This window comes from Pseudonocardia parietis, assembly GCF_017876315.1.
Lineage (GTDB): Bacteria > Actinomycetota > Actinomycetes > Mycobacteriales > Pseudonocardiaceae > Pseudonocardia > Pseudonocardia parietis.
The window spans coordinates 115,344-171,596 of the sequence record NZ_JAGINU010000004.1; the positions used below are offsets into that span (position 1 = coordinate 115,344).

The 56,253-nt window shown below is 69.4% G+C and carries 58 protein-coding genes and 3 pseudogenes (2 of these 61 running past the window's edge); 25 read left to right on the top strand and 36 right to left on the bottom strand.

The genetic code is table 11. The features are described 5' to 3' along the window. Positions 1–428, top strand: the 3' end of a protein-coding gene (locus JOF36_RS36685) for an IS110 family RNA-guided transposase (RefSeq protein WP_210035274.1). It extends 847 nt beyond the left edge of the window; only the last 428 of its 1,275 coding nucleotides appear in the window; the start codon falls outside the window, past its left edge; its stop codon occupies positions 426–428. A gap of 459 nt (positions 429–887) precedes the next feature. Here JOF36_RS36685 and JOF36_RS36690 read toward each other — a convergent pair whose 3' ends face one another. The 4 genes from JOF36_RS36690 to JOF36_RS36705 form a co-directional block, all read right to left on the bottom strand. Continuing rightward, positions 888–1,085, bottom strand: a complete 198-nt coding sequence (locus tag JOF36_RS36690; protein WP_210036841.1) for an IS3 family transposase — start codon at positions 1,083–1,085, stop codon at positions 888–890. Positions 1,086–1,098: 13 nt separating this feature from the next. Next, positions 1,099–2,163, bottom strand: a complete 1,065-nt coding sequence (locus JOF36_RS36695; protein WP_210036842.1) for a transposase — start codon at positions 2,161–2,163, stop codon at positions 1,099–1,101. Positions 2,164–2,242: 79 nt separating this feature from the next. Further along, positions 2,243–3,016: an IS3 family transposase gene (locus tag JOF36_RS36700; protein WP_307862807.1), complete on the bottom strand. Its 774-nt coding sequence runs from the start codon at positions 3,014–3,016 to the stop codon at positions 2,243–2,245. Positions 3,017–3,063: 47 nt separating this feature from the next. Continuing rightward, on the bottom strand, positions 3,064–3,357 hold the full coding sequence (locus JOF36_RS36705) for a transposase (RefSeq protein WP_210036843.1): 294 nt from the start codon (positions 3,355–3,357) through the stop codon (positions 3,064–3,066). A 1,153-nt stretch (positions 3,358–4,510) separates the two neighbouring features. Between JOF36_RS36705 and JOF36_RS39790 the strand changes: the two genes are divergently transcribed. Continuing rightward, the gene (locus tag JOF36_RS39790) at positions 4,511–5,065 is read left to right on the top strand and encodes a tyrosine-type recombinase/integrase (RefSeq protein WP_245353236.1); all 555 of its coding nucleotides are present in this window, start codon (positions 4,511–4,513) and stop codon (positions 5,063–5,065) included. Further along, positions 5,065–5,382 carry a helix-turn-helix domain-containing protein gene (locus JOF36_RS36715; RefSeq protein WP_210036844.1) on the top strand — a complete coding sequence of 106 codons (318 nt, stop codon included), beginning with the start codon at positions 5,065–5,067 and terminating at the stop codon, positions 5,380–5,382. Before JOF36_RS39790 ends, JOF36_RS36715 begins: the two co-directional genes overlap by 1 nt. Before the next feature lie 671 nt (positions 5,383–6,053). On the opposite strand, the gene JOF36_RS36720 is transcribed toward JOF36_RS36715, so the two are convergent. Continuing rightward, entirely contained in the window at positions 6,054–6,632 is a 579-nt protein-coding gene (locus JOF36_RS36720) for a helix-turn-helix domain-containing protein (RefSeq protein WP_307862808.1), read from the bottom strand. Between the two features lie 6 nt (positions 6,633–6,638). On the opposite strand from JOF36_RS36720, the pseudogene JOF36_RS36725 reads away from it, so the two are divergent. The 6 genes and pseudogenes from JOF36_RS36725 to JOF36_RS36750 all read left to right on the top strand — a co-directional run. Then, positions 6,639–7,200: pseudogene (locus JOF36_RS36725) on the top strand (HARBI1 family protein); the annotation flags it as partial. A gap of 274 nt (positions 7,201–7,474) precedes the next feature. Then, positions 7,475–9,076 carry an ABC transporter substrate-binding protein gene (locus JOF36_RS36730; RefSeq protein WP_210036846.1) on the top strand — a complete coding sequence of 534 codons (1,602 nt, stop codon included), beginning with the start codon at positions 7,475–7,477 and terminating at the stop codon, positions 9,074–9,076. Next, a complete protein-coding gene (locus JOF36_RS36735) occupies positions 9,073–10,077 on the top strand; it encodes an ABC transporter permease (protein WP_210036847.1) in 1,005 nt (334 codons plus the stop codon). The genes JOF36_RS36730 and JOF36_RS36735 overlap by 4 nt, the downstream gene beginning before the upstream one ends. Continuing rightward, on the top strand, positions 10,070–10,996 hold the full coding sequence (locus tag JOF36_RS36740; RefSeq protein ID WP_210036848.1) for an ABC transporter permease: 927 nt from the start codon (positions 10,070–10,072) through the stop codon (positions 10,994–10,996). Before JOF36_RS36735 ends, JOF36_RS36740 begins: the two co-directional genes overlap by 8 nt. After that, entirely contained in the window at positions 10,993–12,021 is a 1,029-nt protein-coding gene (locus JOF36_RS36745; RefSeq protein WP_307862809.1) for an ABC transporter ATP-binding protein, read from the top strand. The genes JOF36_RS36740 and JOF36_RS36745 overlap by 4 nt, the downstream gene beginning before the upstream one ends. Continuing rightward, the gene (locus tag JOF36_RS36750) at positions 12,018–12,677 is read left to right on the top strand and encodes an ABC transporter ATP-binding protein (RefSeq protein ID WP_210036849.1); all 660 of its coding nucleotides are present in this window, start codon (positions 12,018–12,020) and stop codon (positions 12,675–12,677) included. Before JOF36_RS36745 ends, JOF36_RS36750 begins: the two co-directional genes overlap by 4 nt. Positions 12,678–12,957: 280 nt before the next feature. Here the strand turns inward: JOF36_RS36750 and JOF36_RS39795 are convergent, their stop codons facing one another. Next, positions 12,958–13,053: an iron ABC transporter permease gene (locus JOF36_RS39795; RefSeq protein ID WP_245353238.1), complete on the bottom strand. Its 96-nt coding sequence runs from the start codon at positions 13,051–13,053 to the stop codon at positions 12,958–12,960. A 789-nt stretch (positions 13,054–13,842) separates the two neighbouring features. On the opposite strand from JOF36_RS39795, the gene JOF36_RS36755 reads away from it, so the two are divergent. The 3 genes from JOF36_RS36755 (at position 13,843) to JOF36_RS36765 (ending at position 16,006) form a co-directional block, all read left to right on the top strand. Then, positions 13,843–14,748: a class I fructose-bisphosphate aldolase gene (locus JOF36_RS36755; protein WP_210036850.1), complete on the top strand. Its 906-nt coding sequence runs from the start codon at positions 13,843–13,845 to the stop codon at positions 14,746–14,748. Positions 14,749–14,831: 83 nt separating this feature from the next. Next, on the top strand, positions 14,832–15,125 hold the full coding sequence (locus JOF36_RS36760) for a transposase (protein WP_210036843.1): 294 nt from the start codon (positions 14,832–14,834) through the stop codon (positions 15,123–15,125). 47 nt (positions 15,126–15,172) lie between these two features. Beyond that, on the top strand, positions 15,173–16,006 hold the full coding sequence (locus JOF36_RS36765) for an IS3 family transposase (RefSeq protein ID WP_307862810.1): 834 nt from the start codon (positions 15,173–15,175) through the stop codon (positions 16,004–16,006). Positions 16,007–16,439: 433 nt separating this feature from the next. On the opposite strand, the gene JOF36_RS36770 is transcribed toward JOF36_RS36765, so the two are convergent. The 7 genes from JOF36_RS36770 to JOF36_RS36800 form a co-directional block, all read right to left on the bottom strand. After that, a complete protein-coding gene (locus JOF36_RS36770) occupies positions 16,440–16,760 on the bottom strand; it encodes an IS3 family transposase (RefSeq protein ID WP_307862836.1) in 321 nt (106 codons plus the stop codon). A 181-nt stretch (positions 16,761–16,941) separates the two neighbouring features. After that, the gene (locus tag JOF36_RS36775) at positions 16,942–18,222 is read right to left on the bottom strand and encodes an ISL3 family transposase (protein WP_307862784.1); all 1,281 of its coding nucleotides are present in this window, start codon (positions 18,220–18,222) and stop codon (positions 16,942–16,944) included. Positions 18,223–18,571: 349 nt separating this feature from the next. Continuing rightward, positions 18,572–19,618, bottom strand: coding sequence for an MFS transporter (locus JOF36_RS36780; protein ID WP_210036852.1), 1,047 nt, complete (start codon positions 19,616–19,618; stop codon positions 18,572–18,574). Between the two features lie 585 nt (positions 19,619–20,203). Then, complete coding sequence (locus tag JOF36_RS36785; protein ID WP_210026896.1) at positions 20,204–21,061, bottom strand: IS5 family transposase; 858 nt, start codon at positions 21,059–21,061, stop codon at positions 20,204–20,206. A gap of 270 nt (positions 21,062–21,331) precedes the next feature. Then, a complete protein-coding gene (locus tag JOF36_RS36790) occupies positions 21,332–22,222 on the bottom strand; it encodes an AAA family ATPase (RefSeq protein ID WP_210036853.1) in 891 nt (296 codons plus the stop codon). Between the two features lie 2 nt (positions 22,223–22,224). After that, complete coding sequence (locus JOF36_RS36795; protein WP_210036854.1) at positions 22,225–23,742, bottom strand: TnsB C-terminal domain-containing protein; 1,518 nt, start codon at positions 23,740–23,742, stop codon at positions 22,225–22,227. Then, entirely contained in the window at positions 23,739–24,323 is a 585-nt protein-coding gene (locus JOF36_RS36800) for a recombinase family protein (RefSeq protein WP_210036855.1), read from the bottom strand. Before JOF36_RS36800 ends, JOF36_RS36795 begins: the two co-directional genes overlap by 4 nt. A 201-nt stretch (positions 24,324–24,524) precedes the next feature. Here JOF36_RS36800 and JOF36_RS36805 point away from each other — a divergent pair, with 201 nt between their 5' ends. Continuing rightward, on the top strand, positions 24,525–24,725 hold the full coding sequence (locus JOF36_RS36805; protein ID WP_210036856.1) for a hypothetical protein: 201 nt from the start codon (positions 24,525–24,527) through the stop codon (positions 24,723–24,725). A 249-nt stretch (positions 24,726–24,974) separates the two neighbouring features. On the opposite strand, the gene JOF36_RS36810 is transcribed toward JOF36_RS36805, so the two are convergent. From JOF36_RS36810 to JOF36_RS36840, 7 genes are all read right to left on the bottom strand, one after another. After that, positions 24,975–26,453 carry a multicopper oxidase family protein gene (locus JOF36_RS36810; protein WP_210036857.1) on the bottom strand — a complete coding sequence of 493 codons (1,479 nt, stop codon included), beginning with the start codon at positions 26,451–26,453 and terminating at the stop codon, positions 24,975–24,977. Next, on the bottom strand, positions 26,450–26,719 hold the full coding sequence (locus JOF36_RS36815; protein WP_210036858.1) for an SHOCT domain-containing protein: 270 nt from the start codon (positions 26,717–26,719) through the stop codon (positions 26,450–26,452). Before JOF36_RS36815 ends, JOF36_RS36810 begins: the two co-directional genes overlap by 4 nt. Before the next feature lie 85 nt (positions 26,720–26,804). Further along, positions 26,805–27,128, bottom strand: coding sequence for a rhodanese-like domain-containing protein (locus JOF36_RS36820; protein ID WP_210036859.1), 324 nt, complete (start codon positions 27,126–27,128; stop codon positions 26,805–26,807). Between the two features lie 58 nt (positions 27,129–27,186). Further along, a complete protein-coding gene (locus JOF36_RS36825) occupies positions 27,187–27,969 on the bottom strand; it encodes a sulfite exporter TauE/SafE family protein (protein ID WP_210036860.1) in 783 nt (260 codons plus the stop codon). After that, the gene (locus tag JOF36_RS36830) at positions 27,966–28,622 is read right to left on the bottom strand and encodes a rhodanese-like domain-containing protein (protein WP_210036861.1); all 657 of its coding nucleotides are present in this window, start codon (positions 28,620–28,622) and stop codon (positions 27,966–27,968) included. Before JOF36_RS36830 ends, JOF36_RS36825 begins: the two co-directional genes overlap by 4 nt. 128 nt (positions 28,623–28,750) lie before the next feature. Beyond that, positions 28,751–30,157, bottom strand: coding sequence for an MBL fold metallo-hydrolase (locus tag JOF36_RS36835; protein WP_210036862.1), 1,407 nt, complete (start codon positions 30,155–30,157; stop codon positions 28,751–28,753). Between the two features lie 123 nt (positions 30,158–30,280). Continuing rightward, positions 30,281–30,547 (bottom strand): metal-sensitive transcriptional regulator, encoded by a 267-nt coding sequence (locus tag JOF36_RS36840; RefSeq protein WP_210036863.1) that lies wholly within the window; start codon positions 30,545–30,547, stop codon positions 30,281–30,283. Between the two features lie 152 nt (positions 30,548–30,699). Between JOF36_RS36840 and JOF36_RS36845 the strand changes: the two genes are divergently transcribed. Then, on the top strand, positions 30,700–31,092 hold the full coding sequence (locus JOF36_RS36845; protein WP_210036864.1) for a DUF302 domain-containing protein: 393 nt from the start codon (positions 30,700–30,702) through the stop codon (positions 31,090–31,092). A 300-nt stretch (positions 31,093–31,392) separates the two neighbouring features. Further along, on the top strand, positions 31,393–32,604 hold the full coding sequence (locus JOF36_RS36850) for an IS256 family transposase (RefSeq protein WP_443706280.1): 1,212 nt from the start codon (positions 31,393–31,395) through the stop codon (positions 32,602–32,604). Positions 32,605–32,808: 204 nt separating this feature from the next. Here JOF36_RS36850 and JOF36_RS40575 read toward each other — a convergent pair whose 3' ends face one another. Further along, a complete protein-coding gene (locus JOF36_RS40575; protein WP_210036865.1) occupies positions 32,809–33,876 on the bottom strand; it encodes a sensor histidine kinase in 1,068 nt (355 codons plus the stop codon). After that, positions 33,860–34,060 (bottom strand): winged helix-turn-helix domain-containing protein, encoded by a 201-nt coding sequence (locus tag JOF36_RS36860; RefSeq protein WP_372447486.1) that lies wholly within the window; start codon positions 34,058–34,060, stop codon positions 33,860–33,862. Before JOF36_RS36860 ends, JOF36_RS40575 begins: the two co-directional genes overlap by 17 nt. Between JOF36_RS36860 and JOF36_RS36865 the strand changes: the two genes are divergently transcribed. After that, positions 34,059–34,349 carry a transposase gene (locus JOF36_RS36865; RefSeq protein ID WP_210036866.1) on the top strand — a complete coding sequence of 97 codons (291 nt, stop codon included), beginning with the start codon at positions 34,059–34,061 and terminating at the stop codon, positions 34,347–34,349. The genes JOF36_RS36860 and JOF36_RS36865 overlap by 2 nt on opposite strands. A 111-nt stretch (positions 34,350–34,460) precedes the next feature. On the opposite strand, the gene JOF36_RS36870 is transcribed toward JOF36_RS36865, so the two are convergent. Beyond that, entirely contained in the window at positions 34,461–35,207 is a 747-nt protein-coding gene (locus JOF36_RS36870; RefSeq protein ID WP_210036867.1) for an ATP-binding protein, read from the bottom strand. After that, positions 35,204–36,769 (bottom strand): IS21 family transposase, encoded by a 1,566-nt coding sequence (gene istA / locus JOF36_RS36875; protein WP_210036868.1) that lies wholly within the window; start codon positions 36,767–36,769, stop codon positions 35,204–35,206. The genes JOF36_RS36870 and istA overlap by 4 nt, the downstream gene beginning before the upstream one ends. Positions 36,770–36,951: 182 nt before the next feature. On the opposite strand from istA, the gene JOF36_RS36880 reads away from it, so the two are divergent. Further along, on the top strand, positions 36,952–37,128 hold the full coding sequence (locus tag JOF36_RS36880) for a hypothetical protein (protein ID WP_210037164.1): 177 nt from the start codon (positions 36,952–36,954) through the stop codon (positions 37,126–37,128). Here JOF36_RS36880 and JOF36_RS40580 read toward each other — a convergent pair. Both JOF36_RS40580 and JOF36_RS36890 read right to left on the bottom strand, forming a co-directional pair. After that, the gene (locus JOF36_RS40580) at positions 37,074–37,283 is read right to left on the bottom strand and encodes a helix-turn-helix domain-containing protein (RefSeq protein ID WP_281072849.1); all 210 of its coding nucleotides are present in this window, start codon (positions 37,281–37,283) and stop codon (positions 37,074–37,076) included. The genes JOF36_RS36880 and JOF36_RS40580 overlap by 55 nt on opposite strands. A gap of 141 nt (positions 37,284–37,424) precedes the next feature. Continuing rightward, a complete protein-coding gene (locus JOF36_RS36890; protein WP_210036869.1) occupies positions 37,425–38,567 on the bottom strand; it encodes a calcium/sodium antiporter in 1,143 nt (380 codons plus the stop codon). Positions 38,568–38,829: 262 nt separating this feature from the next. Here JOF36_RS36890 and JOF36_RS36895 point away from each other — a divergent pair. Next, positions 38,830–39,992, top strand: a protein-coding gene (locus JOF36_RS36895; RefSeq protein ID WP_245353240.1) for an IS3 family transposase whose coding sequence is annotated in 2 segments (ribosomal slippage) — positions 38,830–39,114 and positions 39,117–39,992 — 1,161 coding nt in all. Because the reading frame shifts where the segments join, the coding sequence is not laid out codon by codon here. Between the two features lie 63 nt (positions 39,993–40,055). Next, a complete protein-coding gene (locus JOF36_RS36900) occupies positions 40,056–40,412 on the top strand; it encodes a DUF4383 domain-containing protein (protein ID WP_210036870.1) in 357 nt (118 codons plus the stop codon). Between the two features lie 44 nt (positions 40,413–40,456). Here JOF36_RS36900 and JOF36_RS39810 read toward each other — a convergent pair whose 3' ends face one another. Together JOF36_RS39810 and JOF36_RS36910 are read right to left on the bottom strand one after the other, a co-directional pair. Next, positions 40,457–41,689 carry a PP2C family protein-serine/threonine phosphatase gene (locus JOF36_RS39810; RefSeq protein ID WP_210036871.1) on the bottom strand — a complete coding sequence of 411 codons (1,233 nt, stop codon included), beginning with the start codon at positions 41,687–41,689 and terminating at the stop codon, positions 40,457–40,459. Positions 41,690–42,160: 471 nt separating this feature from the next. After that, entirely contained in the window at positions 42,161–42,661 is a 501-nt protein-coding gene (locus JOF36_RS36910) for a hypothetical protein (protein ID WP_245353241.1), read from the bottom strand. Positions 42,662–43,369: 708 nt separating this feature from the next. Here JOF36_RS36910 and JOF36_RS36915 point away from each other — a divergent pair. The 4 genes from JOF36_RS36915 to JOF36_RS36930 all read left to right on the top strand — a co-directional run bounded on the left by JOF36_RS36915 (position 43,370) and on the right by JOF36_RS36930 (position 46,169). Further along, positions 43,370–44,203, top strand: coding sequence for an ANTAR domain-containing protein (locus tag JOF36_RS36915; protein WP_210036873.1), 834 nt, complete (start codon positions 43,370–43,372; stop codon positions 44,201–44,203). A gap of 557 nt (positions 44,204–44,760) precedes the next feature. Continuing rightward, a complete protein-coding gene (locus JOF36_RS36920) occupies positions 44,761–44,925 on the top strand; it encodes a hypothetical protein (protein ID WP_210036874.1) in 165 nt (54 codons plus the stop codon). A 402-nt stretch (positions 44,926–45,327) separates the two neighbouring features. Continuing rightward, positions 45,328–45,468: a hypothetical protein gene (locus JOF36_RS41260; protein WP_210036875.1), complete on the top strand. Its 141-nt coding sequence runs from the start codon at positions 45,328–45,330 to the stop codon at positions 45,466–45,468. A gap of 254 nt (positions 45,469–45,722) precedes the next feature. Continuing rightward, positions 45,723–46,169, top strand: a complete 447-nt coding sequence (locus JOF36_RS36930; RefSeq protein WP_210036876.1) for a DUF4383 domain-containing protein — start codon at positions 45,723–45,725, stop codon at positions 46,167–46,169. 791 nt (positions 46,170–46,960) lie between these two features. Here the strand turns inward: JOF36_RS36930 and JOF36_RS36935 are convergent. Together JOF36_RS36935 and JOF36_RS36940 are read right to left on the bottom strand one after the other, a co-directional pair. Further along, positions 46,961–47,683 carry a metallophosphoesterase family protein gene (locus JOF36_RS36935; protein WP_210036877.1) on the bottom strand — a complete coding sequence of 241 codons (723 nt, stop codon included), beginning with the start codon at positions 47,681–47,683 and terminating at the stop codon, positions 46,961–46,963. Between the two features lie 22 nt (positions 47,684–47,705). Further along, complete coding sequence (locus JOF36_RS36940) at positions 47,706–48,266, bottom strand: hypothetical protein (RefSeq protein ID WP_210036878.1); 561 nt, start codon at positions 48,264–48,266, stop codon at positions 47,706–47,708. 160 nt (positions 48,267–48,426) lie between these two features. Between JOF36_RS36940 and JOF36_RS36945 the strand changes: the two are divergent. Further along, a pseudogene (locus tag JOF36_RS36945) lies at positions 48,427–49,719 on the top strand (IS701 family transposase). Positions 49,720–49,824: 105 nt separating this feature from the next. On the opposite strand, the pseudogene JOF36_RS36950 reads toward JOF36_RS36945, so the two are convergent. After that, positions 49,825–50,142, bottom strand: a pseudogene (locus JOF36_RS36950) (formaldehyde-activating enzyme); the annotation flags it as partial. Between the two features lie 218 nt (positions 50,143–50,360). Further along, positions 50,361–50,603 carry an alcohol dehydrogenase catalytic domain-containing protein gene (locus tag JOF36_RS36955; protein ID WP_210036881.1) on the bottom strand — a complete coding sequence of 81 codons (243 nt, stop codon included), beginning with the start codon at positions 50,601–50,603 and terminating at the stop codon, positions 50,361–50,363. Between the two features lie 401 nt (positions 50,604–51,004). Here JOF36_RS36955 and JOF36_RS36960 point away from each other — a divergent pair, with 401 nt between their 5' ends. Next, positions 51,005–51,838 carry an MBL fold metallo-hydrolase gene (locus JOF36_RS36960; protein WP_210036882.1) on the top strand — a complete coding sequence of 278 codons (834 nt, stop codon included), beginning with the start codon at positions 51,005–51,007 and terminating at the stop codon, positions 51,836–51,838. 1,053 nt (positions 51,839–52,891) lie between these two features. Here JOF36_RS36960 and JOF36_RS41560 read toward each other — a convergent pair. From JOF36_RS41560 to JOF36_RS36980, 4 genes are all read right to left on the bottom strand, one after another. Continuing rightward, positions 52,892–53,443, bottom strand: a complete 552-nt coding sequence (locus JOF36_RS41560) for an IS701 family transposase (RefSeq protein WP_443706286.1) — start codon at positions 53,441–53,443, stop codon at positions 52,892–52,894. 121 nt (positions 53,444–53,564) lie between these two features. Beyond that, positions 53,565–54,377, bottom strand: coding sequence for an ExeA family protein (locus tag JOF36_RS36970; protein WP_210036884.1), 813 nt, complete (start codon positions 54,375–54,377; stop codon positions 53,565–53,567). Next, entirely contained in the window at positions 54,374–55,822 is a 1,449-nt protein-coding gene (locus JOF36_RS36975; RefSeq protein WP_210036885.1) for a DDE-type integrase/transposase/recombinase, read from the bottom strand. The genes JOF36_RS36970 and JOF36_RS36975 overlap by 4 nt, the downstream gene beginning before the upstream one ends. A 104-nt stretch (positions 55,823–55,926) precedes the next feature. Then, a protein-coding gene (locus JOF36_RS36980) for a hypothetical protein (protein ID WP_210036886.1) crosses the window boundary here: on the bottom strand, positions 55,927–56,253 show its 3' portion. The gene runs 264 nt beyond the window's last position; the window shows 327 of its 591 coding nt (coding positions 265–591); the start codon falls outside the window, past its right edge — the gene reads right to left on this strand; the stop codon is at positions 55,927–55,929.

Sequence of the window (56,253 nt, forward strand, 5' to 3'; positions counted from 1 at the left end):
CGGCGATCTACCGTAGCCAGCCCGGTCTCGGACCAGTCGTGGCCGCGCGGGTGCTGGCCGAGTTCGGCGACGATCCCGGCCGCTACGCGAGCGCAAGTTCGCGCAAGAACTACGCGGCGACCAGCCCGATCACCCGCCAGTCCGGAAAGAAGACGTCGGTGCACGCCCGCTACGTGCACAACGAGCGACTCGTCGACGCTCTCGGACGGCAAGCCCAGGGTGCGTTGGTCGGCTCGCCCGGGGCGCGGGCCTACTACGACCTGCAGCGAGCTCGCGGGCTCGGACACCGGGCCGCGCTACGCCAGCTAGCGAATCGGCTGGTCGGGATCCTGCACGGCTGCCTCAAGAGCGGGTCGCTCTACGACGAGACCACCGCCTGGGGCCACCGACTCGAACCGGCACCACCCGCCGCCGCTGACGCGGCGTGAACCACAACCGCCAAGTCCACATCAGGCGGCTTGAGGTCGCGGCCGCCGGTCCGGCGCTGCTCGGCAGCCCGGATTGTGCGGGCTCGTCCCTCACACCTCAAAGGGCGCCTTCGGCGTCGCTGACGCGACAGCCCTTCGGGCTGTCCTGGACCTGTGAGCCTCCACGAGCCCTACGGGCAGGCCCTGACGGGCAGGCGCAGCCAGCCCGCCCGACGGGCCGGGCCGCCGACCAGCACCTACGAGCAATCAACCAACCGATCTTGACGACGGGACGGCCTGGGATGTCTCGGAGCTTGGACGAGGTGCTGACCGTCCTCGACGGGGTCGCCGACGACGCGGACGCACTCAACGCCCGGATCACAGCCCTCCTCGAGGGGCGAATCTGAACCCACAGGTGACCGCGGTCGCCAGTGGCAGGTCTGAGCTTGGCCCCCTGCGCCGGACACTGACGGAGTGGGGTCAGTGATCTTGGTCTGGCGGGATCTGGGCTGCTTCGTAGTCGACCGGGCTGAGCATTCCGATGCTGGAGTGACGCCTGATCGGATTGTACCAGCACTCTATCCACTCGAATATCGCGTTGGCAAGATCGGCGCGGGTTTTCCAGGCTCTTGAGTCGAGCAGTTCTAGCTGCAGCGTCCCCCAGAAGGACTCGACCATCGAGTTGATGCTCCTATAGTTGTCGAGCGGCGGCGAGAACTAGTTTCGGTTCTTTGTGTGGAGCCACCAGAATGCGATAGATCTCGCGGATCAGGTGGCGTTTGAGGCAGCGCAGGATCTCCTTCGTCGTGCGGCCCTCGCGGCTGCGGCGCTCGACGTAGGCGATCGTCGGCTGGTGGAAGCGCATGCGGCCGACGAGGATCCGGTGCAGAGCGGCGTTGGCCTGGCGATGCCCGCCTCGGTTGAGCCGATGGCGGGTGGTCTTGCCGGAGCTGGCGGGGATGGGGCAGGCGCCGCAGAGCTTCGCCAGGGCGGCCTCGCTGTGGATGCGTTCGGGGTTGTCGCCTACCACGATCAGCATTTCCGCTGCGGAGTCCGCAGCGATACCGAACTGGCCGGTCAGTTGCGGTGCAGCCCGGTCGACGAGGGTGTCGAGGACACGCTCGTGGCGGCGGGCTTCGAAGTCGAGGCTGCGATGCCGGTCCGCAAGCGCGCGCAGGGTGTAGCGGGCGGCATCGTCGGGGCCGTCCATGGACTCGTAGCGCAGCGCGCGGCAGGCATCGAGGAGCTCACGGTCGCCCAGGGGCTCGAGAGCCTCCCGCAGCTCGGCGGGTGCGTTCACCAGGACGGTCTTGAGTGTGACGATGGCCTGGGTGCGGGCTTTGGTCGCGGTGTCCTTCGCGATCTTGATCTGGCGGATCATCTCGACGGTGCCGTCACCGGTCCTGGGGGTGGCGGTCTCGGCGTCGATGGTGTCGTCTTTGCCGCGCAGGTGGCGCACGGTGCGGTCGCCGCGGTTGACCTCGACGACCTGGTCGCCGGCACGGCGCAGGAACGAGGCCAGCCCGGCGCCGTAGGAGCCCGTGCCTTCGATCCCGAACACCACCGCAGCGCCATCGTTCTCGACGGCGAGGCCGGTGACCCAGTCGCTCAGCTGCGCGTAGCCGGCGCGGTTGACGCTGATCGTGGTCGAGCCCCGCACACCGCCGAGCTGGTCGAGCGCGACCGCAACGTGGGTGTGCTTGTGGGTGTCGACTCCGACGATGATGCGCGGACGGCTCTGTTGCGGGATGCTCATGGGTGGCTGCGGTCCTTCCCGGGGCGTGGCCGATAGCGCGCCGGGCGGGCGGACAGGACTGTGATGGGACCTGCTGAGATCAGGCTCCTATGAGGTCACTGCCCGCTCGGTGCGCCACCGAGGGCGGTGTCGCCCGGGCGGCCGACAGATCAACGCCAGGGCACCGGAAGGGCCAGTCGTAGGCACGGGTCAGACCGACCGGGCGACGAACACCAGTCTCACAGTCGTAACAATCGCCGATCGAGCCCATGGAGCCGACGAGTCCGGCATCTATCAGCCGGCGTCCGAACGCCCAGGACGTGAATTGCGAGCCGTGGTCGGAGTGCAGGATCGCTGAGTACGGTTCGGGGCTGCGGCGAGTGATCGCCATGCCGAGCGCGTCGGTGACGAGTTCGGTGCGCATGTTGTCATCGATCGACCAGCCCACGACGCGCCGAGAATAGGCGTCGAGGACCGCGGCACAATATACTTTCCCTTCCTCGGTGGGATGTTCGGTGATGTCGGTACACCACAATTCGTTCGGGCCGTCGACCGTGAAGTCCCGGTCGACCAGGTCGGCGTAGGGCTCGGCGTGCGGGTCGCGGACTGTGCAGCCGCGGCGTCGCCGCCGGTAGAGGCCCTGGATTCCGGCCTCGCGCATCAGCCTGGCGACGCGCTTGTGGTTGACCACCTGCCCCAGTCCGAGCGTGAGCTCGGCGTGGACACGCGGCCACCCGTACGTTCCCCGGGATTCTTCGTGGATCGTGGTGATGTGTTTGAGCAGCAACTCGTTCTCCGCGGCTCGAACGGATTTATGCCCGGATCGCCATTCGTAGTAGCCCTGGCGGCGCACGCCAAGGACCCGGCAGGTCACCGCGACGTCAAATCCGTCGTCGGCGAGTTCACGGACCAGCGGGAAAACTACTTTGGGAGAACGTTCTCCCGTGCAAAATACGCGGCCGCGCGCTTGAGAATCTCGTTCTCCACCTCAAGCCGCCGCTTCTCCTTGCGGAGCTCGACCAGCTCGCGCTTCTCGGCGCTGTTCAGTCGCGATTCGGAGCCACCGGTGTCGTCGGCGTCGGCCTGGGCCATCCAGTTCCGCAAACACGACTCCGAAATCGACAGCTCTTTCGCGATCGCAGACACCGGCTTGTCGCCGGCACGAGCAAGGTCCACGGCGCGGCGCCGGAACTCCGGCGGGTGAGGTGCAGGCACGAACAACATCCTCCCTGGTGGACCGAGTCCACCTCAGGCGACGTGTCCGGCGTCAGGGGTCAAGCTCAGGTCCGGGTCTGGTGCTGGCGTCGTCGACGGAACGGGGCTGACATACGGCCGACGCCGGGACACCACGCGGCGTCGTCGACCTGCTCATCGCGCTGCTCGTGGTCGGTCGCCGGGGCGCCCTCGAACGCGACACCGTCGCTGTCCGGTCGAGGTGCGACCCGTAAGCCAGCGTGCACGGCGCCGCGCCGGGCCCGCCCGCGTCGCGTGGCAGTCTTGAACGGCCGCGACAGCCCTGAATAGGCCAACCGGGGAGGGGGCATCAGGTGGCGTCCGGGCGCGTACGTTTTGCCTCGATCCACTCGGCGAGGTGGTCGGCCCGCTCGCGTTCGCCGTTGCCGGGCCACTACGCGACCAGGCGCCGGCAATCGGTCGCGGCCTGATTAACACAACAGTGGTCGGGTTCCTGAGTTCCCCCGTGGTGGTCGGGCGAGCCGATACGCGCTGGAGCAGGGCGCGAGCTGCTACTGGGCGCCCGAGACCCAATTTGAAAGCTGATCATCTGCCATGACATGATCCGCACCTGAGTGAAGAACCTTCAGTGTGGATGAAGTCGGGGGTGGCGGGTTGGCGCTGGCGGCTGTGCGCGATCTGCGTGACTCACGAGCCTCGGCCGGCGAGGAGGAGCTCGCCGCGTACGAGACTGACGTGCTGGCCGGGTTCGTGCTGGCCCGCGCCTCGGCGGGCCTGGTGGACAGTACGATCCGCAACGACACGAACCACCTGGAGCTGATCCGCGCCTGGTTCGGCCGTCCGCTGTGGGAGATGGAACCCGCTGACGCTGACGCCTACTTCGGCTCGGCACTGCGCGACGCCGCGCCGTCCACGCGGACTGGGCGGGCGGCCGCGTTGTCGGTGTTGTTCGAGTACCTCGAGCTGCGGCATAAGGTGGAGCTGCACCGGCTGACCGGGCGCGTGGTCGAGTGCCCTCTGGATGAGATCAACCGGCCGCAGTCTTCGGTGGCGCCGCGGTTGCGGGTCCCGCCGACCGAGGTCGAGATCGAGCAGCTGTTCACCGGGTGGCGAGCCGAGCTGGCCACCTGCCGCAAAGTTCGGGCCGGCCGCGCGGAACTACGCGGTGGCCCGGTTGGCCAGCGACGTGGGCTTGCGGATCAACGAGGCCCGGATGCTCGACCTGGCCGACGTGCACTGGGAGCTGGGCCGGTTCGGCAAGCTCAACGTGCGCCACGGCAAGGGCTCTCGTCGGCGGGGTGCGAAGCCGCGGCTGGTGCCGCTGATCAACGGTGCAGACCGCAGCTTGGGCTGGTTCATCACCGACGTGTGGGGCCAGCTCGACGCCGACCACACCCGTCCCGGTGCGCCGCTGTTCCCCTCCGAGCGCAAGGGTCGCGACGGCTCCGGCCTGCGCACGACCGCGGAGGTGTTCCGGCGGTCGCTGGCCGATGCGGCCGTGGCGCACCTGCCAGGTTGGGCGGGCAAGCTGACCCCGCACGTGCTGCGCCACTACTGCGCCTCCCAGCTCTACCGCTCCGGGATGACGCTGTTCGCGATCCAGGAGCTGCTCGGGCATGCCTGGACCGGCACCACTGCCCGGTATGTGCACGTCGACGCCAGCCACGTCGAGGACGCCTGGGTCACCGGCCAGCAGCGCGCCGGTGAGCGCTGGAAGGGACTGGGCTGATGAAGTGGAACCTGCGCCTGGCCGCGGCCAACCGCGGGATCTGGAAGGCCAGCGAGCTGCAGCGCATGCTCGCCGAGCGCGGGCTGGTGATCAGCACCGGGAAGATGTCCGGGCTGTGGTCCGGGCGACCGAACACAATCAAACTCGACGAGCTCGACGTCATATGCGCGGTCCTCGGCTGTCGGGTCGAGGAGCTGCTGGTGCCCGAACCCGACCAGGTCCCTGCCCCCGCCTCGGACGACGAGCCGGCCGCGGTCACCGAGCGCTCCGGCCCGGCGCCGCGGCCGGGCCGGGGTCGGTCGCTGCCGCCGCGGTGAGCACGGTGAGCTGCGCTCGGTGCGGCGTCCCGCTGCCGGAGGGTAGTCGGCGCGACCGGCGCTACTGCAGCCACCTCTGCCGCAGCATAGCTTCCAACGGGCGACGCGCAGCCGGCGAGACACCGCCGGCGCGCTGGTCGCACCCGGCGCTGGAGGCGCCCGATTCGCGGCTGCGCGCCGCTGCTGGGCACGCCCGTGACCTGGCCGCGGCCCACGGATGGTCGCGGTCCACCCTGACCTGCGCCCTCGACGGGCTGACCGTCCTGCTCACCGACCACCCGGCCGACGAGCCGGTCGCGCTGAGCACGCTGCGCACCAGCATGCCGCGACACACCTCCCGGCCCCGGGTGACCGAGATCCTCACCGACCTCGGACTACTCCACGACACACCCAGCCCGCGATCCGGGCCTGGATCACGTGGCGCACCGGCGAGCTGCCTGCAGCCTTCGCCGCCGACGTCCGCGCCTGGCTGCTGGTGCTCCTCGACGGCGACGGACTCGAACCCGAGACAGTCTGCGATCCGGGCACCGGAAACGCGGTGGGTTCCCGCTGAACATCCTTCAGCCAGTGCGAACTCACGGAGGTTGGGCTGTTAAGGAGCGTGTCACCAGGGGCAAAGTAGCTTGGTGCAGCTTTGACCAGCATCACTCCTGGCAGCAGGCTGATGCTTGCTACAGCGTCACGTACTCGCGGACCTTGCCGCGGACATGCGGGCGCTGATCGCCGAGGGCGATACCCATGTTCGGGAGCTGGCGGGTGATCTGGAGGTCGGTCAGTGGCGGCCCGACCGGGACGTCGGCGTAGCCGCGGTCGTCCTCGTCCCACGCTGACAGGTCGCCGGTGACGGCGCGGATGCGGGCCACGGCGCCGTCGACGACGTAGACCATCGCCTTGAGCCGCGCCCGGCGGGTAGCGGCGATCGGGAACCACTTGCGGTCGGCTTCGAGTTGGGCCTTCTCGCCGGCGCCGGTCTCGCCGTAGCGCCGGTTGGTGTGGTCGATCTTCGGGCGGCTGTTGCGGTAGATGATCAGCGCGCAGTCCCGGCCGTCGCCGTACGTGTGCAGCGCCCGGTAGAGGGTGCTGCGCCCGACGCGGAAGATCTCGGCGATTTGGTCGACGGTGTGCCGCCCGGAGTCGTACATCTGCTGGGCGGTGTCGAGCTGGCGCTGCGAGAGCGCGGCTGGGTGGCCGCCGACCCGGCCGCGGGCCCGGGCGGCCGCCAGCCCGTCCATCGTGCCTTCGACGATCATCTCGCTGGGCTGCACGGTGCGCTGCTGGCTGCTCGAGCGGCCGGGCACACTCACGTCCACCTCGACGGCATGCTGATCCGCACCGACCGATCCAGAGCCCTCGGGCCGAACGCCGGGGTCGATCTGTGGTGGTCGGGTAAGCACCGCCACCACGGCGGGAACGTCCAGGTCCTCACCGCACCTGACGGGTGGCCGCTGTGGATCTCGCCGGTCCGTCCCGGCCGGGAGCACGACACCACCTGCGCCCGCGCTCACGACGGGCTCCTCGACGCCATCGACGGCTGGACCGACCAGACCCACGTCGTGCTCGCCGACCCTCGGCTACGAGGGCGAGAACACCCGGCTGACCTGCCCGTTCAAGGCCCCGGCCGGAGGTGGGCTGCCCGTGGACCAGCGCGCCTACAACATGCTGCACTCCGCCACGCGAGCGCTGGCCGAGCGCGGGAACTCGCTGCTCAAGACCACGTTCCGCGCCCTGCGCCGGGTCAGCCTGTGTCCCTGGCGGATCGGCGCGATCACCGCCGCTGCGCTCGTCCTGCTCCACCACGAACACGACCGGACGACCTGATCAACTCTCTACTGGGAAAGATTCACTGTCACGCTCCGTTCTGTGGGAGCCCGGGGGTGCGATTCCCCCGGGCCACCCGACCGCCGGACACGTCTTGCGGGCGTGGCCGGTGTTGAGCAGCCGAACATCACCGTGCGCGTCGGATCCGAGTCAAGACCGCCCACCGCTGGGGCCACTCGACCCACTCGCTGCCCCTGATCAACATGTCAATCGCTCCTTAAATGGACTAATTATTATTTGCAACTTGGTGGCAGCTGCATCTACGCTGCCAGCTGTGATCGCGCTGCGGAACACCGTCGTCCCGTTGCTCGCCGTCGTCGCCGTCGTGACGGTCGGCTGCGCGGCGCCGACCCCGGCCCCCGGAGAGCCCGCCCCGGCCGGGGACGGAACCGAGCTGACCCTCGCCGACGGCTACGAGCCCGACGACCTCAACCCGTTGCTGGGCTACGGCGCGGAGGGGGCGAGCAAGTTCTACGACGGCCTCTACGCCCGTGACGGCGAGCGGAACCTGCAGCCCGCACTGGCCGCCGCGGAGGCGACCCCGTCACCGGACCAGCGGACCTGGACGGTCCCGCTGCGCCGCGGCGTCACGTTCCATGACGGCTCCACGCTCGGCCCGGAGGACGTCGTCGCCACCTATCGGGCGGTGCTCGCCCCGGACCGGGCGGCCACGATCCGCTCGACCGTCCCGATGCTCACCGCGGTCGAGCCGGTCGGCACCGACGCCGTCCGGTTCGAACTGGCCTACCCGTACGGCTCGTTCCCGGCCCGGCTGACCTCGGGGATCCTGCCGTCGGAGGTGCTCGAGGGCGGCGGACCGGTGTCGGAGCTGCCGGTGAACACCCGCGCCGTCGGGACCGGTCCCTACTCGCTCGGGGAGTGGCGCCGCGGCGACACGATGATCATGAAGGCGAACGAGCGGTACTGGGGTGGCGCGCCCGCGGTGAAACGGGTGACCGTCGTGTTCGCCACCGACGACAACACCCGTGCCCAGCGCGTCGCGGCCGGTGAGTTCGACGGCACCGTGCTGCCGCCCGCCCTCGCGAAGGCGGTCGCCGAGCAGAGCGGGATGGAGCTGCGTGAGCACGCCAGTGCGGACTACCGCACGATCTCCCTGCCGTTCGCTGATCCGGTTGCGGCCGACCCGGCGATCCGCGCAGCGCTCAACCGAGCCGTGAACCGGCAGGGCATGGTCGACGCGCTGCTCGCCGGGCAGGGACAGCCCGCCTTCCACCCGATCCCCGGCGTACTGCCCGACCAGGTCGAGCCGGCCGCCGAGTTCACCTACGACCCGGCCGAGGCCGCACGCATCCTGGACGAGGCCGGGTGGGTCCCGGGCCCGGACGGCGTCCGAGCCCGCGACGGGCGGACCGCGAGCTTCACGCTGATGTACCCGGCCACCGACACCATCCGCCGCGACCTCGCGCAAGCCTTCGCCTCCGACGCCCGCGCGGCCGGGATCGACGTGCGGCTGGAGGGACTCGGCTGGGAGGCCATCGAGCCGCGGATGGGCCGCGACGCGCTGGTGCTCGGTGGCGGCGACCCGTTCGACCCGGGCTTCAAGTCCTGGCAGTTGCTGCACTCCTCGAACGCCGCCGACGGGTTCAACAATCCCGGCTCCTACGCGAACCCGCAGGTCGACGCGGCCCTCGACGCCGCGTTGCGGGCTCCGGACGAGGCGAGCCGCACCGAGCAGATCCGGGCCTTCCAGCGCGCCTACGTCGCCGACCCCGGGATGGTCTTCCTGGTCTTCGTCGGTCACAGCTACGTCGCACAGGACCGCTGGGACGGCTACGTGCCCGTCGTGGAGCCGCACACCCACGGCGTCACCTGGGGGCCGTGGTGGAACCTCGAGGACTGGACGCCGAAGCCGTGACCGCACCCGCGCTCCCCGACCGCCGGCGCGGCCGCGCGCTCGCCCGGCTCGTCGGGCTGCGGGTCCTGGTCGGCGTCCCGACGGTGCTCCTGGTCGCCGTGGCGGTGTTCCTGCTGGCCGCGGCGTCGCCGTTCCGCCCGGTGTACCAGTACTTCGGTGTCGGGATCTTCTCGGCGAGCGACGAGGACATCGCCGCTGCCGAACGGGCGCTCGGCCTCGACGGAGGGGTGTTCGACCAGCTCGGCCGGTGGCTCGCCGGGCTGCTCACCGGCGACCTCGGGCAGAGCCTGTCGATGCGTCAGCCGGTGACCCAGGTGATCGTCGAGCGACTCCCGTGGACGCTGCTGCTCGCCGGCCTGGCCCTGCTGGTCTCGCTGGTGCTGGCACTGACCGCCGGGACCGTCGCGGCCTGGCGGCAGGGCGGCTGGTTCGACCGGGCCGTCACCGCTGTCGGGCACACGCTGGAGGGGCTGCCGCCGTTCGTGCTGGCGCTCGGGGCGATCGCGGTGTTCGCCGTCGCCTGGCCGGTACTCCCGGTCGCCGGGCTCACCGACGCCGGCGTGGCACCGACGTTCACACAGGTGGGCAGGCACGTCGCGCTGCCCGCCGTGGTGCTGGGGGTCTCCCAGACGCCGTGGCTGGTACTGCACGTGCGCGCCTCGTTGATCTCCGCGCTGGACGACGACCACGTCGCCGGGGCCCGGGCCCGCGGGCTGCCCGAGCCGGTCGTGGTGCTCCGGCACGCGCTGCCGACGGCGCTGCTGCCGTTCGTCACCGTGCTCGGCAACCGGCTGCCCGAGTTGGTGACCGGGGCGGTGCTGGTGGAGACGGTCTTCTCCTGGCCGGGCATCGCCGCGGCCGTGGTGTCCGCTGCGCTCGCGGTGGACTTCCCGCTGCTCGCGGCCCTGACCCTGCTCTCGGCGATCGCGGTGCTGGCCGGGTCGCTGGTCGCCGACATGACCGTGCTGCTGCTCGATCCCCGGGTGGATGCCGATGTCTGACTCTGCTCTGCTCACCGGGACGCACCACCGCCGCGACCCAGGCCCGTGGCGCCCGGCCGGGCGTCCCCGCTCCGGCTCGCCGCGCGGGCGGCGCACCTCCGGGCGGGCCCGGCTGCTCGCCGGTGCGTCCGGCCTGCTCGTGCTGGTCCTGGCGGCGGTGCTGGTGCCCCGGCTCGGTGGTCTGGACGAGGGGGCCGTCGACTACACCGCGATCCGCCTCCCGCCCTCGGCCGCGCATCCGTTCGGCACCGACTCGGTGGGACGTGACGTGCTGCTGCGCTCGTTCGCCGGGCTGTGGGTGTCCCTGCAGGTCGCCGCGGCCTGCGCGGTTCTCTCCACGGTGATCGGCACCCTGTTCGGTGCGCTGTCCGGGCTGCTCGGCGGCTGGTACGACCGGCTGCTCATGCGGGTGGTGGACGCCGTCAACGCCGTCCCGCACCTGCTGCTCGGCATCGTGATCGTGGCCCTCTACCGGGGCAGCGTCCTCGCGGTGATCGCCTCGATCGGCCTCACCCACTGGACGACGGTGGCCCGGGTCGTGCGCGCCGAGATCCTCTCGCTGCGCGGGCGGCCGTTCGTCGACGCCGCGATCTCCGGGGGTGCGTCCCGGATGCGGGTGCTGCGCCGGCACCTGCTGCCGGCGGTCGTGCCGCAGGCCGTGCTGTCGGCGGTGCTGATCCTGCCGCACGCGGTGTGGCACGAGACGGCGCTGAGCTTCCTCGGACTCGGCCTGCCCCCGCACCTGGCGAGCCTGGGCACGATCCTCGGCGAGGGGAGACAGGCGGTGCTGCTCGGGTCGTGGTGGATCGTGGTGTTCCCGTCGCTGTTGCTCGCGGCGACGACGCTCTGCGTCGCCGGGGTCGCAGCGTGGTGGCGCGACCGGACGCTGCCCCGCCGTCGTTCGGAGCAGGCCCTGTGACCGGGCGGGACGGCGGCGCCGGAATCGGCACCGGTGCGCACCCGCCGGTCGGCGGCGGCCCCGCCCCGGTGCTGTCGATCCGCGGTCTCGACGTCGCGTTCCGGGTCGGCCGCGGACCCCGGGCCCGGACCGTGCGTGCGGTCACCGGCGCCGACCTGGACCTGCGGCCCGGGCGGCTGACCGCCCTGGTCGGTGAGTCCGGCTGCGGCAAGTCGGTGCTCACCGAGGCCCTGACCGGGCTGCTCCCGGGCACCGCGGCGGTGCGCGGGTCGGCCGTGCTGGCGCCGCCGGTGCGTTCCGCGGAACGCGATCCGGAGCCGATCGAGCTGACGGGCGCCCCGGAGCCCGTGCTGCGCGACCGCGTCCGCGGGCGTCTGATCGGCCTTGTCCCGCAGTCGGCCGCCACCCACCTCACCCCGACCCGCACGGTCGGTGCCCAGCTGCGGGAGACGATCGCCCGGCTCGGCACGGTCACCACCGCGGCCGAGCTCCTGGACCGGGCCGCGCTGACCGCGCACGTGCGGGGTCTGTACCCGCACGAGCTCTCCGGCGGTCAGGCCCAGCGGGCCGGGCTGGCGTGCGCGCTGGCCGGGGATCCGCCGGTGCTGCTGGCCGACGAACCGACCGCGGGGCTGGACCGGCCACTGGTCGAGCACGTCACGGCGCTGCTGGCCGATCTGGCCGGCCAGGGCCACGCCGTCCTGCTGATCACCCACGACCTGCGGGCCGTGCGGGAGGTCGCGGACGACGTCGCCGTCATGTATGCGTCCCGGCTGGTGGAGACCGGACCCGCCGCCTGCGTCTTCGCCGGTCCCTGGCACCCCTACACCGCGGGCCTTTTCGGGGCGCTGCCGGATGCCGGGTTCACCCCGGTACCGGGGCACCCGCCAGAGCTCTCCGCGCTGCCCGACGGCTGCCCGTTCGCCCCGCGCTGTGCGGTTCCGGAGTCGTGCTCCGGCGATCCCGCGCCGGTGCGCCACGGCGAGCGCACAGTGTCCTGCCACGTCCCCCGGCGGTGGCGATGAGCCTGCGTGCGGAGCAGGTGACCGCCGGCTGGCGGCCGGGGCACGCCGTCGTCGACGGCGTCGACCTGACCGTCGAACCCGGCACGGTGACCGGGCTGGCCGGCCCGTCGGGCTGCGGGAAGTCCACCCTGACCCGGGTGCTGGCGCTGCTGCACACCCCGTGGTCCGGAACCGTGACGGTCGACGGCGAGCCGGTCCGCCGGTTCCGGTTCGGTGCCCCCGCGGCACTGCGCCGCCGGATCGGGGTGGTGTTCCAGTCGCCCCGCGCCGCCGCCGACCCCCGCCTCTCCCTGGAACGGATCGTCGCCGAACCACTCCTGGCGGCCGGCACACCGTCCTCCGGAGTCGGCGAGCGGGTGGACGAGGTCGCCGCGCTCGTCGGGCTCACCCCCGAGCTACGGTCCCGGCGCCCGCACGAGGTGTCCGACGGCCAGCTGCAGCGCGCCTGCCTGGCCCGCGCGCTGGCCCCACGGCCCGATTACCTGCTGTGTGACGAGATGACCGCGATGCTCGACGCCTCCACCACGGCGGCACTGGTGTCCGTGGTGTCCGCCGAGGTGTCCGGCCGCGGTCTGGGGGTCCTGGCCGTCTCCCACGACGAGCCGCTGCTCGCCGCGTGGGCCGGCGAGGTCGTGCGGCCCTGGATCACCCGGTGACACCGATGCCCTCGGATGCCGCTCGACGCCAACCTGGGCGGAGCTCGTGAGCGCGATGAGCCCGGTGTTGTTCTGGCTGCTGGGTTCGCTGTCCCAGGCCCGGTGGAGCTCGGGGCGCCCTGACCACGGTCATCCCTGCCGCGATCCAGGCTTCGACGTCGTCTTCGAGGGCTATGACGCTGCGGTGGGCCGAGCGGTGCAACGCCAGCGGAGCGCACGTCGACGAGCACGGCGCCGCATCTCCTTCGGCTACGACGACGTCCTGGTGCTGCGCGGGGTATCAATCTCCGCCGGGGGTCTGCAGGATCGCCCCGCACAGCGCCAACGCCGCGCCGACCACGATCCCCAGCAGCACTCGCGGGCGCGCACCTGCCACACGATCGCCACCTGTGCCGGGCTTGCGTCGAGCGCGGTGGGCAGCCTAGCGCGCGGTTGCCGATGATCGCGGTCACCGTGCCGGGAGGCACCGCGACCGCCCCCAAGCCGGTCGCAACCGGGGCGTTGACCGCGAGCAGTGCGACTAGACGCTGCTGGATCGTGGCGTTGGCCAGCCCCGATCCCGAGTCGATCGCCAGCACGTTCGCGCCCCGACGATGCGGCCGTGACATCAACTCGCGTACGTAGAACGCGATGTGCGCGCGGTTCGCGGTGACCGGGTCGACATCCTCCCGCTCGCACATCAGCAGGTACTCGGCCAGCCCCCGTGCGTAGGCGTCGATCGTACGCGGGGCCCGACCAAGATCCGTCCAGATCTGCAGCCACCCCGCCGCCCGCTCATGCCGGCCGAACACCGTCCACTTCTCCGTCAGCGCCGTCGTGCCGCTCAAGCCATCTCCCAAGTCCGTGGTCGTACCCGGGAGACATGATCACCCGGTCAGATTCCACGTAACTTTTAAAATGCTCAAACGGCAAATGTACGGACGCGCGGGCGACGCCCTCCTACGCCACCGCATCCTGCTCGGGTGAGGGAAGCTTTCCGTCACCACCGAATTTGGGCCAGAGCCCCTGCCATGACACGCCCCCGAGCGATGGTTGGCCACCCGGCCCGGCCAGGGCCAACAGGTCGAATCGCCAGGAGGCCGAGACGGCACCGGCCTGGTGCTCCCCTCTCCCCTCCCCAAGCAGGGGGAGGCGCTCCACACCTTCCCGGCAGGAGACTCCCGAGATGACGTTGACTGACGGGGTAGCCGCCACGCTCCTGCGGGGAGGCGTACTGTTCCTCGACTACGACGAGCATGAGATTGGCGCGCTCTTACTTAAAGCGGGCGGCAGCGCGCGCCCCCAGGACCAAGAGGCCTTCCACCAGCTCATCGATGGGGCGATGGGCCTCGCCCGGGACATGACCGGACGCACCATCAACTCGCGGCGGCTGTACGCGCCCCAATCCGCGAAGCTGGCTGGACTAGCCTGCCCCGTCGGGACCCGCTACCTGACCACGCACGGTGAGTCTCCGATGCTGGACCTCAACCGCCTGGCCGGGACCGGAATCACCTTCCTGCGGTGCCCGGTACGAGTTGCCCCTTCCACCCCACCCGCCGAGCTGCGCGAATACGCACAACACGTGCGGCGAAGCCAGCGCCACGGACTCCTCCCGGTAGTGGAGATCGACACCGACACTGAAGAACGCTTCCTGCACAAGGCAAGAACGGCGGCGACCCGAGCCCTGATGCGGGCCCAAACAGCCCTGGACTACGCCGACGTCGAACCTACGGCGCTCCTGTACGCACTGCGGCCCGTTGTCCCCGGCCCCCACAGCCATGATCCTGGTGCACCTGATGACATCGCCCGCGCGACGCTACGGGCCGTGACCGACTCCGGCATACCGGATAGGGCTGGCATCCTGGTCCTTCCGGTGCGTCGCCACGGCGGAAGTCACGCCGTAAGTGCCCACCTCGCCGCTCTACGTCGCGCTGACCCGAACCGCCCCATCGGCTACGGCCTCGGCCGGTCCCTACTCGGACGGCTCGCCCGGTTGTGGCGGGGTCGTCCAGACAACACCGATCTGGCACGACGCGAACTCCGCGATACTTTCCACCTCCTCAGCACCACGCTGCGCACATGCACCCAGTAGCGTCCCTGCGAGAATTGAGCTTGACCCCTGACGCCGGACACGTCGCCTGAGGTGGACTCGGTCCACCAGGGAGGATGTTGTTCGTGCCTGCACCTCACCCGCCGGAGTTCCGGCGCCGCGCCGTGGACCTTGCTCGTGCCGGCGACAAGCCGGTGTCTGCGATCGCGAAAGAGCTGTCGATTTCGGAGTCGTGTTTGCGGAACTGGATGGCCCAGGCCGACGCCGACGACACCGGTGGCTCCGAATCGCGACTGAACAGCGCCGAGAAGCGCGAGCTGGTCGAGCTCCGCAAGGAGAAGCGGCGGCTTGAGGTGGAGAACGAGATTCTCAAGCGCGCGGCCGCGTATTTTGCACGGGAGAACGTTCTCCCAAAGTAGTTTTCCCGCTGGTCCGTGAACTCGCCGACGACGGATTTGACGTCGCGGTGACCTGCCGGGTCCTTGGCGTGCGCCGCCAGGGCTACTACGAATGGCGATCCGGGCATAAATCCGTTCGAGCCGCGGAGAACGAGTTGCTGCTCAAACACATCACCACGATCCACGAAGAATCCCGGGGAACGTACGGGTGGCCGCGTGTCCACGCCGAGCTCACGCTCGGACTGGGGCAGGTGGTCAACCACAAGCGCGTCGCCAGGCTGATGCGCGAGGCCGGAATCCAGGGCCTCTACCGGCGGCGACGCCGCGGCTGCACAGTCCGCGACCCGCACGCCGAGCCCTACGCCGACCTGGTCGACCGGGACTTCACGGTCGACGGCCCGAACGAATTGTGGTGTACCGACATCACCGAACATCCCACCGAGGAAGGGAAAGTATATTGTGCCGCGGTCCTCGACGCCTATTCTCGGCGCGTCGTGGGCTGGTCGATCGATGACAACATGCGCACCGAACTCGTCACCGACGCGCTCGGCATGGCGATCACTCGCCGCAGCCCCGAACCGTACTCAGCGATCCTGCACTCCGACCACGGCTCGCAATTCACGTCCTGGGCGTTCGGACGCCGGCTGATAGATGCCGGACTCGTCGGCTCCATGGGCTCGATCGGCGATTGTTACGACAACTCGATGGTCGAGTCCTTCTGGGGGACGCTGCAGCTAGAACTGCTCGACTCAAGAACCTGGAAAACCCGCGCCGATCTTGCCAACGCGATATTCGAGTGGATAGAGTGCTGGTACAATCCGATCAGGCGTCACTCCAGCATCGGAATGCTCAGCCCGGTCGACTACGAAGCAGCCCAGATCCCGCCAGACCAAGATCACTGACCCCACTCCGTCAGTGTCCGGCGCAGGGGGCCAAGCTCAAATCGCGTGTGCGGTGGGCACACGTTCGAACTTCCCGCTCGACTTATCGGCTGGACCAGGTGGGCCGACGCAAAGCGCGGCCCACGATCTCGGCGACCGCGATCTCTGTCAACGGATCTTGAAAATTGGATCCGGCGACAGGCGTGTCATCGCGAGACGTTCGCCGAGGCGTTCCCGCATCTGGCCGGGCGGTATCGGCGCAGCACCCATGCGCTCCAGATAGTGTTGCGATGAGCTCACCGGCTCGGCCGGGGCTGGACCGGATCTTGCGCAGGATCTTCCAGTTCTTCAGCGGCGTTGACCCGCTCACCCGGCCCGCGGCGACGGCACCTGAGACCACACCGACATGGACATGATCCATGGCTGAGGTTCCCCCGGTTTCCCGGAGTCTGGGTCATCTGTGATCGTCGCGCTGGGCGCGATGGTAGGCGTCCTCGTACTCGTCGGGTGAGAGTCCGCCGAGCCCGGCCTGGATCCGGCGGGAGTTGTACCAGCCGTCGATGTAGCGCAGCAGGGCGTGCTCGGCCTCGGCGCGGGTGGTGAACGTCGTGCCCGGCCAGTACACGAGCTCGACCTTGAGCGTGGACCACAGGTTCTCCGCGAGGGCGTTGGTGTGTCTTGAAGGGAGCAGAGGGAGTCTGATGTAGAAGACAGATGATCGATGTAACCATGCTGTTGTGGAGATGAAGGTAGGTCCTTCGGCATCGGCATACAGGTGCTGGTGTCAAACCACCACGAGCTGCTGTGGTGAATGAGTCATGGTAGTGAGCGTCGTGGAAAAGCCGTCGTAAGAGGCGGCAGGTGTGAGTCAAGAAGGCGAACGAAAGTGAACCATCGAGGACGTGTCGTTAAGCCAGGTGGCATCAAAACCGGGGCGTTAATGGGCTCTTCCGGATTCAGAGTGCGAGGGCTCCGCAGTGCAGTAGCGATCTGACGCGGTAGTTGATCAGGTTGCGGAAGCCCAGTGCGTTGCGGCGGAGTGCTTCGAGACGGCCGTTGATGGCCTCGGTCGGGCCGTTGGAGGCTCGGTGGTCGAAGTAGGCCAGGACGTCGTCGCGGCGCCGGTGCAGGGTCCGTCCGAGGGTGGCGAGCTCGTCGAGCCCGGCCGGTAGCCCGCTGCGGACCCGGTCGATCACCGCGGCGAGCTGAGTCTTGCCGTGTCGGCGGTCGGTGGTCGCGTAGGCAGCGATGATCTGCTGATAGGCCCACCAGGTGACCTCGACCGCGACGTGCTCGTCGGCGGCGAACACCGTCTCGAGCCGGGATCTCTGCTTGTCGGTGAGCAGCGCGAGACGGGTCCGCAGGGTGCGCCGTGCTCGGTAGAGCGGGTCACCGGCGCGACCGCGGTGGCCGAGGGTGTCCTGTTGGACGCGTTGGCGACACAGGTCGAGCTTGTGCCCGGCCAGGGCGACGACGTGGAACGGGTCCATCACCGTGACCGCGTCCGGGACCGCGTCGGCGGCGGCATTCTTGTAGCCGCCGAACCCGTCCATCGCCACGACCCGGACTCCGTCGCGGAACGCCGGGTCGCGGGCGTCGAGCCACGTCTTCAGGGCCTGCGCCGAGCGTCCCGGGATCAGGTCGAGCAGCCGCGCACGACCCTGACCAGCCACGACTGCGGTGAGGTCGGTGATCACTGTGACGAACCCGTCGCCGTCGGCGCCGAACACGTGCGCCCACTTGTGTTCGTCGACCCCGATCACCCGCACCCCGTCCAGGCGGGCGGGGCCGGCGGAGAGCAGCAGCGCTTCGGTCGCGGCGACCGCGACGGCGTTCACGGTGTCCCACGAGCAGCCGAGTTCGCGGGCGACCGCTGCGACGGTGGTCTTGTCGATCGCCAAGCGACGCAACACATAGCCCGCGCAGCGCCGAGTGGTCGAGGCCCTGGGCCGGGCCAACCGGGACGAGTCGTGGACGAAGATCTCGCGGGCGCAGCCGTCATGGACACAGCGGTAGCGCGGCACCCGCACTCGCAGCTGCAGCGGATGCCCGACCACCGGGACATCGGCGACCCGGCGCTCGGCGCTGTCGCGGTAGACCCCGACCACCCCGCACCCCGGGCAGCCGCCGGGACCGTCGGTGAGCAGGTCGCACCACAGCACCGTGGTCTCACCGTCCAGTGCGGCGTCGGTGATCCGCACCCCGAGCTCGACGGTACGGACGATCGTGTCGGCCACGATCTGAGCGGGCGGGCACGTAGGCTGCGACATCGGGTCCCCGGGATCGTTGCTGATGTTGGCGTAGGAACCGTCATCATCAACTTCTCGGGGCCCACCTCAGCGCAGCGACACGACCCCACTCCCGCGGTCGGTCACGCCCTCACCTGCACTCCATTTCCGGAAGAGCCGGAAATCAGAAGCAGTCGTGCCTCGTTCTTAACGGCTTCCATGACGTCCCTCCTGTTCATCATCCGTTGACTAAAAGTGGCACGACGAAGTGAATCAGCACAAGATCGCGCGCAGATGTGACCACGATCGAGCTACAGTTTTCGTGCGATTTCGGCCTGGTCTTACCGACGGTGGAAATTCAAGAGAAAAAACTACAGAGCGCACGCAGCGGATAACGAGCCTCGCCAGCGAGTGGAGGCGCGAAACGCGTCGGTAGGTACTCCACCCTCAGCGCAGGAGCGTCTCGGTGGCGGGGACGCCGGTCGGGGGTGGTGAGGCCGATCCGGCCGAGCGCGAGTAGCACCAGGGAGGCGCTCACGCCGACGAGGGCGAGCGCCACCGGGAGCCCGAGGCGTCCGGATAGAAACCCGACGGCCGGTGGCCCGCCGAGGTAGGCGAGGTAGCCGCACGCGGTGACCTTCGCGGTCACGGAACCGGCGTTGTCGGGGTCGCGTGCGCCGGCGGCGCTCATCACCATCGGGAACAGCGGACCGATCGCCAGTCCCGCCAGCACGGTGCCGGCGAGCAGGCCCGCCGGACTTGACTGCAACGCCGACACCGCGACCGTGACCAGCAGCGTCGATGACGACGTGACCACCACCGTCCGCGGGCCCACCGCGCGCAGCACACGGGCGGAAAACGCCCGGGACAGCGTCATCGCCGAGCTGAACGCAGCAACGATGAGTGCCGCGACCGTCGCGTCGGAAAACGGGGGGCCGCTCGCGAGCACCGCCGTCCAGTCGGTGAGTACGCCCTCGAGCAGCAGCGCGCTGACCGCCAGTAGGACAAGGAACAGCAGCGCCGGGATGTGGGCGTTGCTCGGACCGGCCCGGTCCGGAGACCCGCAGGCGCGCGGTACCGCGGTCGGGAGCGCGGGCCAGACCGCCCCCAGCAGCACGAGTAGCATGGCGCCGACGACCAGGAAGTGCTGCAGAATCGGCATCGCGGCCGCCGCGGCCGTTCCGCCGCCGATCGCACCACCCAGCACTCCGGCGCTGTAGGCACCGTGCAAGCCGGGCATCAAGGCGCGCCCGTCGACAGCCTCCAGCTCGACTGCGGCGGTGTTCATCGCGACATCGAGCGCGCCGCTGGCCGCACCGAGCAGGGCCAGGGTCAGCGTCAACGACACCAGGCCCCCGGCCAGGCCGAGCAGCGGCAGCGCGCCGGCGAACACCAACGCAGCCACCCGACACACCGAGCGGGACGAACACCACCGGAGAAGGCCGCCGATAGCCAAGAGCGCCGGAAGGGACTCGGCAGCGACACCGAGCAGGGCGATACCCAACCGCGGCTCGCTAAACCCGAGGTCGTTCTTGACCGTCGGAATACGCGGCGCCCAGCTGGACAGCACGGCTCCGTTGAGAAAGAAGACGCCCGTGAGGGCAACACGCGGCGACCACCACAGGACCATGACAGGACTCCCGAAGTCGCCCTGTCGGCGTTACACAACCGGTCACCCCGGACGATCAGGATGACTGCCCAAGAACATAACAACCAGGACTCCGGTCATCCACGACCAGATCGTCGTGCGGACCCCCGGACGACATCGTCTCCTGGGTCGATTTTGCGAACCAGTCGAGCGCCCCGACGAGCGGGCAGCGTCGGGTGTGATGCAACTCGTTCGGCGAGCGGGCGGGCGCCGCGCTACGCCGAGCGTTCCCGTCCCCCTCGACGAGTGGGGAGTCTGAGCCGAACCGCTCACCTCGGTAGCTGGAACAACTTCCACCCGTCGCCGTCACCGGGGGGACTAAGAGCGTCCGGCAAATGATGTTCAGCGGAGTCGGCGGGTGGTCGGCCGGGTGGGCCAGCGGTAGAGCACGCGTGCGCGGTTGATCAGGCGGCGGATCACGGTCAACGCGGCGGCGAGGTTGAGGTAGAACTCGGCGATGTCGCGGCGCTTGTCGGTGAACCGGCGCAGCTTGCCGAACCCGTTCATCCACGCGTGCAAGCGCTCGACCGGCCACCGCCGCCCAGCCTGGATCGGGGCGGGTTCGCCCTTGAGCGCGATGTGGGCGTCATAGCCGAGGACCTCGAGCAGGTCGCGAGTCTTGGCCGAGTCGTAGCCCCGGTCCAGATGCATGCCCGGCAGATCGGGCAACGGACCGATCATGTCGCAAACCCCGGCCAGGGTGGGTTCGAGCAACGGCGAGTCGTGATCATTGGCGCGGGCGGCGACCAGGTGCAGCGGGATCCCGTTCCCGTCGCCGGCCACCGAGCGTTTGGTGCCCTGTTTGCCCCGGTCAACCGGGCTGCGCCCGGATACCTCACCGCCGCACGGGGACTTGGTGATCGACCCGTCCACGGACAGGTCATCGAGGTCGAGTCCGATCATCTGGTCGTAGCCGGCCAGGGCCTGGCGCAGCGTTTCTCGACCGACGCCGGCCCGGGCCCAGTCGTCAAGGCGGCGGCGGATGGTGCGGTCCGAGCAGCCCGGTGAGGCGAGGCGTTCGTAGCCGCTGCCGTGCACCAGCGCGGCGAGCACGTGTTCGAACACGACCCGGTCCGGGATCCGGCGACGATGACAGCCCCACGGATGGGTCGGGGAGAACTCGGGCCGTCGTTCGGACCCGATCAGGTCAGCGAACTCGACCCACAGCGGCTCGATCAGGGATGCTGGCAACAGAGGCACGGACCCTCCAGGCGATCACAGGACTTCAGCAATCCCATGATCACTTCTGGGTCCGTGCCTCTACCTGCAACGACACGCGGCGACCTCATTTGCCGGACGCTCTAACGGATGGGTTCCTCTGAATCCGGAAAACGACCGTTAACGAGACACTCCCTCGACGGAGCGTCAGTCCCGGTGAGAGCTGTCGCAAAACTTGTGACCGAAAACAACGTCTCACATAGGTGTGATCGTGAGCGCTTGTTGGCGTTGCTTCTTCAGTGGTGGGTGGCGTTAGAGGACGCCGATGACCAGGGACTCGCGGGCGGTGTCGACGACCTCGGCGGTGACGGTGCTGAGTTGGTTGATCTCCATGATGCGGTGGACCTGGGCCATCAGGCGGGTGGTGAGCCGGAAGTTCCCGCCGGTGGTGCGGATGATCGCCGCGCGCGCCTCGCTGGTGGTGTAGTCCTCGGCGTCGTCGAGGGCGAGGTCGGGCCAGCGGCGGGTGAGCACGAAGGTGTGCTCGTCGGCTGAGAGTGGCTGGTAGTGGTGGAGGAAGCCGACGCGGCTGTAGAGCTGGGGGTAGCGGGCGAGGCGGCGTTCGATGCCGGGCATGCCGATCAGGACCAGCCCGATCCCGGTGCGGTCGTGGTGGTCGCGCAGGGCCTCCAGTCCTGGGGTCTTGAGCCGGTCGGCCTCGTCGACGATCAGGAGCTCGGCGTAGGGACCGTTGCGTTGGATCAGGTCGGGTGGGCGGCGGTCGGAGTGCAGCGCAGTTTCGACCGCCCAGCTGAATCGGGTGTGCAGCCAGCTGAGGTCCTTGTCGATGGTGCGCGGTGTGTTGTGCACGGTCGGGGTGTAGAAGATCGTGCGGGCCTCGATCGCGGCCGCGGGCGCGACGCCTTCGTAGAGGCGGTAGCTCCGGATGGCGGCGCCGACGGTGTCCCAGCAGCTGTAGTGGCGGGCGGAGAGGGTCTTGCCGACGCCGGGCGCCCCGTGACAGAGGCCGATGTAGCGGTCGCGGCGGACCGCGTCGCAGAACTCGGTGAACCGGCGGTGCTGCTTGGTGACGACGAACTCCGACGCGGTCTCGGCCGGCGTCGCGGATGCGACCGGTGACGCCGGCCGGTCATCGTCGGCCTCGGCGTGGGCGCCCGACTGAGATGCCTCGGTGCTGGTCACGGTCAGTCCTCTCGGTAGAGCTTGAGCCGTCGGGCCGGGACGGGCTCGTCGTCGGGTGCGGCCGCGGTGCCCGCTGCGGGGTGGTCGTGGCCGGGTCGGTGCACGGCCACGAGCTGGTCGACGACGCTGGCGCGGTTGCGCAGGCCTTGCCGGACCTCGCGGCGGCGGGCGTTGCGCGCGGCGGTGAGGTCTTTCAAGGCAACGCAGCGCCCTGCCAGTTCCGGGCAGATCGCCCGGCACAGGAACTGTTCGTCGTGGAAGATGCGGATCTCGGCGAGGTCGCGCGGGTCGTAGCGGATGACGACCTGCTCGCCGACGTAGGCGGCCAGGGTCGGGTCGAGGTAGCGCAGGCCGTGGAAGCGCACTCCGTCGGGGTGGATCTTGCGCGGCTTGGCGACGGTGAGCAGCAGGAGGTCGAGCTGTTCGAGCGAGTCGGGCATCCGGGGCAGGAACCCGCCGGCGGTCCACCGCTCGTTCGGGCTCTGGCGGGTCTCGCTGTGCACGCGGTGGTGGTAGTCGCCGGTGAGGAAGGCACCGATCGCGGCGTCGAGCTCGGCCAGGGTGAGTTGGGCGCGTCCGGCTCGGTCGGGTACCCCGCGTGGGGCGTAGCCGGGTAGCGGCTGCAGGCACATCTGGTTGATCGTGTTGAACAGTCTCTCGATCTTGCCGCGGCCGCGGGGTTTGCCGGGCAGGGAGAACACCAGCTGGACGTGCAAGTCCGCGGCGACGGCTTCGAGGTGCCGGGAGGTGAAGTCGCTGCCGTGGTCGGTGTAGAACACGGCGGGGATGCCGCAGACCGGCCAGCCGGGATCGGGCTTGCGCCAGATCGCCTGGCGCAGCGCCAGCGCGGTGTTCAGCGAGCTCGGCGCTTCCAGGCTGACCGCGTAGCCGGCCGCGGCGCGGGAGTGGTCGTCCTCGATCACCGTCAGCCAGGGCCGGGCCGGCGTGCCGGACGGGGCGATCACCCAGATGTCGAGCTCGGTGTGGTCGGCCTGCCAGATCTCGTTCGGCGCGCCGGCCTCGCGGCGCCCGACCAGGTCGAACACCTCCTCGTAGCGCTTGGCGCCCTCGTGGGCCAGCGTGGTCAGCGCCGGATCGAGGTCGGCGACGATCGCGTACACCGTGGCATAGGACGGCACCGGCCAGCCGTGTTCGCCGGCCATCGCCCGGATGGTGCGGTGGATGGTGGCCGCGCTCGGGCGCGGAATGCGCAGCGCCATCCCCTCGATCAGGGTGACCAGCTGCTCGGGCACCCTGCGGCGGCCCCGGTCCACGCGCGACCGCCGCGCCAGCCCGGCCAGCCCGGCCTCGCGGTAGCGGGCCAGCCACCGCTGCGCGGTGCGCACCGGAACCCCGGCGTGCCGGGCCGCCGCGGTGAGCGCGACGCCGTCGTCCAGGTGCGGGCGCAGCACCGCGAACCGAGCCATGGCCAGCTCGCGCTGCGCCTCCGTCATCGTCGAGGCGGTCAGCGCCGATCCGGTCGGGGTGGCCTCCACCGTCGTCGTCTCGTCGCCGGTCACGACGCGGCCGCCGGCTTACTCAGGTGCCGGTAGATGGTGGGGCGGGTGACCCCGAACTCGGCGGCGATCTGGGCGACGGTGTAGCGGCGTTTGCTGTCGGCGCCGGTCTCCTCGTACATCTGGCGGGCCAGGGCGACCTGGCGGGGTCCGAGTTTCGGCTTCTGCCCGCCGGTGCGCCCGCGCGCCCGAGCCGCGGCCAGGCCGTCGATGGTGCGTTCGGACATCAGGGCGTGCTCGAACTCGGCGATCGCGCCGAGGATCTGGAAGAACATCCGCCCGACCGGGGTGGAGGTGTCGATGCCCTGGTCGAGCACCACCAGGTCGACCTGCTTGGCCTGCAGCTGCTTGGACAACCCGATCAGGTGCTCGAGGGAGCGGCCGAGCCGGTCCAGCTTGGTGATGACCAGCTGGTCGCCTGCGCGGCCGGCGGTCAGCAGCGCCTTGTCCAGCTCGGGTCGGCGGGCCAGCGTGCCGGAGGCCTTGTCGACGAAGATCTCCTCGCAGCCGGCCGCGGTGAGCGCATCGTGCTGGGCCTCGAGGTGTTGGTCACGGGTGGACACTCGTCCGTAGCCGATCCGCATGCCTCGAACCGTATCGCGAACCCCTGAGGACGTGACGTAGCCGCGGACACGGGTTCCGTTACAGCAGTGTCCTGCGAGAACGCGGCAGCTCGTGGAGTGTCTCGCGAACGATCCTTACCCGACAGCGACACCTGGACCCGTAGGGTCGCCGGACGGCACGCCCGCACCCCCGAAGCTCAGCGATCAGCTACCGTCCTACGGGTGTCCCAGCCCGAGGTGGAGCGCCAGGTACGCCAACAGCGTGGCGACATCGACTCGCTCTACGAACTGGTCGAGGGCGTCGACCGGAAGGTCGACAGCCTCGACGAGAAAGTCAGCGCCCTGGACATGAAGCTCGACCGCCGGCTCGACGAGCTCAGCGGCCAACTGGCCGAGGTCCTGCGCCAGCTCGGCCACCAATAGGGCGATCACCCTCGGCATGGACGAGTAGCGTCGCGACACCGCGGGCGGCGACCCGGCCGCGACCCGCTGCGAGTTGGACGGGTACTGAGAACCAGAGACCTGCGGAAACGCTGCTCACGAGCACAGCGACCGGGGCGTGTCAGATCAAGACCGATTACGACATGATCCCGGGTTGCCGGGTCCGTTCGCGAAACTAGAGTTCTTAGAGACGTGAGCTTCAGCGGGCGCGCGCCGGTGGTGCTGTTCGAGCTAGCCCCGGACGTTGATGGTGGCCATCATCCCGGCGTCTTCGTGGTCGAGGATGTGGCAGTGGTACACGCTGCGCCCGTCATGTTCGGTGAACGGGATCCGCAGCCGGGCCCAGCCGCGGGCCGGGACGAGCACGACGTCTTGGGGCACCCCGACCGGCCGGGCGCCGTCGCTGGTGGCGAGCACGGTGAACGGCCAGACGTGCAGGTGGAATGGGTGTGCGAGTGGGCTGGGGTTGTTGATCGTCCACTCCTCGGTGGTACCGAGTTGCACGGTCTGGTCGTCGCGGGCGGGGTCGAAGGTGCGGCCGTCGATGGTGAAGGCCATCCCGCCCATCCCGCTGCCGCTCATGCCCATCTGGAAGGTGATCTGTCGTCGCGCGGTCGTGGGTCCTCCGCCGGTCTTCTCAGCGGGCAGGGTGGCCGGCAGCGGAGGGGCGGTGACCGACGGCCCGTCGGTGACCAGGGTGGCCAGGGTGACCGGCCCGCTGGCGGCGATGTTACCGCCCATCATCCCCTCCATGCCGCCGCGGTCGACGGCGTCGGCGATCAGCGGGTAACGGCCGGTTCCGGTGGGGCGCACGATCACGTCGGCCCGGTTACCCGGGGCGAGCAGCACGCGGTCCTTCGTTGCCGGCGCGGGCAAGAAGGTGCCGTCGTGGGCGACCTGGATCAGGTCGTGCCCGTCGAGGCGGATCGGTAGCACACGGGAGACACAGCCGTTGATGATCCGCCAGCGCTGCGTCGCCCCGGGAGCGGCGGGGATGGTGGGTTGGTGCTGGCCGTTGACCAGCACCAGCTCGCCCTGGCGGCCCATCGCCCGGTCCATCGCGCTGGCCTCGAGGAGGTGGCCGTCGGCGTCGAGAGTGGTGTCGGTGACCAGCAGCACCCGGTCCTCGACTACGGGCAGGTCCGGGCCGTTCCCAAGTGGCGGGTCGACCAGCAGCGCGCCGGCGAGCCCGCCGAAGACTTGATCGGCCACCATGCCGTGGTGATGCGGGTGATACCAGAACGTCCCCGCGGGATGATCGGGCGGTATCCGGTAGCGGTAGTCGAACGAGGTGCCCGGATCGATGCGCAGGAACGGGTTGTCGCTGTTGGCCTGCGGGGACACCCGCAGCCCGTGGGTGTGCAGATTGGTGGGCTTATCGAGCCGGTTGGTCAGGCGCACCTCGAGTTCGTCCCCGGCCCGGACCCGTAGCGTCGGTCCGGGCGAGGTGCCGTTGAAACCCAGCGCCTGGGTGTCGACGCCGCCCAGCCGCGCGCCTGCAGCGGCGGTGAGTTCGACCTGCAGCCGACCGTCGCGGCTGTCCAGGACAGGCGGCTGATGCAGTTCGGCTCCAGTGTCGGCGGGCTCAAGCCGACTCGTCCCGACACCGGGGCCAGCAGCGATCCAGCCGGTGCCGCCGGCGGCGAGGCTGGCCGCACCGAGCCCACCGAGGATGATCGCGCGGCGGCGGCTGATCGGAGCCGGGGTCATGCCAGCTCCGCGCGGCGCCGCCGGTACTCCTCGTCGTCGATCTCACCGCGGGCGAATCGCTCGTCGAGAATGCTCCTGGCCGAGGACGAGGCATCGGCCGACGAGGCTGCCTGCGCAGGCGGGGACTCGCGGCGCGGACCCGCCGCCTGGTCGAGGCTGCGGCGGTTCTGGGTGAGCCGCACCGCGACATAGCCCAGCAGCACGATCCCGATCAGTACCAGGACCGGCCAGATCCAGGCCCAGCCCATCATCGAGTTTCCCATCATGGTTCTGCCCTCCTGCAGGTGTATGCCTGTGGACGTGTGGCTCTCGCCGCGTACCCGTTCGTCACCGGCGCCCGCGGTGTCTTCTTTACCTATTTGGGGCCGTCTCGGTGGTGCGGCCCGAGGTGATCCAGCCCTGGGTGCCGCCGGCGACGGAGACGGCATCGATGCCGGTCTGGGTGAGCAGTTCGGCGGCTTGGGCGCTGCGACCTCCGGACTGGCAGACCACGTGCACCGTGGCGCCGGTGGGGATCTCGCCGATCCGGTGGGCGAGCTCGGGCAGCGGGACGAGGTGGGCGCCGGGGATGTGGCCCTCGGCGTACTCGTCGGGGTTGCGGACGTCGATCAGGGTCACCTCGCCCGCGTCGCGGGCGGCGGCGAACTCGTCGACGGAGGTCTCGCGGATAGCCATGGTTCGTTCTCCTTCGATCATCGGTCGGGTCGGTCGAGCGGTCGGGTCGGTCGAGCGGTCAGGTGGTGAGTAGCGCCGTCACGGTCTGGGCGGTGACACCGGCGGCGACCAGGAGCACCAGCACGGCGAACCCGCGCCGCAGGGTGGCTGCGGTGAGTCGTCGGGCGAGCCGGCCCGCCGGGAGCGAGGCCACGATCGCCGCGCCGGCGAACGGAATGATGACCGACCAGTTCATGCCCGCCGCGCTCGCTCCGAGGTAGGGCAGCAACCCGGCCGCGGAGTTGGCGACGATGACGACCAGCGAGGTCGCGACCGCGGTCGGGGTCCGCAGGCCCAGGGCGACGATCAGGGCGGGAACGAGCAGGAACCCGCCACCGACGCCGAGCAGGCCGGTGAGGAACCCGACCAGCAGGCCGACCGCGACCGCGCGCGGCAGGCAGCGTCGCCAGGCGACGCCGCCGCCGGGTAGCTCGCACACCCCGCCGGCCTCGTCGGTGCCGCGCAGCATCCGCAGCCCAGCGGCGACCATGATCGCGGCGAAGGCCAGCATCAGCCAGCGCTGATCGAACAGGTGATTGACCACGGCTCCGGCGATCGCGGTGGGGACACCGGCGACACCGATAACCGCGGCGAGGCGCCAGTTGACCTCGCGGAGTGCCCTGGGGGCGACCGCGACGGCGGAGGCCAGCCCGATCACCACCAGCGATGCCGGGACTGCTTCGGCCAGCGGCAGCCCGAGCCCGTAGACCAGGGCGGGGACGGCGAGGATGCCGCCCCCGCCGCCCACGAGGCCGAGCAGGGCGCCGATGACCAGCCCGAACCCTGCCGCGAGGACGCTCACCGCGCTCGCCCCCGCGGTCCGGCGCGCAGGGTGGCGAGGGTGTCGGCGGCGCCCGGTTCGGTGACGCCGCGGTTGATCGGCAGCCGCGCTAGAGCGGCGCCCATCGCGCACGTGTCCGACAGCGCGGAGAACGTCAGACCGGCGCCGATCCCGCCGGCCACCAGCCGACCCTTCGGAGTGAGGTACCGACCCGCGGTGAGCCCGGCGAGCACGAGGACACCGGCGACCAGGCGGACCTGGCGCTCCAGCGCCCAGACCCTGGCGCCGACGACGACGTCACCACCGGCGGCGGTGTAGGCGGGCAGGCCCCCGTCGAGGACGTGGGCGCGGTCCAGCCCGACCGCGGCGAGGTGGTGGCGGGCCTGCTCGGCGCGCACACCGGACTGGCACACCAGGACCACGGGGCCTTCGAGGTGGGTGGCGAGGTCGCTGGTGTGCTCGGCCAGCGTGGCCAGCGGCACGTGGTAGGAGCCGCGGACGTGCGTGGCCTCGTACTCGGCGGCGCTGCGGACGTCGACGACCATCGGCGCGCCGCTTTCGTCGCCGTCGTGCGCCCTCTGCCAGGCGACGACAACGCGGGCATCGACGGCGCGCCCGACCTCCGGGATCTCGAGTTCAGAGGTCGCGAGCTCGGGGGCGGGGGTCGCGGTCATGCGGGGAAGGTCCTCTCTCGATCGACGTCTCGCTCGTTGCCCGAGCGGATTCGCCTGGGTGTGCGCGGTGCTGCACCGCCGCATCGCGGGTGGGCAGCACCGCGATGGGGGTCGCTGGCGAGCGCGGGTCAGCTGCCGGTGGTGGCAGGCTCGTCGGTCATGGCCAGCCCGGCGTCGGCGGCCCGGGGCCAGTCGTCGTTGATCAGGACGACGTCACGGCCGGGGCGGTCGAGCATCGAGGCGGCGATCGAGGCGCGGTAGCCCGAGCCGCAGTAGACCCAGACCTCGCCGTCGGGGACCTCGTCGCGGCGGGCGGGCAGCTCGTGCAGCGCGATGTGCACCGAACCCGCCACCCCACCGGCGGCGCGCTCCTCGTCGCGGCGGGCATCGACGACGAAGGGCCCGTCCTGGCCGCGCTGCGCTCGGGCCGCAGCCAGGCCGGTGAAGTCAGAGACCGGGTAGGAGCGCAGGCCCTGTCCGGCCGTGAGGGACTCGATCGGGCCGGTGGCGGCGCCGGCGAAGCGGTCGATGCCGATGCGGACCAGTTCACGCTGGGCGTCGGCGACCTGCCGCGCATCGTCGCCGATCAGGGTCACCTCGGCGTCGAAGTCGAACGTCCACCCGAAGTAGGTGACAAACGGTGTCGAGAGCTCGTATCCCAGCGAGCCGGGCAGGTGCCCAGCGGCGAACGCGGTGCGTCCGCGCAGGTCGACCACCCACTGCCCGGCCTCGAGGCGGCGCCGCAGCTCAGCAGGATCGACCGGCTCCGGGGCCGACAGGTCGACCGGGGCGGGGCCGGCGGCGTTCGCCGGCCCCATGCGGGCGTAGTAGGTCGGAAACGCCCCCAGCCCGGCGATCAACGCGTCGACGTAGTCCTGCTCGTCCTGGGTCAGCGCGGGGTTGGTGCTGGCCTCCTGGCCGACGGTGGAGCCATCGGCGCCGCTGGCCGGGGTGCTGGCGCAGAAGCTGCCGAACCCGTGGGTCGGGTAGACCGCGGCCTCGGCGGGCAGCTGGTCGACCAGCCGACGCACCGAGTGGAACTGGGCGTGGCTCAGCTCGACGGTGTCCGCCGGCGACACGAGGTCGGTTCGCCCGGTGGTGCCGTAGAGCATCGACCCACCGGTGAACACCGCCACCACAGCTCCACCGGGGGCCTCGCCGGTGGAGGTGTCGAGCAGGGCGTAGGACAGGTGATGGTGGGTGTGCCCGGGTGTCGCGATCGCCCGCAGACGCATCGACCCGGCCGTGACCTCGTCGCCGTCGGCGATCGGTGTGCGGTCGAATCCGACCTCGTCCGCGGCGTTGACCAGGTACGCCGCACCGGTGCGCTGCGCGAGGTCGAGCCCCCCGGTCACATAGTCGTTGTGGATATGGGTCTCGGCGACCAGGGCGACCCGCACACCCAGATCAGCGGCCAGATCCAGAACCCGGTCGATATCGCGCTGCGGGTCGATCACCACCGCCACCTCGCCGTCGGTTACCAGGTAGCTGCGATCACCCAGCCCGGACGTCGCGATCGTCTGAATGTCGATCATCATAGTTCCCTACCCGGTAGGGTATCTCCTACCGTTTGCTCGATCGTCGTGCTTGGTCAGTAGTCGGCGATGGCGTGCCCTACTTCCGACGCCGGTCCCTCGAACCGCCGCGGATCGGCCCCGTCAGGCCAGGGACAGGAACAGTCGTTCCATCTCGGCCACGTCGACCGCCCGCACTCCCTCGTCGTTCTCGGTCATGCAGTGCCGCAGACCGGTCGCGATGATTTTGAAGCCGGCCTTGTCCAGTGCCCGGGCGGCAGCGGCGAGCTGGGTGACCACGTCCTTGCACTCACGCCCGTCCTCGATCATGCGGATGATCCCGCTGATCTGGCCCTCCACGCGGCGCAGGCGACTCACCACTTCGCTCAACTCACTGACCTGAACCTGCATCGCCGTCTCCGTTCCCGGGCATCCCACGGTGGGCCCGTGGACTTGCCCTCCGCATAACCACCGTACCCCCGGGGGTATTCCGGTAGCGTCGTGACCCCAGCCACCGACCCGACCACCTGACCCCGGAGTTCCACACGAAAGGAGCCAGCAGCGTGCAGATCGCCCACACCGTCGAGGTCGCCCTCGACCACCCACAGGCCATCGACGCCGTCACCGCCGCCCTCGCCGAGCAGGGATTCGGCGTGCTCACGACCATCGACATCAAGGCCACCCTCGCCGCGAAGCTCGGCGAACAGGTCGACGACTACACCATCCTCGGCGCCTGCAACCCCCGCCTCGCCCACGCCGCACTGTCCGCCAGCCCGGAGGTCGGCCTGCTACTGCCCTGCAACGTCACCGTCCGCCGCGCCGACGGCCGCACCATCGTCCAAGCCGTCGACCCCGGCACCCTGCTCGGCATAGCCGCCGGTGATCAAGCCGAACTCGCCGACACCGCCGCCGACGCAGGAAACCGTCTACGCGCCGCCCTCGACTCACTGACCTGACCAGCGCCCGGCCCTCGACGTTCAGTCGATCTCATCCCTGATGGGACGGCGACCACTGGCACCGCACGCACGTAGCGAGGCACTGATGTTCGACCGTCGTTCTACAGCGGCGGCATGGATGCTCTTGGGCCAATGAACGCGGGACTGTTGATCAAACGGTGTTTCCGGCCCGACACGCCGGGGTGAAATCCGGCGGGATGGGCACGGTGAGTGATGACATCGGATGGCATGAGCGCCTCAACCACAGGGAGCAACACGTCGGGGCGGCGGTCGTCGCCGGAGCAGGAGGCGGCGGCCACGATGGTCGCCCAGGCGCGTGAGCGGGGCCTGGACCTCACGGGCCCGGATGGGCTGCTGAAGGTCTTCACCAAGAATGTGCTGGAAACGTCACTCAACGAGGAGATGACCGAGCACCTTGGGCATGAGAAGAACCAGGCGGATGCTGAGCGTGAGTCGGCGAATATCCGCAACGGCACCCGGCAGAAGACGATCCTGTCCGACGCGGTCGGTGAAGTCCCGATCGAGGTTCCGCGGGACCGGGATGCCACATTCGACCCGGTGATCGTGAAAAAGCGTCAGCGTCGCCTCGGTAATGTCGACGAGGTGGTGCTGTCGCTGTACGCCAAGGGGCTGACGACCGGCGAGATATCGGCACATTTCGCCGACATTTACGGCGCGTCGATGTCAAAGGAAACTATCTCACGAATCACGGACAAAGTGATCGAGGAGATGGAGGAATGGCAGAACCGGCCGTTGGATGCGGTGTACGCGGCGGTGTTCATCGACGCGGTGCACGTGAAGGTCCGTGACGGGCAGGTCGCCAACCGGCCGGTGTATGCCGCCATCGGCGTCACACTGGACGGGCGACGCGACGTGCTGGGCCTGTGGATGGGCACCGGCGGGGAGGGCGCCAAGTACTGGATGAGCGTCCTGCTGGACCTGAAGAACCGGGGCGTGCGGGACACGTTCTTCCTCGTCTGTGACGGACTGAAAGGGATTCCCGAGGTCGTCGCGAACGTGTGGCCGCAGGCGATCGTGCAAACCTGTGTCATCCACCTCCTGAGGAATTCATTCCGGTTGGTGTCGCGAAAGCACTCCGATGCGCTCAAGAAGGATTTGAAGCCCATCTACACCGCACCGAACGCTGACGCGGCCAAGAACGCGCTCGACGAACTGGAGGACAAGTGGGGCGCACGCTACGGCGCGATGATTCGGCTGTGGCGCAACGCCTGGGACGAATTCATTCCATTCCTCGACTACGACGTCGAAATCAGGACGGTGATCTGCTCGACAAACGCCATCGAATCGTTGAACGCACGCTACCGGCGAGCGGTGCGGGCGCGCGGGCACTTCCCAAGCGAGCAGGCCGCCCTGAAGTGCCTGTACCTTGTCACCCGCAGCCTCGACCCCACCGGAACAGGCCGCACCCGATGGACGATGCGCTGGAAGCCCGCGCTGAACGCCTTCGCCATCACTTTCAGTGACCGCTGGCCGGCCGCTGAAACCTACTGACAACCAACGCCGGAAACACCGTTCGTGCGATAGACCCATGAACGCGCGCAATGCCACGCCGTCTATCGCTGAAGGTCACATCCTGCTTCGATGCTCGACTGCTGGTCAGGCCGTAGGTGTCCCGGTAGGGGTTCGGCATATGGCATGGCGTCTCGGCCAAGAGCTGGGCTCTGGCCTGTGCGTCGCGAAGCGATGGCCGCTGGTTTATCTCATGGGCAGGCTGATTCGGATGTCGGCTCCGGTGGCGTGGTTGGTGGCGTGGGTGTGGCCGTCGTTGGCGGTGATCAGGGCTGCGGTGATGGCGAGTCCGAGGCCGGTGCCGGGGTGGGTGCGGGCGGTGTCGGGGCGGGTGAAGCGGTCGAAGGCGTGCGGTAGGAATTCGTGGGGGAAGCCGGGTCCGTGGTCGAGGACGTGAATGTCGGCTCGGCCGTCGGTGGGTGTGGCGGTGAGGTGGATGTCGCCGGCGGCGTGGCGCAGTGCGTTGTCGACGAGGTTGGCGAGCGCGCGATCGAGGTCGGCGGCATGGACCAGGGCGGCGAGCTCGGTGGGGGCGTCGACGGTGATGCGCCGGTGGTCGGCGTGCAGTGCGGGCCCGAAGCGTTCGGCGATGGCCTGCAGCACGGGGGCCAGCTCGACCGCTGTGGACGGTGGCGTGGCGTGCTGGCGGTCGGCGCGGCTGAGGGCCAGGAGGTCTTCGGCCAGCCGGGTCAGGCGTTGGGTTTCGGTGAGCGCGGAGCGCAGGGCGGTGGTGAGTTCGTCGTGGCTGCGGGGCCGGCGCAGGGCTAGTTCCAGTTCGGTGGTGAGCAGGCTTAGCGGGGTGCGGAGTTCGTGGCTGGCGTCGGCGATGAACTGGCGTTCCCGGACCAGGGCGGTGTGTAGCCGGGTGAGCATGGCGTTGAGGGTGTGGCCCAGGCGGGCGATTTCGTCGCCGGTGTTCGGCACGGGCAGGCGGTGGGTGTCGTGGTCGGCGTCGATGCCTTCGGCTTGGCGGCGCATGGCCTCGACGGGTCGTAGGGCGGCGCCGCTGAGGGTGTAGGCGGCGATCACGGTCACGAGCAGCACGACGGGAAGCACGATGAGCAGCTCGCTGATGAGGTCGGCGACGATGGCATCGGCGTGCTGGCGCAGTATCCCGGTGAGGTCGCCTTCGTTCACCGCGTCGCGGAACTCGAGCACGGTGGCGGTGCCCGCACCGAGCAGCACGAGGCCCATGACCACGGCGAACACGATCGTCAGTCGCCAGCGGATGGGCAGGCTAGCCAGACGGCGCATGGCGGCCCCCGTCTTTGCGGAGTCGGTATCCGGCGCCGCGCACGGTCTCGACCGAGCGGACACCGAAGGGGCGGTCGATCTTCTGCCGCAGGTAGCGGATGTAGACATCGACGGGACTGATGCGCGGGTAGGTGTCACATGATCTGCGGCGCTGAGGAGCGTTGCAGGGAAGGATGTGCATCATGCCTGCTCCCTACCCCCAGGAGTTCCGTGACGACGTCGTCCGCGTCGCGAGGAACCGCGAACCTGGCCAGAAGCTCTCCCAGATCGCGCGTGACTTCGGAATATCCGAGTCGTGCCTGACGAACTGGATGCGTCAAGCCGACGTCGAGGACGGCAACAGGCCCGGCAAGACCCGGGAGGACTCGGTCGAGCTGCGCGATGCGCGCAAGCGGATCCGGCTGCTCGAGCAGGAGAACGAGGTCCTCCGCCGTGCCGCGGCCTACCTCTCCCAGGCGAACCTGCCGGGATGAGTATTTGAAGGCTTGAAGGCCACTCGATATCGCCTCCCGGGACCAGCGATATTGCCCTCGGGGACCAGGGGTGGTGTCGGTGGGGGCCACCGGCCCCCGCCGACAGCCTTCCTACTGGTTCAGTAGCGCTTGTTCGCGCATATTGTGGGTGCCGGTATCGACCCAGATGGTGTTGTGCACGATGCGGTCCATGATCGCATCAGCATGGACCCCGGACCCGAGTCGTTGATGCCAATCCTTCTTCGCGTACTGGGTACAGAACACCGTCGACGTGCTGTCGTAGCGACGCTCGAGCAACTCCGGCAGCATGCTGCGCATCGACTCATCCGGATGATCGAGCAACCACTCATCGATGACCAGAAGAGTGAAGGCCGCGTACTTGCGAAGGAACTTCGTCGTGCCCTGCGGCTTGTCCAACGCCTGCGCCCACGCCTCTTCAAGATCCGGCATACGAATGTAATGAGCTCGAATCCGATGCTGACAGGCCTGCTTCGCCAGCGCGCAGCCCAGATAGGACTTTCCGGAACCGGTGAAGCCTTGGAAGACCACGTTCTGCTGACGCTCGATGAACGAGCACGTGCCCAGCTGAGCAAGAACGTGACGATCCAATCCTCGTTCCTCGATCCGATCCACGCGACGTAGATCTGCCCCGGGGTAGCGCAGACCGGCCCGCCGGATCAGCCCTTCGACCTTGGCGTGGTTGAACGTCTGGTGCGCCTCATCGACGACCAGTCGCAGTCGGTCATCGAAGCCCATCCCCAACACGAGGTTCTCGTCTTCACTCTCAAGCGCCTCCAGGAGGGCGGCAGCGCCCATCTCCCGCAGCTTGCGCTTCGTCTCACCGTCGGTCCCGCTCATTTCGCGCCCCCTTGTGCGTAGTAGGAGGCCCCACGGACATAGCCGCCGTGTTCGACGAGTTCTTCTCGTGGCGGCCTCAGGCCGGCGGCCTTGTCCTGACTGGTCGCCAGGATCGGCTGAACGTGGGCATAGCGCGGGGAACGGACCGGTCCGGCCAAAGCGATCCGGCACGCGGCTTCCACACGCTCCGCGGAAAAGCGTCGTGACAGCCGCAGCACCGACAATGCGGCATCGAGTCCCTGCTCATCCACCGGCACGGACTCGAAGATCCTGTTGACCACCGCCAGGGCGGAGGGTCCGATCCGCTCGGCCCATTCCCGCACTCGCGGGGCATCCCACGGCTGATATCTCGCACCGGTGGGCAGGTCAGCATCGTTCGTCCGATATTCGTTGGCCGACCCTTCGGGAAGCAGCAGGTGGCTGCTCAGCCGTTCGGTGCCGCGGTAGGCCTCCAGCACGCGGTCGGTGATCCTCAGATCGACTTTCGTACCGATATGCGCCACCGGGACCGAGTAGTGATTGCGTTGCCAGCTGACGTGTCCGTTGCGCGCCGCCCGCCGGCCATAGACCCAGTGGCTGATCTCGTAGGCCACCTGCGGCAGGGGTGTCAGCAACGGCTGCTCCTCAGCGGCGAACACGCTGGTCCGGGAGCCTGGTCGCTTCTGGAACGGCTCAGCGTTGTAGGCCGCCACCCGTTCGGTGATCGCTGCTTGAAGTTCCGGCAGAGTCGCGAACTGTCGGTCTCGTAGGCCGGCGATGATCCAGGTCGCTATGTGCGACACGGTGTTCTCCACGCTGGCCTTGTCTTTCGGCGCTCTGATCCTGCCTGGCAGCACGGCCGCGGAGTAGTGCGCGGCCATCTGCCTGTAGGCGTCGTTGAGAACGATCTCGCCTTCGCGGGGATGCTTGAGTACCCCGGTCTTGAGGTTGTCCGGCACGATCCGTGGACTCGATCCGCCGAAGGCTTCGAACATCGCCACATGGGCCCGCAACCAGCTGTCCTGCTTCATATCCAGGGTCGGGGCCACGAACGCGTACCGACTGAACGGCAGACACCCCACGAACAAGTAGACCGTGGTCTCCTTGCCGGTGGCGGGGTCGTGCAGGCCCATCGTCGGTCCGGACCAGTCGACCTCGACCGTCTGTGCCGCTTTGTGCCCCACCCTGGACGCGGCGCCGGTGACGAGGACGTGACGTTGGTACGTCCGGCAGAATCGGTCGTAGCCCATCGCCGGCGTCCTCGCCGTGGTGCAGTCATCGGTGTACTCGCTGTGCAGCAGCTTCAGCGTCACACCGACCCGAGCCAGCTCCTTGTGGACCTGTTCCCAGTCCGGCTGGGCGAACACGCTCTGATGCTCGCCTCGACCCGGGAACACCAGCCCGTAGACCTCGGCATCCGTCTTGTCTTTGATGTCGTCCCAGCCGAGCCCGGCCGTGTCGGCGGCCTCGAGCACCGCGGTGACGGACTTCCGCGACATCCCCTGTGAAGCCGCGATCGCTCGTGCGGAGAGGCCCTCGGCGCGTAACTGCAGCACCAGCTTGGCTCTGATCTTCCGTACCATGAATGGTCTCCTTCCGCCGCGTGCCCTATACACGCGACGGAAGGAGCCTAAGCACGGTGGCCCCGAAGCACGCCATGAGTGGTCCCCACGCGCACTATCGGCCGATCAGCGCAGTGGCCCCCGAACACACGACCGATGGACCCCAAAGAAGCGAATATTCAGGGAAAAGGTTCTACCCGCTCGTGACCGAGCTCGCCGCTGACGGGATCCCCGTCGCGGTGTCCCTGCGGGTCTTGAAGCTCTCCCGCCAGCCCTACTACCGCTGGCGGAAACAGCAGGTCACCGAGGCCGAACTGGTCGAGGCCTACCGGGCCAACGCCCGCTGGCGTTGCGCTTTCACGTCCGCGGTCACGGCTTGATAGCCGCGCGTCTTCGTCGAGTTCGGTCGAAGCTCTCTGGAGACCACCGAAGGGCATCCACCCAGGTGAGACGCGATCTTCCGGACTCCCCACCCGGCCTTCGATCCCGTCGAGATCTCCATCCGCTCCGTGAACGTGAGTCGCCGCCGCACCATCCCAGGCCTCCTCGCCTCGAGCCCCCACCGACCGGGAGTGTTGCTACGACGCTATGACACCACCAACCGACAGTCATCTCTTGCCGATTTACATTCAGCCGACGACCTGAATGAAGCCAGCAGCCGAATGCACTCGACGGTCTACGTCGAAGTCGTGGTCTGGTCCAGGTCTCGGCGTCCCTTGCGGAGCCCGATTTCGTAGGCTGTAAAGGAAATGAGCGTCAGTGCGATTAACGGCAGCACGAACCACGCCATGGCTACGGTGAATCCCTCCAGTGCATCGTGCGCTGTGGCAGCCAGCACAAGGTATCCGGTGTAGGCGGCGTACAAAACCACGAACAAGCCGCCCTCCCAACGCGCCACCGCGAAGCCCGTGAACGCGATCGGCAGTAGTGCCACTGCGGCCGCCAGCATTACTGGGATATCGAAGGCCACTGCGGCGCCGGATACGGGAATGCCTTCAAGAGAGATGAGCGCGGTTAGTCCTAGCACTACCCCTATGTTCATGATATTGCTGCCGACCACGTTGCCCACCGCTAGGTCCCGTTCACCGCGACGCACGGCAATGATGGACGTCGCCAGCTCGGGCAGCGATGTCCCGACAGCCACAACGGTCAGTCCGACCACGAGGCTGCTTACGCCCAACGTGGTGGCTATGTTCACTGCTCCTTCCACGAGCAGCGTGGCACCGGCGACCAGCAACGCGACCCCCAGCAGCACAAAGAAGAGCGACCTGCTGACCGAGGCGCCTAGCGCAGCCCCTTCCTCGTCGGCTGGATCGACGGTTGCCGAATCTCCTGTCCCTTCCCGGGCATTCACCGCGGTCTTGGCGTCCCGCCGACTAATCACCACGGACATTATGGTGTGGACCACCACACCGAAAAATAGTATCAGCCCGTCCACCGCACTGATCCTCCCATCCAGGGACACAAGGAGCAGTAGAACTGACAAGACGACCATCAGGGGCAGGTCAAAGCGGACCAGCCTCCGCTTTACAGCGAGGGGAACGACCAGCGCGGACAGTCCCAGGATGAGCAGGACATTAACGATGTTGCTGCCAACCACATTGCCCACGGCAAGCCCCGGTTCATCACGCAGTACAGCACCGACGCTCACTGCGAACTCGGGTGCCGACGTCGCCGCTGACACTACGGTGAGACCGATCACCAATGACGAAATCCCGAAACGTCCGGCCAGTGCTGACGCCCCACGCACCAAAAATTCCCCACCCAAGACCAGCAGCACCAGTCCGGTCACGATCCGTCCAATATCAAGCACATCCATGAGTAGGAGTGTACGGACCACAGTTCAGGCCCTGCCACGAGCACCCGCTGACCTCGAGATTTCACTGGGGTGTGGTCTCGACGGGTGGGCGTCATAGAGAAAGGTGCTCCTGGCCTGGGATGATACGGGGTGTCGAGTCTCGTAATCCCTGGCCGGAAGGAGCACCTTTCAGGTGTCCCACCCTACCGTGTTGGGACTGATGCGTGGGTAGGCGTCACATGATCTGCGGCGCTGAGGAGCGTTGCAGGGAAGGATGTGCATCATGCCTGCTCCCTACCCCCAGGAGTTCCGTGACGACGTCGTCCGCGTCGCGAGGAACCGCGAACCTGGCCAGAAGCTCTCCCAGATCGCGCGTGACTTCGGAATATCCGAGTCGTGCCTGACGAACTGGATGCGTCAAGCCGACGTCGAGGACGGCAACAGGCCCGGCAAGACCCGGGAGGACTCGGTCGAGCTGCGCGATGCGCGCAAGCGGATCCGGCTGCTCGAGCAGGAGAACGAGGTCCTCCGCCGTGCCGCGGCCTACCTCTCCCAGGCGAACCTGCCGGGAAAAGGTTCTACCCGCTCGTGACCGAGCTCGCCGCTGACGGGATCCCCGTCGCGGTGTCCCTGCGGGTCTTGAAGCTCTCCCGCCAGCCCTACTACCGCTGGCGGAAACAGCAGGTCACCGAGGCCGAACTGGTCGAGGCCTACCGGGCCAACGCCCTGTTCGACGCGCACCGCGACGATGACACCTTCGGCTACCGACTGCTGGCCGACGAAGCCGCCGATGCTGGCGAGGTGATGTGTCGGCGGACCGCATGGCGGATCTGCCGGGACAACCAGTGGTTCTCCGCTTTCGGGAAGAAGCGAGGCAAGAACGGCAAGCGGCCCGGCCCGCCAGTGCACGATGATCTCGTCCAGCGAGACTTCACCGCTGACGATGTCAACGAACTCTGGCTGACCGATATCACGGAGCACCCGACTGGCGAGGGCAAGCTCTACCTCTGCGCGGTCAAGGACGTCTTCTCGGGTCGGATCGTGGGCTACTCCATGGACTCCAGAATGAAGTCCCGACTTGCAGTGAACGCCCTGGACAATGCCGTTATCCGCCGCGGCGACATCGCGGGTTGCATCGTGCATTCGGACCGCGGATCGCAGTTCCGCTCCAGGAAGTTCGTGCGTGCTCTGCACCGCCACCACCTGATCGGATCGATGGGGAAAGTCGGTGCCGGAGACAACGCCGCGATGGAGTCCTTCTTCGCCCTGCTGCAGAAGAACGTCCTGGACCGCAAGCGGTGGCGCACTCGAGAGGAACTCCGGATCGCGATCATCACCTGGATCGAGCGGACCTATCACCGCCGCCGCCGGCAGGACAGCCTGGGCCGATTGACCCCCATCGAGTACGAGACCATCATGAACCCGACCGTCAGCCTGGCGGCCTAAACCCAGCTGTCACCTATCGGCGCACCAGTCCCTCGCCGCCGTCGAGCGAGGCCGGAGGCCGAGATGCCCGTCCAGTCCGAACACCACTCGCACGGCCACGCCGTCTTCCCGTGGCCGCAGCTGCTGGTGCTTCTGACCGAGTTCGCTCTGCTGCTCTACGGCATGCTCGGGTTCCGCTACAGCGGCCTGCCCGTCCCGAGGCCAGCCGGGCTGCTCGGGGTGGCGGTGGACCCGATCCGCGACGTGGCCCACCTCGTGCTCGGCGTGGCCGGGCTGCTGTGTGCGACCCGGCTGTCGGCCGCCGCCCGGTCGCTCATCCGCCGAAGGGGAAGTCCCGGCACCACGCCCCAGATCACGCCCAGGGCCAGCACCCGATGCCGGTCAGGGCGGAGAACGCGATCCGCGGCCGGTCCTCGCTGAGCTCGTTCTGGATTGCAGGTGACGGCCGGCACCGGCGAGGAGGTTCAGCCGTGGTCGGAGATGCTGGGGAACAGGCGCGGGTGGCGATCGGAGGCCCAGTCGAGCACGAGGAGCGTGGCGTCGTCCTGCAGGCGCTCGTTCTGGTGTGCCATGACGGCGGCGACCAGGCGGCGCAGGGTCTCGGGTGCCGAGAGCTGGTCCTGCTCGGCGCGTTCGGCCATGTCGATCAGGCGTTGCTCGCCGAAGAACCGGCCGTGCTCGTCGCGGGCTTCGGTGATCCCGTCGGTGTAGAACAGGACTCGATCGCCGGGTTCGAGCTGTTCGTGCCCGACGACGTCCGCGGGGGCGGCGGCCGGTGCGGTGATCCCCAGCGGCAGGCGGGGAGGCCGGGTCAGCTGCTTGACCATGTGGCCGCCGCGTAGTACGAGGGGCGGTGGGTGACCGGCCAGCAGGTAGGTCAGCTCCCCGGTCGCGACGTCGAGTCGGCCCAGCGCCGCGGTGACGAAGCGACCTGGGCGGTCATACTGCTCGAGTAGCGCGTCGGCCCGTTCGGCCTGGACTGTCAGGTCGCGGATTCCGTCGCGGCGCGCGTTGCGGATGGCGGTCACGGCCACGGCGGTACTGATCCCGGCCATCAGGTCGTGACCGACCCCGTCGAAGATCGCGAGATCGATCGCGTCGCCCACGGCGTAGTCATAAGCGTCCCCGGCCACCTCGTCGGCCGGCTCGAGCAGCGCGGAGATCACGACCCGGTCGGTCGCCAGAGTGCGTGGGGCAAGCTGCTGCCACAGCAGCTCCGAGGCGGGCGACAACCGGCGGGCGCGAAGCTGCTGCAGCCACGTGCTCTGCCCGAGCTTGGTCATCAGCAGGTGCCCGACCAGCCCGGCCAGCGCCCACAGCCGCCGACGCAGAATCGCCCCGTCGACAACCTCGTCATCCAACGCGACCCGAAGGACGCCGACGCGTTCGGTCCCGTCCAGCAACGGCAGCCACAGGACGCGCTCACCGTCATGATCGCCGCCGACGACGATCTCGGTCAGCTGGTAGGCACGACCGCCTGTGGTGCCTTCCACCGGAATCGGTGCACCAGACGCATCGACCAGCACGACATGCAGGGCGCGCTGGGCCAGGTCGACCATCAGCACCTCGACACCCAGCCCCGCCGGGCGGAGGGCCCGATCCACCGTCTCGGTGAGCTGCTCCGCCGCGACCAGGTGCGACTCGTCGATCACCGTGGTCAGGATCCGCGCCCACACCTCATCGTCCGGGTCGTGCACACGACGACCCTACCGGCACGCGTCCAACGCGCCCCACCACGGCGGGCAGGCTTCGTGCCGGCGCGCTCACCGCGCGGCGACGGCACGCGCCGGACGGCACCACTGCGGAGCGCTTCGTATGACACGCATGCCAGCAGGTCGGTGATCCTGGGTGGGGCGCCGCGGCTAGATTGTGCTGCACGACCGCTCCGAGCACCAGACCGCCGACGTGTGTGTACGCGCGCCAGCGCGCACCAGATGTCGCGGTCGGTGGCGCTGAGTCTGTAGGCACTTTTCGTCGTCGAGAACGGATCTCCGCGGTGAACCCCCGTCCGGTGTGCCGGCCGTAGTCGTCCGATGTGGGCCGCTGTTGGAGCTCGAGCGCGTCTCGGAGAGTAGCGGTGTCAATCGACCCTTCTGGGGGCCCGCGGACCGCCAGGGGTCAGATTTCAGGATCCGTCGACAAGCGGCCATTGGGAAGCCGAGGGCGGCCTACCCGGCGCGACTGAGCACGCTCAACGCGGCATCGGTCTTGGTCTGCTGATGAGCAGCTGGCTCGATGCCGTGGTCGGTGAGCAGGGCGGCAACGGCGTCGACGCGGTCCAGCGCGCGCGTCGCCCGACACTTGGTCGACACCTCGACGAGGTCAGCGCTTCCGGGAAGCGCCCAGTGTTCCAGGGACAAGCGCACCCTCGAGCGGGTGCGGGTGCGGGTGCGCGACACCTCGATCGGACCGTGAAGCTGCAGTCCGCCGTCCTCGATCCGCAGACCCGTGTGGGAGTGGAGGAACTCCCGTTGTTCGACCGAGAGCAGCGTCGCCGGCGGCCATCGTCCGGTCAGCGTCGGCGGAAGCATGTCCGGTTCCAGGGGGCGGCTCAGTGCGGCGGACCAGACCGTGTAGCCCGGCAGTGCGTCGAGTTCGATCTGCAGGTTCGGTAACCACCGCGCGCTGCCGAGATTCACCGGGCGTCGACGGCGCAGTTTGACCGCCACGTCACCGCCTCGGTGTGTCCGCCGCACCCGGAGGACGACCCCGTAGCGGCGCAAGGCCAGCTCGGGGGTGTCGAGAAAGTACACCTGGCGAGTCCGCACGTCTCTGTGGGGGGCCGCGGAGTCGTCACCGAGCAGCCGCCGGTAGCTCGTCGCGCACACCAGCGCCTTGAGCTCGACCCGCGTCACCTCCGGCCCGCCTCGTGCGAGGGCACGAGCCAGGTCGGACCACGGCTGTCGTGCGCCTGCGAGCGACGCGCTGCAGTAACAGTCACCTCCACTGCCGGGTCGAGAACACCCCCAGTGATGCCCGACCGCGCCGGTGTCCGGAGCGGGCCGGCCGTCGCCGACCAGTACGTCGGCAACACCGGTCGCCTGGACGCCCGTCGCCGGCGAGGCGATCACCGGCTGCGGGAACGAGGTGACACGGGGTTCCCCGAACGGCACACGTCGAGCAGAAGTCACAGAGCCCTCCACGCCACGTCGATGACGCGAGCTGGGCGTTCAGCTCACCAGGCAAACCGGATCATACGGGTTGTGACTGATTGTGCTGGTGGAAGCACAGAGACGAGGCCGGCGCCATCACATCCCGTCGAGGTCGGCGAGGTGTGAACCACCTCTGGTGCGGTCGGACCGCAACGATCGGGGCACGCTCACTGACGGCGTGGCGAGCATCGTGGCCTTCCACGAGTAGCGGACCGGGTGCGGTGCGTGCTGACCTGGCAGGCTGCGAACGGTTGTTGGTCTGGTGCTCTGCGTGATCAGCGGCTGGCCGAGTGGGCTCGTGGTGAACCTCTGGAGTGGCACATGGACTGGAACGATGCAGAGCAGCTGGCGTCGGCGTTGCGGTCGAACGCGGACTACCTGTTGTCGAGCCGTATCGCCGAGGACGAGCTCGAGCAGCGGTTCGGGCGGATCTGCCACGGCGTGGTGGCTGCGCTACCCGGGGCGAAGTGGGCGGCGTTGACGATCAACACTGGGTCGGATCTGGAGTGCCACGGCGCGACCGATGACCGGGTCCCGGCTCTGGTCGAGGTGATGGACCGGTGCGGTCACGGCCCGTGCGTGGACGCGCTCGCATCCGGCACGACTGAAGAGATCGTGGTCGCCGACCTGGGCGAGGAGCAGGACAGATGGCCGGTCTTCGCTCCCGCAGCCACCGACATGGGCTTGCGCAGCGTGGTGTGTTTCGCGATGGCACCCGATGACCATCCGGCCAAGTCGCTCTCGGCATGGTCGGATGAACCCGGGGCGTTCGCCGACCCGTGGGAGCGCACGATCATGGCTGCGTTCGTGACGCAGGCGGCGATCGCGGTGTATGGCGCGCAGCAGGCTGCGCATCTGACCCGGGCCCTGGCCACCCGCGATGTGATCGGACGGGCCAAGGGCATCCTGATGGAGCGATTCTCGCTGGGCGACGACGATGCGTTCGGGCTGCTGGTGCGCTCCTCGCAGGACGTCAACATGAAGCTGCACGATGTCGCGGAGTTCCTGTGCCACGAAGTCGAAACGCGCGCCGCCCACCCGGGATCGCCGCAGCAATGACGGTCCCTGGCCGGCCGCAGCTGCGGCGTGGTCGCCGGCCGCAGCGGGTTTGGGTGGTCGGGGTTTGGGTGGCCGGCCGACGGTTAATCGTTCGAGCAGGCCGGAGGGTCTCGCCTAGGAGTGACCGCCGGCCGAGGTCCGGGCCGGTTGACAAACACAGCTGGCGCGGACCGCCTATGTGCTCGCCCGGATTCTGCGCCTCGGTGGGCAGGCGCGGCGGCGGATCGGGACCGGACCGGCACGCGACCTGCCGAGGGGTGCGGCGCACTACGCCGGCGGGCCCCGTAGCCGGGCGACCGACTACGTCGGTCGGAGCGGGCGACCGCGGTGCACGATTCGTCAGCGGTTTACGGCTCAAGTCCTGACGGTCGTAGGCCGATGAGCATGCTGAGCCGAGCCCGGCCCCGGACGGTGCTGCTCAAATCTCTCCATCAAACGGTGCGGACATGTGCTGGCCGCCCGTGCGTGGGCGAAGGCCCATCCGCGGTACCCCGCCGTGGTGGCGGCCAGGGACCGTGCACGGTGTGGGCAGGCGGCGCGGCGGGTAGCTCAACCGCATGACTGATCCGCACCGCGACGATGACGGGCACGACCAGGACGCCGAGCCCACGATGACCGCGCCCCCAGAGGACCGCCCCGACGCAACCCCGTCCGCGACCGACCGCGAGGGCCGCGACGACAGCCCGGACGTGGTCGACACCGACGACGAGCAGCCACGCTGACCTACCGCCCGCCAGCCCCCCGACCGGGTAGGGCCCGTCCCGGTTCGGGCCAGCCCGGACGGGTGCCACCAATGCGGTGTGGCACCGCAGCGACAGGGAGGCCCCCGTGCTGAGAGGGGGCCGCGGATCGCTGTCTCGCGCTCCGGGCCCGACCTTGTCCCCGCGGTTGGCGCGCGTGCTGGCGGCGTCTTGCGATCAGTGTGCTCGGCGCCGGCAGCCTGCTCGGGTCGCTCGTGTTGAGCATGCTCTCGACCCCAACTCGCTGAACTCTGATGCGTCCTCCGCGAACGCCAAGACCGCAGGGGCTTCCGCGCTCACCGATCCCTCGGCCGCCACCACCGTCGATCCGCGCGGCACCATGCTCGTCGCCGAGGCCTTCCGGCACTCCAAAGCGATCGGCGCGTGGGCGACGGCGAGTCGGTGCTCGCCGCGGCCGGTGCCACCGGTACCGGTGTCGTGGTCGGCGACTCCCCGACCGCGACGCTGCAGCAGGTCCAGGACCTGCTGGGACTCCATCGTGTCTGGGACCGGTTCCCGGCTTGATTCCGGCCTCACCAGGGGAGGGCCCCGGCCGAGGGGAACACCGGAGACCGGTCGCGGGCCTCACCCGACGACCGTGCTGCCCGAGACCATGAACGGACCGATCCATACCGGAGCCGTGGCCCGGCGGGAGACGACCTCGACCGGCGCGGCGGGCGAAGAGCTCGTCAACGTCGCTGTGTTTGCTCGGCGGACTATTTGGTATACGTCCCGACTTCGAGGCTATCCGGCCTGTTCGACCGTGGAGGGAGCCTGTCATGTCCACCCGATCATCCAGCGGCGCCGCGGTGCGCCGCAGTCCCGTCCAGCTGGCCGCCGCCGTTGTCGGGGTGGTGTTCCTGCTGGTCGGCATCCTCGGGTTCATCCCCGGTGTCACCACCAACTATGGCGACCTCACCTGGGCGGGGCACCACTCCGGTGCGCTGCTGTTCGGGCTGTTCGCCGTGTCCGTGCTGCACAACCTGGTTCATTTGCTGTTCGGCATCGCCGGGATCGCCCTCGCCCGCAGCGCACCGGCCGCCCGCAATTTCTTGATCATCGGCGGCGTCATCTATGCGCTGTTGTGGATCTATGGATTGGTCATCGACCACAGCAGCGCGGCCAACTTCGTCCCGGTCAACGACGCCGACAACTGGCTGCACCTCGGCCTGGCCATCGCCATGATCGGTCTCGGCGCTGCCCTCGGCAATGCCCGGACCCGGTGATCTGGGCGTTGACTGACTGACCGCCTGCGGTCGACGCGGGCCACCTTCGCACTATGGCCGGCCGGACACGTGCTGCGGTTTCCCAGGCAGGCGGCGTCCGGCGCTCACGGTCCGGCATCGCGCGCGGGCAGAGGATGGGGCGGAGCGGACGGTGATCGGCGGTGTGGCGCGGTCGGGGCGATCCTTCACAGCACGCGACCGCAGGGCTCACCGTCCCACGGGTCGCGGACATCGGGACCGAGCCAGAAGCACACCCGGTTCCCGCGCAGCACCGGCTTCTGCGGTTCAGGCCGCTGCCCGACCACACGTGTCACCGGACAGCCGCACGTCGGTCTCTCCGGTAGGCAGAACGGCAGCAATCCGGCGTCCAGCACCATGTCGTGCGCATCATTGGAAAGGCGACCGATCACAGACGGAACCACGGTCACCTGGTTCGCATGGGAGCGCCTCGACCCACCGGACATGGGCGCTTTGTTCCGCGACAGCGGAAGAGCAAACCTCCGAGCCTCGTGCCATGCCCGTGACCGAACCGGCATGGCCGGGGCAGACGGCGCGACGACCGTGGCCATCAGCGTGCACGGGAGTCTCGTGGCAGCCAACGATGTGACCGTCTGAGCTGGCAGGGGTGGTGTCGGCGACGGGACGGCCGGGCCAGGCACCACGGTGCCCGGCCGGGCCGACGTGCGGGGGTCGGCCGGCGGGCGCCGCTGCGCGGCAGTGCCGGTCAGCTCGACGAGGTCACGGCCGCGGTGACACGTGGTGCTGTGGTCTCGCGCATGGTGGAGCGGGCCTCACCGGCCGAGGACGAACGTGCGGAAAGCGCCGTCGAGCAACGGCTGAGCGACGTTGTGCACAGGCACCCCACCGGGGGTGCGGCCATCCGGGGCACCGGCGTGCGCGTGGCCGTGCACGGCGAGGGCCACCGGCACGTCCTCGCGGTCGCAGTCGTCGATCGCCCGGCCCAACAGGTGGCTGCCGAGGAAGGCGTGGATCTGCGGCGGCTCCCCGGCCAGCGTCCCGGGGATCGGGGCGTAGTGGGTCAGTGCCACGGCGACGTCGCAGTCCAGGCTGCTCAGCGCGGTGCACAACCCGTGGGCCAAGGACCGGTTGCGGGCGTCGAAGGCCTTCATCTCGGGTTCGCCGAAGCCGGAGGCCGTCGCGGGCGGGAAACCGCCACCGAAGCCGATGGTCCCGGCCACGCCCAGCCGGGCCCCGGACACGTCGAACACGGCCCCGGTGCCCTCCAGCACGGTGATTCCGGCCGAGATCAGCTCGGCGGTGACGCCCTCGACGTCGTCACCGTGCAGATCGTGGTTGCCGAGCACGGCCACCACGGGGACCGGGGCGTGGGCGAACTCGCCGGCCACCACCCGGGCCTCGGCCCTGGTGCCGTGGCGGGTCAGATCCCCGGCGAGCAGCAACAGGTCGCTGTCGAGTCCGGTCACGTCGTCGGCCCACGCGCCCTGCATGCCCTCACCGAGGTGAATGTCGGCCACTGCGGCCACTCGGATCATGCGCTTACCTCCGTGCGATCGGCTATGCCGCGGTGATGCCCAGGTCGTCACACAGTCCGAGGAACGCCCGGGCGAACGGCCAGGTGCGGCACTCGCAGCGCAGCAGCGGCCAGTCGATCTGTTCCCGTAGCGCCCGGGCGTGCAGCAGCAGTGGCCCGAGATCGCATCGGTGCTCCCCGAGCGCCAGAGCCTTGGACGCGATGATGTCAGTGGCGCACTCGACCGGCATCATCACCGAGTCGACCCGTAGCTCGTCGGCCCGCGCGAGACGTTCGCGGGTGACCGGCCGGTCGGCCGAGCTGAAGATGAGATCGACCAACGCGTCGCCGTCGTAGACCTTCGTCAACCAGTCCTCCGGCGGGTCAACCAGCCGCAACCCGGCCGCGTCCAGGGCGTCGGCCGCCTGCGGCACGTCGTCGGCGACGAGGACGAAGTCGACGTCATGCACCGGCTCCGGTCCACCTCGGGCCCAGGACGCGTATCCGCCGGTCAGCGCGAACGGCACCTGCGCGCCCTTCAGCGTCGTCGCCACCCGCTTCAGCACCTCGCGCAGGAGCCGGTCGTCGGTATCACCGGCCCTCACCCGGCCCACCGGGCTGCTGCGGCGCGGCGGCGGTCGACCATCCGCTCGGGTGCGATCATGCCTTGCTCCTTCTCATGTATCAGGTCGCGCGGTACTAGTAGTGCTTTGTTAGGTGTGTCGTTCCGGCTGGTGAGCTGACGTTCGTGATCTCCTTCGGGGTGTGACCCCGGAGGAGATGGAGCAGGTCAGGCCGCGGCTGGAGGCGTTCGCGGGCGAGATGCTCGGCGGGCTGGCTCGGTCGGATCAGTGAGCCAAGGGCGAGCTCTATCTGCGCGGTCTGATGCTGGACGGCAAGCGTAAGTCGATGCAGCCGATGGCGGTCCGGCTCGGGGTCGACCACCAGCAGCTCCAGCAGTTCGTCACGTCTTCGACGTGGGATTACATCGAGGTCCGCAGGCGAGTGGCGCAGTGGGCCGAGACGTTCATCAGCCCCCGCGCGTACGTCATCGATGACACGGGTTTCCCCAAGGACGGGTCCGATTCGCCCGGGGTGGCGCGGATGTACTCGGGGGCATTGGGCAAGGTCGGGAACTGCCAGGTCGGGGTCAGCGTGCACGCGGTCACCGACTGGGCCTCGGCAGCGATCGACTGGCGACTGTTCCTGCCGCGCTCCTGGGACGACACCACCGTCGACCCCGCCGAAGACCCCACGGTGAGCGAGGAGATCCGTCGCAGGCGGGCGCGCAGCAGGATCCCGGCTCAGGTGCGGCACCGGGAGAAATGGCGCCAGGCCCTCGACATGCTCGACGAGATCACCGGTGACGAGTCCGACGACGGTGCTGGCGGCTGGGGTCTGGCCCCTCGGCCGGTGGTGGCCGACGCAGGCTATGGCGACTGCACCGAGTTCCGGCTCGAACTCCAGCGGCGCGGCATGCCCTACGTGCTGGCGGTGAAAGCGTCGACCAGCGCCTACGCCGCGGACGCCGAGCCGGTGACCCCGCCGTACGGCGGTCGCGGCCGGCCGCCGGTGCCGCGCTACCCCGCCCCGGCGTCCACCCTCGCTGCGCTCGCCCTAGCTGCAGGGCGCCGAGCACTCCGGCGGGTCACCTGGCGCCACGGCAGCCGCAAGACTGCCGGGAACCCGACCGCGGCGATGACCTCACGGTTCCTGGCTCTGCGCGTGCGCCCGGCCAACCGCGAGATCCCCCGAGGACCGGACGGCTCCCTGCCCGAGTGCTGGCTGATCGCCGAATGGCCACCCGGCAAGCCCGAGCCCACCGACTACTGGCTCTCGACCCTGCCCGCCGACACCGGACCACGCGAACTCGTGCAGCTGGCGAAGATCCGCTGGCGCATCGAACACGACTACCGCGAACTCAAAGACGGACTGGGCCTGGACCATTTCGAGGGCCGCAGCTACCTCGGCTGGCACCGCCACGTCACCCTCGCCGCCCTGGCCCAGGCCTTCTGCACCAGCCTGCGCTACGACCCAAAAGCCCCTGCGCCGGCCTGACCCTCTACGCCGTCCTCCGCGAACTCCAGACCCTCCTCGGCATCTGGACCGGCGCCTGCCACACCTGCAAACGCCCCTACCCAGTGCCGACCTAACAAAGCCCTACTAGCCAGCGCCGTAGAACGGGTGCCCGATGCGGTCGCGATCACGCACCAGGCGCCCGACGTCGGACGTCGAGCGTCCGTGGACGGCCTCGCGGACGGCGCTGAGCGTGGCGGTCCTGGCAGCACCGCACACGGCGTCCTCCGCACGGGCGCCGGCCTCGAGCCACAGGGAGACGAGCACGAGCGTGTCCTGGTCGGCCTCGAGCAGCCTGTCGGCGACGGCGTCGAGGACACCGCGGGCGATGCCGACCTGGCAGGGCCCGAAGACCATGGCCTCGACCGCGGGGGTGTCGGCGGACATCTTGTTCAGCATGATCGTCGGCGGTTGGAGGGTCTCGTAGGAGGGCTGGTCGGGGGCCGAGACTCATGAGCACGGGTGTGAAGCCGGCCGACGGCGCCACGAACGCGTTGGTGATCGAGGCTGCGGTCGGTGATCCGCGTCGCGCCAGGACGACGTTGACGTGGATACCGTTGGGTGGAGGGCCGCCCCAACCCTGGCTGAATCGTCCGTCCACAGTATCCATACGTCCGGGATCCTCACATGTCGAACGTGTCGTCGACCTGGACGACGCCGCGGCGGAAGGCGGACAGGTGCGAGACTGCAGAAACGACCGCGGCCACCACCCCGGCGCCCTCGTGCCCGAGCACGGCCGGTAACGGAGAGCGAATGCGACCCGCGCGGGTGTGCGCGTCGCGGGCACACCCGGTCGCGGCGATGCGGACCAACACCTCGTCCTCCCGCGGATCATCCACGGTCAGTTCGGCGAACCGCAGCGCCATGGCTCCTTGTCCAGAACCGCCGCTCGCATCAGCACGCCACCCTCATGCCCTCTCGGCCGAGTAGCGGCCACCCTCGCAGACAGCGACCACCATCCGCGTGAGTGAGGTAAGACACGCCCGGCCGGCGTGGCGCACCCGGTGAGCGCCTCTGCATGGTGTCCCCTCATATCGGCCGAGGTGGCGTCGATGCCACCGTTACGACGGTATTTGTAGGAGTAGCTCGACGCCTGAGATGGACATGCCGCTCAGCGAAGGCGTCGCCTTCCGACTGGGGATTGTTCTCGCCCGGCATCTGCGCGCAGGGCACCGGCGAATCCGCGTCCGCGCCGGTATCGCTTCCGGCGGACCGGGTACGCGAGCAGTCGTTGCCCGCAATGACCACGACGCGAGGGGAGCCCTGGATGGTCATCGACGTGCCGGCTACGGACCAACCCGACTTCGGCGAGGGAAGCCTGTACTTCGTCGGGAACGCCACGACCGTGATCCGCTACGGCGGGTTCTCGATCCTCACCGACCCGGCCTTCCTCCACGCCGGCGAGCACGTGCACCTGGGCCACGGTGCCTACGCGCGCCGCGAGGTCGAGCCCGCGTGTCAGATCTCCGAGCTGCCGCCGCTGGACCTCGTCGTGCTCTCGCACCACCACGGCGACCACTTCGACGACGTCGCGGCACGCGAACTCGACAAGAACCTGCCCATCGTCACCAACGACCACGCGGTCGGACTGCTGCACAAACAGGGCTTCACCCACGGCTACGCCCTCGACACGTGGGAGACACAGGAGGTGACCAAGGGCAACGCCCGACTCCGGGTGACATCGATGCCCGGCAAGCACGCCCCCGACCACGTCGCCGACCTACTCCCGCCCGTGATGGGCAGCATGCTCGACTTCTACGACGGCAACGACCACCGCTTCCGCCTCTACATCAGCGGGGACACGCTGCTGCACGACCGGCTCCACGACATCCCCCGCTGGTATCCCGATATCGACCTCGCGCTGATCCATGCCGGTGGCACGACACTGCTCGGCACGGTCGTGACCATGACCGGGGAGCAGGCGGTGCGGTGTGTGGAGATCATCGGACCGCGCACGGCCGTCCCGATCCACTACAACGACTTCTCGGTGTTCCAATCGAACCTGGACGACATCAAGCGGGCGGCCGAAGCATCCTCGGTGGAGACGACGTTCCACTACGTCTCCCACGGCGACCAGTACCGGTTCGGCCCCAGGCAGTGAACTCCACGGCGCACCTACCCGGAGCGATCGCCGCAGCCGCAGCCCAGCGCGTGCGTGGCCAGGACCGAATCGCGGATCATGACCGACTATCGCATGCAAGCTCGGCCAGTTCTCCGCAGGTTCACCGCGCCCGTGGCCGGCTACCGCCGCACACGACCGCCCACGGTGCGGACCATCTCCGCTCCTCCGCGCCGGTCGTGGCCCGCAGCCGAGAGCCCCTCACCGGCCCCCGGCCGGCGACATCCGGGCCAGTGAGCCTCTGGCTCACCGCCCGAGTCACGCGGGGCTACGAGTCCACCCAGCGCCCGGGTGCGCGCGGTAGGCCAGCCAACCGACGAGGAGTCCATCCAACTGATGCAGCGTCGGGTCGGCGCTGAGTGCGGCCGCGCCGGCTCGCGCGGTCGCGGCAGGGTAGCGACGCCGCCGCTCAGGCTCCGGGCTACCCGACGGCGGTCGGCGGCCGTCGACGGCCGCGGAGAGGTGCCAGACGCCGTACTGGTCACACTCGACCACCAGCACCGGGTCTCCGCCAGCCACCGCCGCCGACGCCCGCACTTGCACCTTCACCGGTAGGCACTCCGCACGATCAGGGACGGTGCGCTGAGCATCGGCTCGCACGGGTCCACGATGGGCCGGTACTGCCGTATCCCGAGATGTGGTCGCAGTCACAATGCCCATCTATACCGTCTCGGCGAGTGTGGGGCTCGCCACCTGACACAGCCGGCGACGCCCGAAGCGTGGTGGTCGCTATCCGCGAGCCGCGTGGCGTGCTGGTCCAGACTGCCCGCAGCGTGGTGGCCGTGGAGGTATCAGCGCCGTCGTCGGGGCGTGTGCTCGTTCCGGCGCGGACAAGCGCGTGACGCCAGAAGCAGCTCGCCTACTACTACAGTCACAGTTATGGTGCTCGGGAGCGGGCGTTGTAGTGGCAGTGTTGCGCTCGGGCTTGATGGCGTCGTCGCCATCGTGACCAGCTCAGGACACTGGCCAAGCAGGGTGTGGGAGTCCAGATCAGCCCGGCGAGTAGGCGGCGGATCTCGGGCAGGGTGAGTGGGATCAGCTCTGCGGCCTGGCGTGATCGTTTTTTTGGGCGTCGGCGCGGGTGACGGTCAGGAAGGCGTGGGCGAGCATGGCCAGGGTGATGTGGCGGTACCAGCCGTCGTAGCGGCGGACCTGGTAGTGATCAAGCCCGACCTCGCCTTTGGCGGTCTGGAAGGATTCCTCGATCGCCCACCGGGTCCCGGCGATGCGCGCCAGCTCGCGTAGTGGGGTTCGGGCCGGCGCCGAGCACAGGTAGTAGGCGATGTCGGTGGGGTCGGTCAGGCTCCGCCGGGCGAGCAGCCAGTAGCCGGGCCCGGCCAGCGGGCGGACCGCCGCTCGGGCCCATTGGTAGACCCGGGGGCCCTTGGCTCCGGCGCCGGTCGAGACGGTGCTCCAGGCCTGCGGCGCGAGCCCGGCGATCACCTCGTCGGCGCGCACGTCGATCCCGCCACCGGCTGCGGTAGTCGGGTGCACCCGCTGGCTGCAGGGCACGGCCACCACGTAGGACAGGCCGCGGTCTTCGAGCATCAGGCGCAGGCGACTTGTTGGCCGCCGCTGAGCGTGCAGACGACGGCGTCATTGAGGGTGCAGACGTCGGGGACGTGATCAGGCCCCGTCGGCGGGGTGCCGGACGGGGCCTGGTCGTCGAGGTGGCGCGGTGGTCGTCAGGGCGCCGTGGGTGTGGTGATCATTCTGCGGTGACCTCGGCGACCGCGGCTCGGGTGGAGGACTCGTCGACGATGGCCTTGTCCGCGGCGAACGCGGCGACGAGGGCCTGGAGCGCGAGGTTGTTCACCGCGCGGGGATAACCGCGGCTGGTCTGGTGGATCAGCGCGGCGGCGTCGTCGGAGAACAGGGTGTCGGACCGGCCGGCGAGTCCGATGTGGTGGCGTAGGTAGCTGCTGGTTTCCTCGCTGGTCATGGACGGCATGGCGTAGCGCAGCCCGATCCGCTGGTCCAGCGCAGCCAGCACGCCGAGTTTCATCTGTCGGCGCAGGGTCGGTTGCCCGACCAGCAGGCAGGCGAAGGGGCTGGTGGAGTCCATGTCGTGGTTGGTCAGCATCCGGATCGACTCGAGCTGGGCATGATCGAGCAGGTGTGCTTCGTCGATGACCAGGACGGGGGTGCGGCCGCGTTCGACCTGCTCGAGGGCGAGCGTGTCGACGGTCTGTGGGACCAGGGTGGCGTGGTGGGTCAGCGGCCGGGCGCCGAGCGCGGCGACGATCTGGTGGTGGATGCCGCGGACCCCGACGGTGGGGTTGGGCAGGTAGATGATGGTGTGGCGGGTCGGGTCGAGTGCGGCGAGCGCGGCGCGGACGGCGACGGTCTTCCCGGCGCCGACCTCGCCGGTGATCACTCCGATCCGGCGTTCGGCCACGCACCAGCCGATCCGAGCCACGGCCTCGTCGTGGCTGGTGTGACGGTGCAGCATCCCGGGGGCGAGGTCACGTCCGAAGGGGGTGCGGGTGAACCCGAAGAACCCTTGCAGTCGATCGATCATGAGCCGGCCTCGTTCCCGGTGAGCAGATCGAACTGGCCGGGTAGCTCGGCATCGGTGCCGGTGAGGGCGGCGTAGTCGAGACCGGTCTCGTGGGCGAGTTTGGCTTGGTGGGCGCCGTCGAGCAGGCGGGCGTAGTCGATCCCGGTCGCGGCGGGCGGTTCGGGTGGGGTCTCGGGTCGGGCCTTGAGGTGGGCGTGGCGCCCGATCCGGTATGGGATCGCGATCCCGGCCGGGATGCCGCGGACCCGGACCTCGATGGTGGTCAGGTCGAACGGGTCGAACACCAGCTCGACACGGTGTCCGACCAGCCCCGGGTCGACCTGGTAGGTGTTGCCCTGCAACGACACCAAGGCGGTCTTGGTGACCGTGCGCTGGGCTTCCCAGAGGAACGCCTCGGCCAGCGCATCCGGTGTCGGGAGCTCGAACGGGCCGCCGGCATGCCAGCGAGCCAACGGGGCCTGGTCGGTCTCGGAGTGCACGCGGCGGTGATAGACGGTCTCGACCCAGGCGGTGAACAGCCGGTTCAGCTCATGCAGGTCACCGACCAGATGCCGGCCGGGCTCGGTGGCCTCGCTGCTGGATTCACCGGTGATCTCGACGAGGAACTGCTCGCGCACGGTGCGGAAGAACCGTTCGATCTTGCCTCGGCCCTGCGGACGGCCCGGAGTGGAGTGGATCAGCCGGATGCCCAGCTTGGCGCAGGCGCGCAGCAGCCAGGCATCGACGAACGCCGAGCCGTTGTCGACATAGACTCCGTCGGGGACTCCGCGGGAGCCGAGCGCGGGGCGCAGCGCGGCGGCCAGACGCACGGTGTCCTCGGCGAACCCGAACCGGTGCCCGACCACGGCGCGGGAGTGATCGTCGAGGAACGCGAACAGATACGTCTTGCGGCCCCCGATCCGCGGCCCGTGCAGGGCATCCCCGGTCCAGAGCTCGTTCGGGCGGTCGGCCTCGAACCGGCCGAACACCGCCTCGGAGCCCGGCCCGCCGGCGGCCAGCGCGCCGAGCGCCGCGGCGATCAGCGGATCGGTGGCGAAGTGGCGTTGCAGGGTTCGCTCGCCCGGTGCCCATCCCATCTGGGCGCGCAGGATCCGCCGGACCTGGGTGGCGGTGCGGGCCGGGTTCTCCCGCTTGAGCGCGACCGCCATCTCGAGCACCTCGGCCGGCAGCAGCCGCGGGCCCGACTGGCGCGGTGAGGGCACCAGCGCGTCGAACCCGCCCCGGCGCCAGGCCCGGATCCACCGATCCAGGGTGTCGCGCGAGACCCGGACCCGGCGCCCGGTCGGGTCGGTGTGCTCACACCCGGCGATCTCGCGCACCAGCCGGCCCCGCGCCCGACTCGACAACTCCGGATCGGCCGCCTCGCGGATCAGCTGGTAGCGAAACAGCCCGATCGCCCGGGCCCGCTCGGTTCGTGCCGCTGCTTCGTCGTGTCTCACCGTCATCGGTGAGCCACCTCCTCGTCTTCGATCGTCGCGCTCGCCCGTGTCAGGACAAGCGGCGATGATCACCGAGGACGATCACCCCGGGCAGGGGCAACTCGTGTAGATCAACACTGGTCGGCCGGGGCGGGCCAGCCCGGCGACAGCAACCGCCCCGTCGAGACCGCGGCCGCGACCTGCCAGACCGGCACCACGCCGAGCCCGAACCGGACACCCGCCGCCGCGGCGGCAGCGTCCACTGCGGCGACCGCGTCCGCCCACGCCGACCCGGCCGGCCCGGGCAGCACCGGATCCGGGGCCAACGCCCGACACCACCGGGTGAACACCGTCCGCACCGCCTCCACCCGCCCGGCGAAACGCCGCAACCAGCCGCGCACCGTGCCCGCCGGGCGACCGAGCAGCGCGGCGATCAGCCGGTGCCCGGCACCGGCCGC

Bases quoted from the DNA above. Each gene is read 5' to 3' on its own strand.
- JOF36_RS36960 (WP_210036882.1), top strand. From the start codon at position 51,005: ATGGTCATCGACGTGCCGGCTACGGACCAACCCGACTTCGGCGAGGGA.
- JOF36_RS36955 (WP_210036881.1), bottom strand. From the start codon at position 50,603: ATGGCGCTGCGGTTCGCCGAACTGACCGTGGATGATCCGCGGGAGGAC.
- JOF36_RS36930 (WP_210036876.1), top strand. From the start codon at position 45,723: ATGTCCACCCGATCATCCAGCGGCGCCGCGGTGCGCCGCAGTCCCGTC.
- JOF36_RS36835 (WP_210036862.1), bottom strand. From the start codon at position 30,157: ATGATCGACATTCAGACGATCGCGACGTCCGGGCTGGGTGATCGCAGC.
- JOF36_RS36900 (WP_210036870.1), top strand. From the start codon at position 40,056: ATGCCCGTCCAGTCCGAACACCACTCGCACGGCCACGCCGTCTTCCCG.
- JOF36_RS36865 (WP_210036866.1), top strand. From the start codon at position 34,059: ATGCCTGCTCCCTACCCCCAGGAGTTCCGTGACGACGTCGTCCGCGTC.
- JOF36_RS36830 (WP_210036861.1), bottom strand. From the start codon at position 28,622: ATGACCGCGACCCCCGCCCCCGAGCTCGCGACCTCTGAACTCGAGATC.
- JOF36_RS40575 (WP_210036865.1), bottom strand. From the start codon at position 33,876: ATGCGCCGTCTGGCTAGCCTGCCCATCCGCTGGCGACTGACGATCGTG.
- JOF36_RS36695 (WP_210036842.1), bottom strand. From the start codon at position 2,163: ATGAGCATCCCGCAACAGAGCCGTCCGCGCATCATCGTCGGAGTCGAC.
- JOF36_RS36920 (WP_210036874.1), top strand. From the start codon at position 44,761: ATGACTGATCCGCACCGCGACGATGACGGGCACGACCAGGACGCCGAG.
- JOF36_RS36755 (WP_210036850.1), top strand. From the start codon at position 13,843: ATGACGTTGACTGACGGGGTAGCCGCCACGCTCCTGCGGGGAGGCGTA.
- JOF36_RS36690 (WP_210036841.1), bottom strand. From the start codon at position 1,085: ATGGTCGAGTCCTTCTGGGGGACGCTGCAGCTAGAACTGCTCGACTCA.
- JOF36_RS36975 (WP_210036885.1), bottom strand. From the start codon at position 55,822: ATGACGGTGAGACACGACGAAGCAGCGGCACGAACCGAGCGGGCCCGG.
- JOF36_RS36715 (WP_210036844.1), top strand. From the start codon at position 5,065: ATGAAGTGGAACCTGCGCCTGGCCGCGGCCAACCGCGGGATCTGGAAG.
- JOF36_RS36935 (WP_210036877.1), bottom strand. From the start codon at position 47,683: ATGATCCGAGTGGCCGCAGTGGCCGACATTCACCTCGGTGAGGGCATG.
- JOF36_RS36870 (WP_210036867.1), bottom strand. From the start codon at position 35,207: ATGAGCGGGACCGACGGTGAGACGAAGCGCAAGCTGCGGGAGATGGGC.
- JOF36_RS36890 (WP_210036869.1), bottom strand. From the start codon at position 38,567: ATGGATGTGCTTGATATTGGACGGATCGTGACCGGACTGGTGCTGCTG.
- JOF36_RS36720 (WP_307862808.1), bottom strand. From the start codon at position 6,632: ATGATCGTCGAAGGCACGATGGACGGGCTGGCGGCCGCCCGGGCCCGC.
- JOF36_RS36810 (WP_210036857.1), bottom strand. From the start codon at position 26,453: ATGACCCCGGCTCCGATCAGCCGCCGCCGCGCGATCATCCTCGGTGGG.
- JOF36_RS36840 (WP_210036863.1), bottom strand. From the start codon at position 30,547: ATGCAGGTTCAGGTCAGTGAGTTGAGCGAAGTGGTGAGTCGCCTGCGC.
- JOF36_RS36740 (WP_210036848.1), top strand. From the start codon at position 10,070: ATGTCTGACTCTGCTCTGCTCACCGGGACGCACCACCGCCGCGACCCA.
- JOF36_RS36850 (WP_443706280.1), top strand. From the start codon at position 31,393: ATGGTCGCCCAGGCGCGTGAGCGGGGCCTGGACCTCACGGGCCCGGAT.
- JOF36_RS36970 (WP_210036884.1), bottom strand. From the start codon at position 54,377: ATGATCGATCGACTGCAAGGGTTCTTCGGGTTCACCCGCACCCCCTTC.
- JOF36_RS36820 (WP_210036859.1), bottom strand. From the start codon at position 27,128: ATGGCTATCCGCGAGACCTCCGTCGACGAGTTCGCCGCCGCCCGCGAC.
- JOF36_RS40580 (WP_281072849.1), bottom strand. From the start codon at position 37,283: ATGGTGCGGCGGCGACTCACGTTCACGGAGCGGATGGAGATCTCGACG.
- JOF36_RS36860 (WP_372447486.1), bottom strand. From the start codon at position 34,060: ATGATGCACATCCTTCCCTGCAACGCTCCTCAGCGCCGCAGATCATGT.
- JOF36_RS36750 (WP_210036849.1), top strand. From the start codon at position 12,018: ATGAGCCTGCGTGCGGAGCAGGTGACCGCCGGCTGGCGGCCGGGGCAC.
- JOF36_RS36815 (WP_210036858.1), bottom strand. From the start codon at position 26,719: ATGATGGGAAACTCGATGATGGGCTGGGCCTGGATCTGGCCGGTCCTG.
- istA (WP_210036868.1), bottom strand. From the start codon at position 36,769: ATGGTACGGAAGATCAGAGCCAAGCTGGTGCTGCAGTTACGCGCCGAG.
- JOF36_RS36800 (WP_210036855.1), bottom strand. From the start codon at position 24,323: ATGCGGATCGGCTACGGACGAGTGTCCACCCGTGACCAACACCTCGAG.